Raw genomic sequence first — 57,671 nt, forward strand, 5'->3', positions numbered from 1 at the left:
AACTTGTGGACCAAATTCAAGGCAAAGCAGCTTGGCTTAATGGTGAAAAGAAAAGCTATGTTCAGCGTTTAAAGGCCTTTAATGTGGCTGCTGATGATTTAGCCCTCTTGCAAAAATCAAATGATTTATCACTCAAATTAGTTGAAACAGAAGAAAAAGCATTTAGCTTAGTCAGTGATTTACTTGGCCGAGATACCAATAACTTAACCGTCAGCGAGCATAAAAGATGGGTACAAGCTATTACGCTTTTAACCAACGATGCGTACATGGCCGAAGTTGAAAAAATTCAGCAACCCGTAAAAGCATTTTTAAGTTCAATCGAGGAAAAAAGTGCTGCAGAAGTTAAAAGCAATCACGACCGTGTTGTTACTTTAAGTTTAATTAGCACAGCTTTAGTCCTGACTATTATTGCTACCTTGATATTGTGTTACTGGCAATTAGAGAAAAAAGTGATTAAAGCAACCCATGCCTTAATTGATGAGGCTAAGCGTATCTCTGAAGGTGATTTATCTTGTTATATTGATCACAAAGCTGATGACGAAATAGGCAAGCTTGCGAGCAGCTTTAATATCATGGTTGATAAGCTGTCTCAGCTTCTTAAAGAAATACACAATCAATCAGAGCAAGCTCAAGTGGCGGCAAAAAGCTTAGATGAAATTTCACAACAAGCTAAATCCCTTAATGATATTCAAAGCCAAGCGATTGAGGTGATTTCAAGCTCTGTCTATGAAAACTCAACGGCCGTTAAAGAAGTATCTCAAAACTGTGCAGAAGCGGCAAGCAATGCCACCGCAGCTAATCAAAAAACCAAAGAAGGTCTACAGGTTGTGCAACAAGGTGTAAGCTCGGTTGAATCAGTGGCCGATACACTCACCAAATCACTAACAGACCTTAACCAATTGGAGGCCTCTGTAAATGAAGTCACGGTTATTTTAAGTGTTATCAGTAATATTGCCGAACAAACTAATTTATTGGCACTCAATGCCGCAATCGAAGCTGCAAGAGCGGGTGAGCAAGGCCGAGGGTTTGCCGTTGTTGCTGATGAGGTAAGAACTTTGGCTAGCCGTACGCAAAGTTCCACCCTTGAGATCCAAGATAAAATTGACTCATTACAATCGGCAACCAATGCTGTGACACAAAGGATACGATCAAGCGATAATCAAATTAAAGAAGCGGTGATAAATTCTGAAAAAGTGGGCCATATGCTCGATGAAATTAGCGTGCAAGCAAAAGCTATTTCTGATGCCAATATGACCATAGCTTCTGCATCTGAGCAACAATCTCAAGTGACCGAAGAAATCGCCCAGCGCTTAAACGAAGTACAAGACACCAGTCGAAAATCGCAGCAACAAACACAAAGCATTTCGGACTCATCGAGTAAGCTGGCTAACTTGGCAAACAACTTAAACGGGCAAATTAATCGCTTTAAATTAAGCTAGTCGCTGAGTAAACCAGCGACTAGCGATTAGTTTAAAATCGGTAAGTAACAGATGCACCGATAGTTTGCGGGTTAACCACAGCCACATAGCCTTGTGGGTAACGACCACTAACAGGTTCCTGTGAGGTATATGCTTCTTCATCTAAGGCATTGTTAATGAAAGCACTTATCAACCATTGTTCAGTATCATAGGTCATCGATAAACGCGTAATGGTGTAATCACCCGCAACGCGTTCTTCTGTGTTTGTTAAGTCGCCATAAAACTCATCAACATAATTGGCACTTAAATTCACTTTTAGACTATCGGTAAACCAATGCGACAGACCTAAACTTGCCGTTAACTCTGGTGCAGAGTTTAAGTCATTCCCGACGGCATCAGGAAAGGCTGATGATTCATCAATTTTAGTTTTCAATAAACCAAAGCCGCCATGTAACTGCCACTGATCGCCCAGCATGCTGTAAGCTTCAACTTCTAAACCATAGCTATGAGCATCTTCAATATTAGTGATTTTACGCTCAGAGCTTAGCGCTTGATAACCGTTAAAGTTATTGTAAAACACATTAGCACTTATATTTATGTCGCCATTATTGATTACGCTGCGCGAACCTACTTCATAGGTATTAACGGTTTCTTCGTCGTAGTAGTAATAATCTTCAGCGGTAAAATCGAGTGCGCCACCACCCGCGTTGTAGCCACGACGTGCACTGGCAAATAACGTTGTTTCGCCGCTAATATCATATTGAATCGCGAGCTTTGGTAAACGTATTGTGTGTGAATTATCAAGTTGCTCAACGAGCATATCACCACGAAATGCCATATTGAAATTACGTAATTGTTCTTCACGCTCAATACGCAGACCCGCTGTTAATGTTAATTCGCGGCTTAAGTTAAAGCTGGTTTCACCATAAACTGCGGTCGATTTACTGCTATCGTCGCCGTAATAGTTGGTTGCTCCCACACTTTCAAAGTCTTGGTCACGATCAAAGTAAGCAAGACCAATGAAGCCTGAGTAAAAATCGTTGCTTAAACCAAAGTTCAGTTTGGTATCTACAGTGATATTGCTCTCATCCATTGATACGTCAGATTCTGCGCTTTCAAGTGGCTCGTATGCTTCAAAGCCCCATTTGTAATCCATGTAAGCAACTAAAACATCTAACGAAAAATCATCGTTAATTTTGTAATCAACATTCACTTGCGTGGTGTCAGATTCAGTATCCATAATACGTTGATATAGCGGCTCATAATCAAATGGCTCATCCGCTAAAAAGTATTTACGACCCGAATTACCTTCTTCACTGTAAGTTGAATAAGTGAGCTGTACAGCAAGATCTTCGCTTGGTGTGTAAAGTAATTTAGCGCGCGTGCTGCTGGTATTTAACTTATTTAATTCACGATCAGTGGGGTTTGTTTCGTATACCGGCGGATTTGAAAATGTTTCGCCATCAACGTACTGAGTTGATAAACGAAATGCTAATACATCTTCAACTAACGCCCCTGATACCACTGCGGCAGTATCTAGGTAGCTATCTTGGTTGCGATAACCAACGCGCACTGCCCCTTCAAATTCTTGAGTAGGTGCTTTGGTTGTCATGTAAACAGCACCCGCAATACTATTACGACCATTACTGGTTGATTGCGGCCCGCGGTAAACCTCAATTTGTTCTACATCCCACAGACCCGTATCACCGGTTAAATCGGCTACAAACGGTTGGCTTACACCATCGATTAAGGTTGAAACACGAGCCTTTGAGCCACCACTAAATGAGTTAAAACCCGTTGCACCACCATTTCCAGACACGCCTCGCATATCTGGTACCGAGCCCGTTAAAACAACGACGTTCGCCATTTCTGATAGCGCTTCAGATATCGACGCAAGTTGACCGTTTTCTAAAAGCGACTTATCAACAACCGCCACTGACGACATGGTCTCTTTAAGTGACTTTTCTGTTTTTTCACCTGTAACAACAATGGTATCCATGGATTTTCGACTGCTTTGGTCGTCGTCAGCCCATGCTGAGCCTTGCGTAACAAGTAATGATGCAAGCATAACTTTGGTGAGTGAATTAAGTTTAAATGCAGTAGCCAATGTCCTTTCCCCGTAAGAGATTATTAGAATTAAACAAATTAAGTTTGATAAAAAAGCGCTAGGAAATTAACATAAGCTTAATGATATTGCAATTGAGTTTAGTTATCATTTACAATAAGATTTGACATCAGCTACAACTATAATCTTATGATCATTTTCACCGTTACCCTGCTTGTCGTTTTCGCTGTCAGTATTTTCTACTGCACCAGAAAGCAGCAGCGATATTTAAAAAAAACAATTAAAAAACAATGGCGATTACTTTCAATTGCGTTAACCGTTTGCGCATTCATTCTTGCCTTACAACAGTTTTCAACCACGGCAGCCGTGTTCTTCATCATCTTTAGCATCATGCTTATGTTGATGCTGATCCCTTTTGTTAGCCTGCTGCAAAGAAAAGGATAATTCATGACAAGCTCATCTAAACGCCAACCGACTTGGTTAGGAAAAACCCTAGCGGGTACATTTTTAGGGCTAGCACTCTCATTTATTTTCGTTGCTTTTTTTGCTTGGTATGGCCCAGGAGGCATTGATGCGCGCGATAAAGTGCAATTTAACATGTGGATGATCACGCCTGTTTGGCTAACCATTTTTAGTTTTAGTTATTTGTTTAATTCAGCAAAGCAAGCTTGGCTTGTGCTTGGCAGCTTAACTGTGCTGCTTTATGGCGTATTTTTTATGCTAAGGAGTGCATCATGAAAGTAAGATCAGATATCCTTCGCACCTATCAAGGTGTACATACATGGACAGGCATCATTGCAGGTTTAGTGCTGTTTATTGGTTTTTATGCGGGCAGTTTGACCATGTTTAAACACGAAATACAGCAATGGGCCACCCCTATTAAAGCCCCTAAAATCACCAGTTCTGATTATGACTACCAAACACTGATAGATACGGCGATTAATGAAAGAGGCGAGCAACTTGCTAAAGGCTTTAACCTTGATTTACATACCCAAGATGCGCCTCTTTCGTGGTATATCAAAGGCAATGCCCGAGGCATGGAGCTTGATAAACAACTTAACTTCGCACACCTAAATGCTGATGGCACTTTAAACATCAGCGCACAAACCGAAAACGAACTTGCCGATTTAGTTGATTATTTACACCGTACAGCAGGCTTTATAGGCGAAATTGGTCATGATCAATCTGGTGTTTATATTCTTGGCATTGCCTGTGTTTTATACTTTTTAGCTTTGGTCTCTGGGGTGATTATTTTACTGCCAACATTAGTTAAAACCTTTTTTGCACTGCGTAAAGAAAAAGGGCCTAGTCGATTCTGGCTCGATAGCCATAACCTTGTTGGTATAGCTAGTTTACCGTTTCATTTAGTCATTGCTTTTACCGTAGTGGTGTTTGCATTTCATGACTTTATTTATGGTGGCTTAGCGCAATTTTATGATGGTAAGCCACTGTTTCAGCGTCCTACGCCTGCGGCGCAAAGTTTTCATATTGAAAACTTACCACGCATTGATGAACAAGTACTCGCAGCGAAAAAATATGCCCCCGGCTATGAGCCAATCCATATTCGCTATAGTAATTTAAATTCAGCATCACCTTCTGCGGTGTTTATGATGAGTAACAATAATGCGGTAGTACGCGGCCCGGATACCGATTACTTATTTATGAACCCGTACACGCTAGAAGTGGTTAATTCAAGCTATCCGCAAGGCGAAGATGCAGTGTGGGGCAACATGGTTGCCAGTATTTTCTCACTCCATTTTGGCACCTATGGTGGAGATTGGGGTCGTTGGGGCTACTTTATTATGGGGTTACTAGGCGCCTTCTTATTCTATTCAGGTAACTTATTATGGATAGATAAACGCTTCAAAAAAGCTCCTAATAAACGCAGTACCTTGTTTATGGCAAAGCTCACTATTGGTGTTTGTTTAGGGTCTATGATAGCCGTTGCCTTCACACTCGTTGCTGCCAAATGGCTACCGACATTTGTTAGCAACACAAACTACGCCACCTTATACAGTTATTACGCCGCTTTTTTTGCTTTTGTGATATATAGCTTCTTAAAACCTGTAAAAAAGGTGACCATTGTTGGCTTTTACATGCTAGCAAGCCTATGTGCGTTAATGGTATTATCTACACTTGTAAAACTTGCCTCAAGTGACGTTAACACTCTCTTTTATTCTAGTTATATGGTTGATATTGTCGCTGCTATATTTGCTGCTATTTTCTTTAAAATGGCCAAACGCCAGCAACAAAAACAGACCACGCAAAACATCATGCCAGCCTTTGAACAAGCAAGTCGAGCTTAAGCATTCTGAGTATGGGTATCAAAGCAATTTGATACCCATAATTTTGCTTTATCGAAAATCTGTGTCCGTTTAACGAAAAACATTTCTTCTCCAATAAAACATCAGTAGAATCGCCGCAAACTTGAGCTATTAACTTTCATAAGGACAGTGATGCAGCGCACCATTCCACCGTTTTTTATTGCTGTTATTTGCGTGCTTCTCGCAATGGTTACCATTCAATCTGGAGCCTCTGTTGCAAAGCAATTATTCCCTTTAATTGGCCCTGAAGGCACCACAGCACTTCGCTTAGGTTTTTCAGCTGCTATTTTGTGTCTTGTGTTTAAACCTTGGCGCGCATTTCCACCTATTGGACAACGTATGCCAATCATCGTTTATGGCTTGAGTTTAGGTGGCATGAATATTCTGTTTTATTACGCGATTGAACGTATTCCTTTAGGGATAGGTGTAGCACTAGAGTTTACTGGCCCCCTTGCGGTTGCACTTCTTTCATCACGTAAAAAACGCGACCTATTTTGGGTAGCCTGCGCCATTGCTGGCATTATTTTATTGCTCCCAGATATGAAAGGTGAAGACAGCCTCGACCCTGTAGGTGTTATTTTAGCCCTTGCGGCGGGAGCGTGTTGGGCGTTTTATATATTGTTTGGCAAAAAGACCGGAAACCAAGGCTCAGGCGGAATGACTGTTGCCATGGGTATGAGCGTCGCCGCGATTGTACTTGTGCCTTATGGTGCTGCTTCTCAAGGAGTTGCACTATTGAGTTGGGAAGTATTACCGCTCGGTATTTTAGTGGCAGTCATGTCGAGTGCACTGCCCTATACCTTAGAAATGGTGGCACTACGTAATATGCCAGCACAAGGCTTTAGCATTATGATGAGTTTAGAGCCGGCGATTGCAGCATTGGCTGGCTTTATAATCCTAGGTGAGTTTTTAAGCGTATGGCAATGGCTAGCTATTTTATTAGTGATTACCGCTTCGGTTGGCAGCTCGATGTCGAGTAATAATAAATAAATTTTTCTAGGCGCCTCAGGGCGCCTATTTCATATCTGATTAGTAAACTCGCCTTTTCATACAGACAAAACTCTTCGACATAATTTGTTACACTTATTTGTATTAACATATCACTTTTGCGATGAATGGTGATGATAACTATTATCAGTTGTGATAACGTACCCGCCGATTGTTTCCTTATTGAAAACAATAACCCTATAAAATTTGCTAAATAACACGCGGAGATAAAAATGAAATTCACTCAGTTGCCTGTTGCAACCGCTATTCTTTGTGCACTGTACCCTCAAATCAGTTTTGCAGAGCAAACAACTGACATAGAGGCTAATCTCGAAAAAATCGAAATTGTGGGTATTCGACAAAACCGTATTAGTGAAGGAGCGACAGGTTTAGCACTAGAAATTGATGAAACTCCGCAATCAATCAGTGTGATCTCTGCTGAGCAACTAAAGAATTATTCCGCTTTTAACATTAATGATGCTTTACGCTTAGCACCTGGTATCAATGTTGAAGAATGGGAAACTAACCGTACCAACTACACATCACGTGGTTTTGAAATTAAAAATACACAAATCGATGGTGTTGGCTTACCGAATGACTGGGGTATCGTTACCGGCGCAATGGAAGCATACGGCTACGAAAAAATTGAAGTTATTCGTGGTGCCAATGGCTTACTCACAGGTGTAGGTAATGCATCGGGTACGCTTAACTATGTGCGCAAACGCCCTAAAAACGAAAACGGCGGCGAAATCGGTGTCTCTGTTGGCTCATGGGATTTTAAACGTTTACAAGCTGACTACTCACTATTATTAACCGAATCAGGTAGTTGGGCTGCTCGTTTTGTGGCTGCCGCAGAAGATAAAGAATCATATCTGGATGGTCTTGAGAACAATCGCGAGTTTTTCTCTGCGGTGGTAGATGGTCAGCTTACAGATAACTCAACGGTTACTATCGGTTACTCATATCAAGACGCAGATACCGATGGCAATACTTGGGGCGGCCTTGTTTATAACTACACAGATGGTACGCAAGCTAAATGGGATGTCAGCGACACAACCACTCAAGAGTGGACAATGTGGGACACCATTAACACCTCTGCATTTGTTGAATACAACTATGTTTTTGCAAATGCGTGGCAGCTTCAAGCGAGCTACAACTTCCGTGGTTTTGAAGAGCAAGACAAACTATTTTATGCCAGCGGCAGCATTGATAAGGACACCAATCTTGGCCTAAGTGGTTGGCCGGGTCGCTACGACAGCGAAGTGGATGCTGACTTATTTGAAATCAAAACATTTGGTGCCTTTGAATTGTTTGGTAAAGAGCACCAAGCAAGCTTTGGGGTAAGCCATGCAAAAAGTGATGATGTGATGTATCAACACCCGTTTGATTTTGCAAATACACCTGCTTATGGACCAACCCCTGCGTTCCCATACGATTTAGATGCGATCCTAGAACCTGATTGGTTAACACCGGTTCTGTATTCAGATATTGAACAAAAGCTAACCCGTTACTTTGGCTCTGCTCAATTAAATATTACTGATAAATTATTTACCGTGGTTGGTTTTAACGCTATTGAATTTGAACGCTCAGGTATGAATGCCGGTGCATCTATCGATAATGACGAGAGCGAAACTAGCCCATATATCGGTTTTACCTATAAGTTAAACGACGATTTAAACTTATATGCTAGTTACTCAGATATTTATCAGCCGCAAGAGCAAGCTGATTACAACGGCCAATACTTAGCACCTACCAAAGGCACTAACTTTGAAACTGGTGTTAAGGCTTCTTGGTTTGATGATGCCCTAATGACAACATTTGCCTACTTTACTGCAGAGCAAGATAATTTTGCGCAATACGCGGGCCTCACTGAAGATGGTATTTATTACTATGAAGGCGTGTCTATTGAGTCAGAAGGCTATGAATTTGAAGTCACTGGTAAAATCACCGACGCTCTGAATATCGTCGCATCTTATACACATATTGATGTAACAGATGAAAATGGTGATGACACCAATAAATGGGCACCTCGAGATGTTGTTGGTGTAACAGTGGATTATGCACTAACAGATGCAGTGGTTGTGGGTTTAAATGGCCGTTGGCAATCTAAAATCGAAAGTACTGATTACAATGTTAAGCAAGGTAGTTACGCGCTGCTAAACGCCTTCGCGCGTTGGAATATTAATGACCAAGTTGCAGTACAAGCTAACGTTAATAATATTACTGATGAGCAGTACATCAATAGCTTACAAACCGTGGGTTATTACGGCGCGCCAACAAACGGTAGCCTAACTCTGACTTATAAGTTCTAAACGCTGTTTAGAAAAAGTGTCGCCCGAATGGGCGACACACGGCTATTAATTAGGGCAATTACCTAATTCATAATACCCAGCACTAGTTTGCGCTAAGGTACTGGTATAAAAGGTGTTATAAAGCCCTAGGTTATCACCTGAGCCTACTGCATAGGCGTAAGAACCATTCGTGGTTGCGCGATTTGCTTGCACATGCGCATAGTTGCTTGAGGTGGTTTCGGTGCATTGGTAATCACCATTCGGTGTTGAGTCACACGCATCACCCACACCATCTGCATCACTATCTAGCTGATCACTATTGGCTACCAGCGGGCAGTTATCTAGGCTATCATCGACGCCATCGCTGTCGGAGTCATTCGTTTCACCATCAGGAGTGCTATCACACACATTGCCAATCCCGTCATTATCGTTATCGGCTTGATCAGCATTCGCTACATTCGGGCAATTATCTGCGCCGTCGAGCACACCATCGTTGTCTGCGTCATTAGCCGGTTCGGTGGTGGTTTTGCATGCCTGCAATGGCCCTGCACAACTTGAGTCATCATCAGCAATCCACTGACATTGATTTGTGCCCGCTGAATACTCGCGCATAGTAAAGGCAGCGGTACCAAACGCTAAATAACAGGCAGAGTAACCTTCACCCCAAGTAATATGGCCTTCGTTGATATGAAGATTGTAATCGCCTGTCACGCCAGCATCGATGACAAAGCTAATGCTATCTGTTGATGTCAGCAAAGTATCATCGCTGGCGGTGATCACTGCAGTATTATTGCCACCAACCAGATTGCATTGCTCAGCAAAGTACTCAAGCCCATTCACTGTAGCCGCCACATCACCATTACTAAAACTGACCACTACAGTACTTAAGTTTTGATTATCATCAATCACTGTGCCCGTTACTGTAGCGCACTGCCCGTTTACACTAGCCGCAGTATCACTCAGTACCGGTGCTGTAGCCGCAGGCTCTGGCCCTATACGTACCGTAAGATTAGCTTCATCACCTTGTTTCGCTTCGTTATCTGTGGCACTTACACGCACTTCATAAAGACCATCGCTAAGTGCGCTTGTCACCCCGCTAAAGGTATTATTCGCATCGACTTGCACGTTGAGTGACTCGATTAAGCTTGCCACGCCACCAGCTAGGCTATACACGTTAATATCAACATTCGTTACACTGCCTTCTGGGTCGATTGCACTGCCAGTAATGGTAAGCTGGTTATTACTGTCTGTGGCAGTTAAATTACTAATTTCAGGGCCAGCATTACGATCAACTCGTTTATTATTAGCCGCAAAGAACTCACCGAGATAGGTTGCAAAATTAATGCTGTTTGCTGCCACATAATCGCCAGACGCACCTTGCCCGCCCGACCACGAGTGATCCAAATTATTAAACCAAAGCATAGCAACACGATTGTCTTGCCAAAGTGACTGCTCAGCGGTACGTGTTGCATCATCACTTATTGTCGTCGTGCTTGAAAGTTGATTAACCCCATAAAGGGCAGCAAAGCCATCTGCGTTTTGCTGGTTGTAACAGGTATTGACTGTGGTATCGGCAGTACCATGACCAATCACCGCTATTTGTGTGGCAAAATGATCTTTATAACTGCCAGCATAGCTTTCACAGCGGGATACAAAGGTGCTTTCAGACACTGTTTCACAGGTCGAAATTGCCCCACTTGAACTTGTGCCGATGGTTGGCCCAGCGCTTGGTGCAACCCCGGCAAATACATCAGGCGCTACACAAGCCGTTTGTGCAGCCATTGCCGCCCCAGATGATAAGCCTGCGATATACACTTGTTTGGGATCAATATTACGCGTTGCATCAGCGCTCAATGTATTGGCTAAATTAATCAGATTTTTATAATCACCAGAGCTGCGATTTATTGCTCCTTGCCAATATGACCAGCAGCTATAGCCTGCTTTATTCATAGCATCAGGAACAGCTATTACCATGCCATGGGCTTCAGCTGCATCTTCAAGATTTGCAGTTAAATAATTATTAATGGGTTGCACGCAGCCATGTAGTACCAGCATCAAAGAATGGCCATTGCCTATGCTTGATTGCGTATCAGGAGTGTAAATATGAACATTATTAAAACCGCCAATGCTGACATTTTGCTGCCAACTCCCTGCAAAACTTGGCTGTGAGAAAATAGCAGCACAGAGCACTGCGAGCGGAGTAAACGGCGCTGACTTTCGTTTACATAATTGTGTTACTTTTTGCATATATCGCCTTTATAGTCGTTATCATTGTTGTCTGTCAGTTGATGACTAACTCAATGTAGTAGAACTATTTAAAAAGCGACCTATAACTATAGTGCTACACCCCTAATAAATTTCAATACCAAATAACCACCTTTGATTAATGCACTTTAGTGGATTAAAACAAAAAAGCGCTGCAGAAACCTGCAGCGCTTTTACTAAAACGAGTAACTCTTTATAAATTAGTATATCGTTAGCTTGATATTGTTTATTCCTCTTTCTGCCACAGGTCGACCTTGTGGGCCAAGGTGATGTGCAGCGTGGAACTTAGACCCTATTGCACTAATTCTGTGTAAGAAGCTAATTTCTTCACCATACTTAAGTGCTAATGTATTATCAGGACGCTCACCATCATCAGGCTGCATAACTCGCGCATATAGATCCGGAGTTGCAGTAGAGAAAGTGATTTCACTTTGCTCAGAGCTTAATGTAAGCCACTGAATATCTGAGAAGTACCCTTTAAACTCTGGTAATTCCCAACGCTCACCAGCAACCCCTTCATTATAATCATTTTCCCAAACAGAGTAGTTTACGCCCTCTAAGCGGTTAGCCCATACACGGTAGGGGCCATCACCTAACCAACGTTTATGCTCAATTGCTTTTTTCGGATAATTAAAACCAACACCATGAAGGATGTATTCACCGTCAAGCCAGTAATCAACATCCATTGATAAATGACCCTCTGGGTGAACAGTCCACGTTAGCTTAGTGATGCCTGCTGGCGGGTTCATCACTTCAATCACTAAATCATTAGCTATAATTTCAGACTTTAATTCAGTAGGCTTTTTATCTTGCTGCGCTTCTTTCTCAGCATTTGGATCATGAGTTAGCCATGAACCAATACCATTATAAACCCCTTTATTTTGTGAGTTATCAGAACGAAGAAGTTTAGGGCCATTTGTTAACGCCGCAGTTTGACCTTGCTTACTGTATGACTTTAATAGACCTGTTGTTGCGTCAAAAATAATTGTTCTATCAGCAGCCTTAACCGTTAACTCAGATTCGTTTTGACTAACAATCTGAGCAGGTTTAGTCGCTGATGCCTGATTTTCAAATTGCTCTTGAGTTAATTTTGCAAGTTTAGCTGCACTTTGGATAGGCCAAGCATCTGTCCAAATTGAATTCTGCTGCTGGTCAAAAAATTCAACCTCTAACCAACCATTTTGCTGCCAATTGTCAGGTAAGTTCAATTGTACTGTTCCTGTCGAGTCTGGCTTAATTGCAGGTAGTGTAGCTTTATTGCTCGCTATAAGCTGCTTTTTATCTGAAAACGCAGTCACTGGCTGATATAGACGCCATTCGAGCGACATAGTTGATAGATCAACAAAGTCATACAGGTTTTTAACTTGCAACTGACCGTCAAAAGAACCGGCAAGTAACTGGCCATTCTTTAAGTTTTCAACTTGGATTGGTGACCAAATCTCTTTAATTGTAAAAAAGCTCGCTTCTTTTTCACCATAAGGTCCAACAATACCATCTGGCGCATGGTTAAAGTCGGTATCAACACGGCCATTTTGATCTGTACGCTCAACACCTTCATCAGCAAACACCCATAGGAAACCACCGGCACCAACAGGAGTTGACATCATGAAGTCCCAAAAATCTCTCAAACCTGCACCATGGCCACCATCATACAAGCCATGTAAGAACTCGGTTGGGAAAAATACTTCATTACGGGCTTTTTTAGCTACTAGTTCCGAGTAAGTTGGGTAATGATCAGTATCGATATTACGGAACAACTCCCAAGGATGAAGAATTGGACGGTTTTGAATGTCATAAAGGTGATAATCATCATCAACATCGGTATTAAAACCGCCTTCATTACCGTTCGCCCAGAATAAAATACTTGGGTGTGCTTGGTCGCGTTTAACAAGCTGTGCAACGAGGCGTCTCGCTGATGGCGTATCAATAACTGGCTTTTGCCATGTGCCTAACTCATTAATAACATAAATACCGAGACGGTCTGCCGCTTCTAAAAAGTGCACATCGGGTGGGTAATGCGACATTCTAACAGCATTCATGTTCATGCTTTTCATCGTCTTAATGTCATCGATGCTGGCTTGTTTAGTCATAGTACGTCCAGTTGCTGGACGGAAGCTGTGACGGTTAACCCCTTTAAGGATAATTTTTTCGCCATTTAAATATAAGCCGTCATGTGGGCGTAATTCAAAAGTTCTAAAGCCAAAGGTTTTATCGAAACTATGTAGAGTTTTAGAGCCTTCTTTTAAATCAATACGTACTTGATATAAATTAGGCGTCTCGGCGCTCCAAAGCTCAGGAGAGTCCACGTTAGTTGCTAAGTTAACCTTGTTACCATTAAGTGTGGCATTAAACGTTTCACTTACTGGGTTACCATCTAAATCTAAAATTTGTGCTTCAACTGCAGAAGCATTTGATTTATCTAATCCTTCTATATAAACATCCATTTTAAATTCACCAGACGCTTTTGCATCTAATGAAACCCAATCAATATGAGATTGTGGCAAAGATTGTAAAAAGACTTGACGATAGATACCACCGAACACCCAGTAGTCTGCTGCGCGTTCTGCTGCTTCAATACTTTTGTTTGCCGAAACTTTATCTACCACAACCTTTAGCTCATTAGCTTCACCACTTTTTAAAAATGGCGTTATGTCATAGCTGAATCGATAAAAACCACCTTGGTGGGTTGGCCCCACTTGTTGTTGGTTCACAAACACAGTGGCATCTGTCATCACACCATCAAAAACAATTTCAATTTTGCGACCAGACCAATCAGCAGGTAGGGTAAAATCACGACGATAAATACCTTGTTCGCTATGTTTATCTGGGATGTAGCCGTAATCATAGTTACCAAAGCCTTGTTGCTCCCAGTTAGAAGGAACATCTATTTTGCTCCATTGACCACAGTTTTGCCCTTCACTACAGTAAAAGTCCCATTTCACCGCATCATCACTGCCAGTTCCGCTTAACATCATGATGTCTGTTTTAGCGTCATCATTAGGCTGAATATCAACACTTTGCTGACTATTACAGGCTACAACCAAGAAGCTCAAGCAAGCGATAAACGCATTTCTTAATATACTGGTTTCAAACCATGCAGGTTTGCTTATTAACCTTAGCTTTTTTTCAAGCCGGCCAAAATAATCCTTCCTCATATGTGTTCCTCTAACTGTTGAAATTATAATGTTTTTAGAAAATTTTAAGTCTACACAAGCTTATATTACCATTAATTATATACATATCATAATACAATTGCCACCGGTAGCATTTTGGACTTTACCCTCCTTGCGTGCATGTTTTACTCATCATGTTTGACGCCACAAAACTCCCTATAATATTAATTTTAATGAACAAATTAACGATTCTGTTTTTTATTTATTAGCTTGCACCAAAAAGAAATAAAGCTTTGCACAACAACAGAACAAACTATTCCTGAAGCAGAAAATAATACAAACCTCTATGTAACTACACACCTAAACTCTTTATTTGAAAATCATTAAAAATTTAACCCACTGATAATAAATGGTTTATTTTTAAAATAAGCAGAAATACGTAACAAATTATTAAAAAGAATATAATAATACTTAAACAACTAAATTTTCTGTGTTATAAAATTTAGGAGCGTGGTTAGGGGGATGAAGACAACACAACAAGCCTGGCATGCTTACTTGCGGTGCAACTATTTGGCTAAAAATGCCACCGGTGGCAAAAAATGCAGGGAAAATACACTTAATAAAAAAACACACGATATCAGCACCTTGTCGAACATTAGAGGTTTTTCTAATGATGCTGATTAACACTGAATCAAATAACTTCTGTTATTGATTCGCATTAAAATAATTTTGGAGGTTATTTTAAATGTTTAAGAAAACGACATTAGCCAGCACAATTTGTATGGCCCTTTTTGGGCAATGTGTTTATGCAGCAGATGAGGCTGCAGAGCAAACACAAAACGCTCAAGCAAATGACAACAATGATTCCCTTGAAATAATTGAAGTTGTTGGGATCCGAAGCAGCTTAAATAAAGCCGTTAATATAAAGCGCCAATCAATTCAGGTTGTTGATGCGATTGTTGCTGAAGATATTGGTAAGTTTCCTGATAATAACCTTGTTGAGGCGCTACAACGTGTAACGGGTGTACAGGTAACAGACCGCGCATCGGGTGAAGTAAATACTGTTACAATCCGTGGCTTAACCGATGTTACAACAACAATTAATGGCCGCGAAATGTTCACCGCAGCAGGGCGTCAACTTGCTGTTGCAGATATACCTGCAGCACTACTTGAAAGTGTAGAAGTTTACAAAACACGAAATGCCAGCCAATTAGCGAGCGGTATTGCGGGACAACTTAATGTTCGCACCCAACGCCCATTTAATTTTGAAGGCTCAAAGGTTGTGGTCAATGCCCGTGGCGTATATCAAGACCAATCTGAAGAAACAGATCCAATAGTGAGTGTGCTTGCCAGCAATCGTTGGGAGTCATCTGTTGGTGATGTAGGCGCATTAATTAACCTTTCATTTGCTAGCACCAGCTACCGAGATGAAAATAGTGCACCAGGTGGCTTCGTACCATTTAGAGCTGATAACTTAAATCGCATTTACCCATGGCCAACTGGCCTTGAACACGGTATGGACAGAACGCCAGGGGCAACCATGTATGACCCTGCAACTGACAGTGAGGTTGAGTACTATCTAAGTCGTGACGCATTAAACCAGTCAGATCTAACTGGTAAACGTGAACGCCCAGCAGTAAACCTGTCATTTCAATGGGCACCAAATGATACATCAGAGTATATTTTCGAAGCATTTTACAATGGCTACCGCAACGAAAGTAATAACCACCTACTATTCTCATACGCAGATTCTTCACGGGTAGAAACCGTGACACAACCAGTCTTGTTTGAAGGCACAAATGTAATCAAATCTCGTGCTTGGGGTGATTCAGGTGCATTTACCAGCGGCGACTTTTCTAAGAGCCAAACTGATAGCTACATGTTTGCATTAGGTGGTAAATGGGCGCTATCTGAAGATGCAACACTAAAATCTGAGCTAGTCTATCAAACAAGTAAATATGAACGTGAGTTTGTTGCTATGCAGGCAAACACTCGTTTTCCATTTGTCATGGCAGACTTCAACCATGAAGACGGCATCATGGCATGGACTGTTTACGATGAAGAGTTTGGTACTCCACTTGATTTAACCGATCCAAGCTTATGGACCACCAGTACCATGTTCGACAACGGCGGTGAAGATAATGGTGATGGCTTAACATTCACGCTTGACCTCGACTTCTATGTTGACTGGGGTATCTTTACAAAAGGTAAAGCAGGTGTTCGTTATGATAAACGTACAGCTGATAGCAGCAGTCGTGATTCTAATCGATTCAACCCTATTGCATTGGCATCTCTAGGCTCAGATGCGCACTACGTAAATAGTGATTTCTTTGATGGGAAAAGTGACTTGCCGAGATCATGGGTTGCCTTTAATGCAAAAAATTTATGGCAAAACCGTGCAGAGTATCGCGATACGTTTAATTTCTACGATAGCGCCGATGGCGAGCGTCGAATGACACTACAAAAGAACTTCGATATCGACCAAACTTCATGGGCTGCGTATGTACAAAGCCAATTTGAAACACAGCTTTTTGGTAATCGATTAGACGGTGATATTGGTCTTCGCTATACCTACGCAGGCGCTGACATGGACTTTTACCACTGGGATGGAGAAGTTGGTGGCATAGTACAAAGTACTGGCCGAAATAGTAGCGCAAAATTTTTGCCTAACTTAACGCTACGCTACCATTTAAGTGATGATTTAATAACTCGTTTTGCTTATACGCAAACCTTACGCCGCCCAGAGTTTGGCCAATTAAATAGTTTTATTAATTTACGCCCAGACACTACAAACGTTGGCTATGGCAACGCAAGCGGTGGTAATCAAAGCCTACGCCCAGTTGAATCTACGAACTATGACTTCTCACTAGAATACTACTTTAATGAAGGTAGCTCAGCGTATGCGACCTACTTCTACAGAGATATTGAAGGATTTGTTTTTGATTCATTACGCCAAGCTCAATTTCCAAACCCAGAAACTGGTGAGATGGAAGATTATATACTTTCTCAACCTGGCAACACCTCCAATGGTGTTCTTAAAGGCGTTGAAGTTGGCCTAATTTACTTCCCTGAATCTGTCCCGCAGTGGTTAGATGGTATTGGCCTTCAAGCAAGTGGTACCTTCTTAGATTCGGATCAAGACATTCCAATCTTTAGCAACGAAGGTGAGTTAACAGGATACACAAACAGAAGCGTATTTGGTGTATCAGATACCTCTTATAGTGGTGTATTAATTTATGAACGAGAAAATTTCAGCACTCGCCTCTCTTACGTTTGGCGTGACTCATTCTTAAATCGCTATGGCTCAGGTCGTTTCGCGCATCCACGAGGAGTTTATCGTCGACCAGAACAAAGTTTAGACTTCCAAGTAAGTTACGATGTCACTGAAGACTTAGTTGTGACATTTGATGCTACAAACCTAACAGATGAGGTTTATCGTCAATACTACGAACTACCAACTGTTCTAAACGACTCAGCGTCTATTTATAGCCGTACATTCGGCTTAGGATTCCGCTATAGCTTCTAACTAAGTTTAGCAAAACCAAGGAAGGTTTATTTGATTTCCCCATCAAGTTAGAAAATAAAGCACTGTACCTTCAGGGTCGGTGCTTTTTTTCATTTCAGATAGACTAGATTTATCTACGCGCAACAGCATTGCCACCGGTGGCAATGTTTGCTAAAGTTGTTTGCATAAATAGCAGTCTTCGGCCATTAAAAAACAACTAACGTGCCTAAGTTACTCACTGCTAATTAAGTTTAGTCGTTACACATTTAAATTTTGCCACCGCTGGCAACGCAAGATTTTGAGGAACCTTATGTCAATTAAATCACAGCCGCTTTCACTTCACCCTGATAGGCTATTTTCGAGTGACCCGGCAATTGTTAGTGTTGCCCGAGAGCTTTATGAAGAAATAAAAGATCTTCCTATAGTCAGCCCACATGGCCATACAGACCCAAAGTGGTTTAATAAAAACCCTAACTTTGGCAACGCCACTGAACTATTTATAAAACCAGATCATTATGTATTTAGAATGCTTTACAGCCAAGGTATTGATTTAACCGAGCTTGGTATTCCTGAGCATGGTATCGATGGCGATTTAACACGATCAAAAAATGCAGATCCAAAAAAAGCTTGGCAGATTTTTGCAGACAACTATTACCTATTTTCAGGCACACCAAGTGGCTATTGGTTAGATGCCGTTTTTTATGATGTATTTGGTTTTAAAGAAAAGCTTAACTCTGAAAACGCACAACAATACTACGATAAAATCACCGCTGAACTTGCAACAGATGCTTATAAACCACAAGCATTAATGGATCGCTTTAATATAGAGCTCATAGCAACAACTGAAGGTGCATTAGATTCACTTGATCATCATAAAGAGATGGCTGAAACGGCCATGGCCAAACGAGTTATAACCACATTTAGGCCTGATGATGTTGTGGATGCGAGCCGAGAAGACTTTACTGACAATCTCGCTAAGCTTGGTGAGTTAACAGATCAAGATACCAGTACTTGGCAAGGTTATTTAGAAGCAGTTCGCATTCGTCGCGCTTACTTTAAAAAAGAAGGTCGAGCAACTGCAACCGACCATGGTCACCCCAGTGCGATTACGGCTGATCTATCACTATCTGAATGTGAAGCATTATTTAAAAAATGCCGCACAGGTAACGCAACAGAACAAGAGCAAGAGCTATTTCGTGGCCAAATGCTAACGGAGCTGGCAGGTATGAGTATTGAAGATGGCCTTGTGATGCAAATTCATCCTGGCGCACATCGTAATCATAACCAACCAATTTTCAATCAATTTGGACGTGATAAAGGCGCAGATATTCCAAGCCAAACCGAATATGTTAATGCGCTTAAACCACTTTTAAGCAAATATGGTAATCATCCAAAGTTAAAAATCATTTTATTTACCTTGGATGAAACGACTTACAGTCGTGAGCTGGCACCGCTTGCTGGTCACTACCCTAGTTTAAAACTTGGTCCGGCATGGTGGTTCCATGATAGCCCTGCAGGCATGCTGCGTTTTCGTCAGCAAACAACTGAAACCGCAGGTTTCTATAATACGGTCGGTTTTAATGATGACACGCGAGCTTTTCTATCGATTCCAGCAAGGCATGATGTAGCACGCCGAGTTGATTGCCGCTACTTAGCAGAGCTTGTTACAAATCATCAAATAACGATTGAAACTGCCCACGAGCTTGCTTATCAACTGACTTACGGGTTGGTTAAAAAAGCGTATAACTTATAAAAATCTAGCACGGCATTTTTGACATAATGTCGTGCTTACTCAGGAACTCGAGATGTTGATTCGCGTGTCACCAAATGTGGCGTTACTGTTTTTGGCATAGGTAGTTTGTCTTGATTACCACGAGAGCGATTAATCAACTTTTGTACGGCTAAGCATGCCATATTAAATACAGGTCGGCGTATTGTTGTCAGCGATGGAATGATCCGAGATGCAAGAATATTGTCATCGAACCCCGCGACCGATAACTGTTCTGGCACTTTAATGCCTTGGTTGTTAGCCACACGGAGCACTGCTGCGGCCATCTCATCATTATTAGCAACGATTGCTGTTGGCCTAGGTTGTTTGTTTAACAACTCCCTAGCGCACTCTAAACCACTGTCGTAACTATTTTTGCCTTCAACAATATATTCTGCGGGTAAATTTACATCATAAACCTGCAATTCAGCTAAAAAGCCAGCTAAACGCTCTATTGATGAACGATAATTTTGTGGGCCAGAAATAAAGCCAATGTCCTGATGGCCTAATTCGACTAAATGGTCTGCCATATCACGCATTGCTGCACGCTCGTCAGATACAACAATATTATCAGCGTCATCCAAATCAACTGATGCAAGCCTTACGTATGGACAATCAACATCTCTTAAAGCTGCAGCGAGCTCTTTGTTTTCTGACACCGGAGGCAAGATAATGACGCCATCTAATTTTGAACGAGAAATAAAGCGCAAGCAGTCATCAACAAAATCTTCGCGTTTTGCAGAACCTGGGTGTACCACTAACTCGTAGCCTAATTCAGCACAGACACTCAATGCACCTCGTTGCACTTCATCAATATAGAGTGCATCAGGGTTATCATAAATTAGCCCTAACAAATACGAACGGCTTGAGGCTAAACCCCTGGCTTGCTTATCTGGCGAGAAGCCTGTTTGCTTTATTATCTCAAGCACTTTTTCACGTGTTGCTTCACCTACCGCAGGTGAGCTGTTTATCACACGCGAAACGGTACGTTTTGATACCCCCGATAAGCGGGCAATATCATTAATTGTCACTGACATAGAAGATTCCGAAATAACTAACTTAGCTATAGTAGCACCAAGCTTTTATCCATAAAAGCTGTTAACTCTAGCAAAGCAATTGTTTTTATTAATCAATCAACCCTAGTAAGCGAGGTAAAAACTCACTTATGGCAGGTAAATAGGTCACCAACATAAGCACCATAAACATCACACAATACAAAGGAAGCATTGGCTTAATGATTTTATGAAGCGAAGTTTTTGCTACTGCGCAGCTGACAAACAATACACTACCAACCGGCGGCGATACCAAACCGATTGATAAATTAAGCACTATCATTACCCCGAATTGCACCGGTGACATGCCAAACTGTGCTGCAACGGGCAAAAAAATTGGAGTAAATATAAGCACAGCAGGTGTCATATCGATAAAGGCACCCACTAATATTAAAATGAGATTGATTAATAACAAAATTAGTAATGGGTTATCACTTAAGGTTAAGAAAAATTGACTCACCATTTGCGGAATATGTGAATATGATAAAACCCACGACATCGCACTAGAAGCGGCAATGATGAGCATCACGATTGCCGTAGTCTCACAGGCTTTTAGTAATAGTTTAGGCAACTCATCTAGCGATAATTCTCTATACACAAAAACAGCTAAAACCAGTGCATATAATACAGCGACAGCCCCTGCTTCTGTGGCTGTGAATACACCTCCTATGATACCGCCAATAACTATAATGATGAGTAGCAAACTAGGGATGGCTGCAATCACTTTTTCTAAAACTAAAGCAAGTGGTAAACGAGCTGCTACGGGGTAGTTGTTTTTTAAAGAATAGATGGCGCAAACCAACATCAGTGTTAAGCCCAGCAAAATACCTGGTAAATACCCTGCAACAAACAGTGCCGCAATCGACACACCACCACTTGCTATAGCATAAATAATTAAGATGTTACTTGGCGGTATTAGCATACCCGTGGTTGCTGCGCTGGCCGTAACCGCAGCGGCGAAGTTTTCACTGTAACCGTGCTTTTTCATTTCTGGCACCATAAAGCTGCCTATCGCCGATGTGGCCGCCACTGCAGAACCAGAAATTGCGCCAAACATCATACAAGACATCACATTGACCAGCGCTAGACCGCCCGGTAAAAAACCGACCATAGCCATAGCTGATTCAATTAAACGTCTAGCAATGCCCCCCTGCCCCATGATCAGACCCGATAGAATAAAAAACGGAATGGCCAGTAGTGCAAAGCTGTCTATTCCCCCTATCATTTGCTGCGCAATGGTCGTTGCCGCAGGGGTAAAATCCATGTGCAAAACCAGTGCTAACAACGTCGACAGAGCAATACTAATCGAGATCGGAACATTGATTAGCAGCAGTGTGAAAAAGCAAACAAGCAACAAGATGGCTGTCATGTCCATTATTCTTGCTCCTGTGTTTGTCTAAAAAAATAAATGATATTTTCAATGCAATTAAATGTGATGAGTACGCCGCTAATTGGCAAAGCAGCGTAAATAAACCCCATATTGATCCCCAGTGCAGCTGAACGCTGATCTAATGCAAAGCTTAAGTTCATCAACATACCGCCTCCATAAACTAATAGGCTGAGCGCGGTAATAAGTACTGAAAACTCGATTAAAAATGAACACTTACGACGTAACGTTGGAATCATCTTTTGATAGAAAAGATCAAGCCCTAGGTGTGCTCGGGTTCGATAGGCATACGAAGCACCTAAAACGCCAATCCACATAAGTAAAAAGCGAGCGAGCTCTTCAGTGTAAGAGTTAGGAGACCGTAAAATAAAGCGTGAGAACACCTGCCAACTAACGACTGCAACAATGGCAAACATCGCAACAATTAATACCCATTCAATGAGCTGATTTATTTTCGCGTTAAACTCTTTCATAACGCCTCCTGCATCGCTTTTATTGCCGCAATTTGTGCGGCGATAGGCGTGCCTTTGAATGAGGCATGAAAAGGGGCTACTTTCTCTTGAAACACTTGTTTATCTGGGTAAATAACCTCAACACCTGCATCAACAACGGCTTGTAATGCCTGATCAGATGCTGATTGCCACAAACTACGTTGATAGATAACAGAATCTTGCATTGCTAACTTCAGCCAGTGTTGCTGCTGAGTCGTTAATTGCTGCCAAACCTTTTGACTAGCAACTACGATGTCAGGCACAAAAGTGTGTTCATCTAGGGTGTAATATTTCGCAATTTCATAATGACGAGATAGGTAATAGCTAGGCGGGTTATTTTCTGCACCATCGACAACACCTTGTTGCAGCGCAGAATAAAGTTCCCCCCACGCAATGGGAGTGGCAGCGCCACCTAAAGACTGCACAGTAGCAATAGCCATTGGGCTAGTTACCACTCTAATTTTGCTGCCAATTAAATCATCAGGCGTTCTAATTGCAGCATCTGTTGTGTAAAAACTGCGACTACCCGCATCATAATAACCAAGCCCTTTAAGGCGAGCTACAGCTAGGTCATCAAGCAATTTTTGCCCAAGCTGGCTATTAAGTACTTTCCAAAAGTGCTCACTATCTCTAAATAAATAAGGCACGCCAAACACTTTCATTTGAGGCACAAAGCCTTCAAGTGGACTTGACGATACTTTTGTCATCGACAAACTACCGATTTGTAATAGCTCTATTAACTCCCTTTCCGTGCCTAATTGTGCTGCGGGATAAATCACAATTTCCATCTGATTATCAGAGTAATAAGCTAAACGCTCTGCCATATACTCCATGGCTTGATGGGTAACATGGCGGCTATCTAATGTATGCGCCATTGTTAAGCGAATAACCTTGTTGTCGTCACTGCATGCACTGATAAAAAGTAAACAGCAGCAGAGAAATAGTGTGCTCAGAAGATTTTTATGCATTGTTGTGTCTTCTTTTTGTGTTCAGTTGTGTGTTCATGTTGTCTTATATAATCCTTTATCTTTCATTAAGGTACACGGCAATCCAAGCTATGACCTGCGTAACCATTTAAAAATTTATGTGAGTTTTAAATGGATAGCTATAAACAAACGTTAATTGTATTACTTATTTGTTAAAGGCCAGTTTTGACTACCGGTAGCAAATTGTCAAATCTTATTTGCCACCGGTGGCAAAATTAACTACTATGTTCTGCAATACACTGTAACAATGCTAAGAGCGGGCACATAAATGCAAACTTTAAATCGTAAAAACTTTAATAAAAACAAATATCCAACGAGTATAATGCAGTTTGGAGAAGGCAATTTTTTACGTGCATTTGTCGATTGGCAAATAGATAAGCTTAACGAACAAACAGGTTTAAATGCCGGTGTTGCTATCATCAGACCCATCGACTACGACTCGCTGCCGCTTCTTAATACACAGGATGGCTTATATACCTGTATTATTCGTGGTATCAATGAGCAAAACAAACCTGTTTCTGAGCAACGTATTATCAGTTGCGTTAACGAAGAAATCCCTGTTTACAAACAATTTGACAACTATTTAAAGCTTGCCGAGAACAGTGACCTTAAAGTCATTTTTTCGAATACTACAGAAGCCGGCATTGAATACATTCCTGATGACAAGTTATCTGATACACCTGCAAAGGCATTTCCTGCAAAACTAACGCAATGGTTATTTCACCGCTTCAAGCACTTTAATGGTGCAAGCAGCAGTGGCATGATCATAATCCCTTGCGAACTTATTGATTATAATGGCGAAAAGCTTAAAGAGATTGTATTGCAGTACAGTCAGTTATGGGATTTACCAAGCGAGTTTGTGAACTGGCTTAACGAGCACAATCATTTTTGTTCATCCCTCGTTGATCGTATTGTGACGGGATTTCCGCGCGATGAGCATCAAGCTTTACAGCAACAATGCGGTTATTACGACAATTTCATGGTAACAGCAGAATACTTTCATTTATTTGTAATACAAGGGCCACAGCATTTAGCTGATGTATTACACCTTGAAGGAAGCGACTTAAACATTAAAGTTGTTGACGATATCGCGCCTTATAAGCAACGAAAAGTGGCTATTTTGAACGGTGCACATACCGCTATGGTTCCACTTGCCTATATGGCAAATATTGATTCGGTTGGCGAGGCTCTCGCTTCACCTCTGCTTGAAAAATACGTTACTAAACTGATATTTGATGAAATCATCCCTACTCTATCCTTGCCTAAGGAAGAGTTACAGGTTTTCGCTAATGACGTATTAAACCGCTTTAGAAACCCTTACATATGTCACCTACTGATGTCTATTTCATTAAATAGTATGACTAAATTCAAAACACGCTTGTTACCTCAATTAGAGCAATATATTAGCAACAACAAAACTGTACCACCGCTCATCGCAACAGCCATAGCTGGGCAAATATTGTTTTATCGTGGCGAGCGAAATGGCGACAAAATTGAATTAGCCGACAGTCCAAAGTGGTTGGCTTTATTCAACGAGCAATGGCAACAACATCAGCAAGGATCAATAACAACCTATGAGCTAGTAAGCTCAGTGTTAGCTGCAAACTGGCATTGGGATAAAGATTTAAATGACGTCGTAGGCCTTACAGATAAAGTGACTGAACAACTAAGTCTAATGCTATCAAGCTCAGTTGAACAAACGCTTGTTAACTTATTGGAGTCATAAGCATGAGCAGACTATTACGACTTCATAATACTGATGATGTAGCAATTGCCTTACAGCCAATCAATGCAAATGAAAGAATCGAATTTGAAGGCTTTTCTTTTACAGCATTAGAAGACATAGATAAGGGTCATAAAGTTGCGCTTAAGCCGATTGCTAAGGGTGAGCGGGTCATTAAATATGGCGCCCCAATTGGTTTTGCACTTGAAGATATTAATCCTGGCGCATGGGTACACACACATTGCATCAAAACAACGTTGCATGATGAATTAACATACCAATATCAGCCAGAGTTCGTTGCACAAGCCCCCGAGGAGCCATCACCGGAGGTTAATATTTACCGTCGTGCCAATGGTGAGATTGGTATTCGCAACGAGATATGGTTGATCCCAACCGTTGGCTGCGTGAATGGCATGATCAAACAAATGAAAGATGAGTTTTTACGTAACCATGCTGATCTTGAAATTGATGGCGTACACATATTTCCACATCAATTTGGCTGCTCTCAGTTAGGCGATGATTTAGAAACCACAAAAGTTTTATTGCAAGATATGGCCTTACACCCTAATGCCGGTGGCGCGTTAATCGTTGGTCTAGGTTGCGAAAATAACCAATTAGCTGCTTTTAAAGCGGGTTTAGGTGAAATAGACGAATCACGAATTAAGTTTTTAATTTCACAACACTCTGATGATGAAGTTGAAGATGGCGTAGCTCTGCTAGAAGAAATCTACAGCGTCGTTAAACACGATAAGCGAGAAACCGGCAAGCTCAGTGAAGTAAAATTTGGCCTTGAGTGTGGAGGCAGTGATGGCCTATCTGGGATCACAGCCAACCCTATGCTTGGCTACTTCTCTGATTACTTAATTGCTCAAGGAGGCACGACAGTCCTGACGGAAGTCCCCGAAATGTTTGGTGCAGAGACATTACTCATGTCTCGCTGTAAAGATGAAGAAACCTTTAATCAACTTGTCAGCATGATTAATAACTTTAAAGGTTATTACAAAGCACACAATCAGCCTATTTACGAAAACCCTTCTCCTGGCAATAAAAAAGGCGGAATTAGTACATTAGAAGATAAGTCGTTGGGTTGTACACAAAAGGCTGGCACAAGCAAAGTACAGGCTGTGCTTGAGTATGGTGAACGCTTAAGTGTCGCTGGTTTAAATTTACTTAATGCACCGGGTAATGATCCCATTGCCACCAGCGCACTTGCCGCTGCAGGCTGTCATATTGTGTTATTCACAACCGGTCGAGGTACGCCTTATGGTGGCTTTGTGCCGACTTTAAAAATTGCTACTAACTCAGAGCTGGCAAATAAAAAAACGCGCTGGATAGACTTTGATGCAGGTGTGCTAGTCAGCGGTAAAAGCATGCCTGAAGTACATCAGGAATTTGTCGACTTATTAGTTGAGGTAGTAAACGGTAAGCCAACCTGTAACGAAATAAATGATATTCGTGAAGTCGCTATTTGGAAAAAAGGAGTCACTCTGTAATGCAGGCTAAAAAAGTCGCCATTATTGGAGAATGTATGGTGGAATTGTCTGGCGAGCTGTTCACAGCCATGCAACAAAACTTTGGTGGTGACACCATGAACACCGCAATTTACCTAAAGAAATTAGCAGGCGAAAAAGTTGATGTATGTTACTTCACTGCCATGGGTGAAGATATATTAAGCCAAGCTATGATAGCTCGTTGGCAGGATTATCAAATAAATTGCGACTTTGTTCTAAAAGATAAGCAAAGACATGCTGGCCTTTATATGATTCAAACAGATCAACATGGCGAGCGTTCTTTTCAATATTGGCGCAATAATTCTGCAGCAAAATACCTTGTTCAGCAGCCCAAATTTTATAATATCATCAATAAATTAACTGAGTTTGATGCTGTTTATTTATCAGGCATTAGTTTGGCAATTTTGCCCCCAGATGATTGCTATGCATTACTTAACGAGCTAACCAACTTAAAGCGCGCAGGTGTAAAAATTATTTATGATAGCAATCACAGACCTTTGTTATGGCAATCGGTACAATACTGTCAGGATATTAATAAGCGGATGGCGCAATTAGCCGACCTGGCTTTGGTAACGTTTGATGATGAAGCACTGATTTGGAGTTGCAAAGATATTTCAGCTTGTAGAGAGTGGCTTCATGAATTAGGCGTGAAAGAACTTGTAATTAAAGATGGTGGAAATGGATGCCAATACAGTACGTTAGAGCAGCAAAATGCAACACATTACCCTACCAATAAAATTAATAAAGTCATTGATACAACAGCGGCAGGAGATGCATTTAATGCTGGTTTTTTATCGGCTTGGCTGCAGGATCAGGCTATTGAAAAATGCGCAAAACAAGGAAATTATATTGCTGGGCAAGTCATTCAGCACTACGGTGCTATCGTTGAGATAACAACCTAAGTTTTACTAAAATAAGGTTTAACCACCAATTAAATTAGTGGTTAAACCTGCAAATGCGAATAACTTAATAATTATTTAAAAGTTAAAGCCTAGAGAAACCCAATAACGTCGACCATCTTCAACATATCCGTATTCATCTTCAGTGATTTCTTTATCAAACAGATTATAAACACCAAATCCTAACTTAATGCTGCGGCTTAAATCGTAGTTACCACCAATATCAGCCAAGGTGTAATCTGGCGCAATCAGACTGTCTTGCGATGGGCCTGTTGTCGGCTGGCTTTCTTCGCCGCGGTAATGAACACGCAGCCAGGTACCTAGCTTATCAACCGGGCGCCAATTAACTGAAGTTTGTAAAATATGCTTAGGTAATTGGTTAAGTGGGCTTCCTTTGTATTCACCGGTTTTTTGCTCAGAATCGGTGTAAGTATAATTAGCACTTACATCAAGCTCACTGGTAATGTCGTAAGATACTGATAACTCAAAGCCTTGCGTAACGGCTTCATCCACATTGACATAGGTCGTTGGCATCGAACCAAACTGGTTTGGTCCATCAGTACACTGGGTGAGTGGGCACGAAATACGGGTAATTTTATCTTCAAACTCGTTGTAAAAAACTGTGCTTGAAAGCGATAAATCACGGCTGGCATCATAGTAGATACCCATTTCGTAGTTTACTGATTTTTCAGGACTTAAATCTGGGTTACCGTAAATATTACCACCTCGGCTCACTTGCCCCCAAGCTGCGGTAGATTGACGAATATTCGGCGCTCTAAAGCCTGTTGAGATACCGCCTTTAACAGTCAACGACTTAGTTGCTGTATACACACCATATAAACGCGGGCTGAAATGGCCCGAAAAATTGCCATCATGATCATAACGAAGACCGGTAGTGAGTTTAAACTGCTTAGTTGCGGCCCACTCATCTTCTGCAAATACTGACCACTGCTCGTTCTCAACATGTGTTAAGTCACTAATGCGGTTACTGGTGTAATCGTCTAGCTCTTCTTTTAAATATGACGCACCAAATGCAGCATTATGATTGGTAAAAGGTAAAGTCCAGCTGGTTTGCGCATCGGTATTTTCGACGTACATTTCACGAGAGGTATTATCGAATTTATCGTACTTTAAGTAACTGCGTGATGAGCCAAAGTCATAAAAACCATTATGACTTAATGAGTAGCTTTCTTGGTCATACTCTGTGGTTGATGACTCAGGGCAGCCATTACGGCCACAGCTTTCGCCTTCAGCTAAAGGAGCAACTGTTTTGCCTAATGTTTCATCGAGTTTTTGTTTTGCAGAGCCTACTTCAAGCATAATTTCATGGCTATCAGAGGGCGTTAAGATAAACTTAGCTTTGATATTGCTTTGCTCTTTACCACGAAAACCGGCTTCAAAATCATCTTCGTCACGCTTTGAAAACTGGCCAGATAACTGCATACCTAATAACTCAGGAATTAAACCACCCGCAGTAAAGAAACTGCCTTGATTGATATTTCCCGAGTCACTTGATTCTTGAATCGTGCTATCTAAGCGTAGTTCACCGTACCATTTTTCTGGTGTTTTACGGGTAATAATATTGATAACACCACCGATGGCATCTGAGCCATATAGTGAAGACATAGGACCGCGAATAACCTCGATACGTTCAATCGCTGAAATAGGTGGAGTCCATGCCCCCTCTACACCTGGGCCATCACTGTTTGGGCGAGTTTCACGTGAGGTTTGGCGCTGGCCGTCAATTAAAATCAAAGTATATTGACTTGCCATCCCGCGAAGACTGATATCTTTTCTGTCGCCACCACCTGTGACAACCACACCGGGAACATCGGTCATCGCATCGGTTAGATCACGGTAAAAACGTTTTTCAAGCTGCTCACGGTCGATAACACTGATACTCGCTGGCGCCTCTTTAAGCATTTGCTCGTAACCGGAAGCCGATACAACTATTACTTCCATGTCTTGTTTTTTGTCATCAGCGTATGCAAAATGGGAAAGACCTGCTAACACAGCAGCGGTGAGTGGTAAAACAGAAGAAACAACCCTCGTCATAATAATACTCCGTGACTTTTTGTTTATAAATGATAATAATTAGCGTTTGCATACTAATGAGAAGTCCCGATTTTCACAATTTACGATTTCTTAAAACTGAATTAAGAAGGCCTGAACCATGAATTCCAAGCTGATCAAAACATTGCGTGTATTTTCTCGTACTGTTGAAACGGGCAATATGAGCAGTGCAGCTGCAGAGTTATCGATGACCACATCGGCTGTCAGCCAACACATTAAGCAATTAGAGCAAGAAATCGGGTTAAGCCTATTTAACCGCAGCCCACGCGAACTCACGTTAACCGAGGCGGGCCATCTGTATTATCAAAGCTGTTTAAAAATACTAGCTGTGGCTGATCAAGCCAGTACGCAATTGCAACAATTACAAAATAAGCCCAGTGGCGAGCTCAAATTAGTTGCGCCTGTGGGGTTTGGCGGCGGCCTATTAAGCGAGCCATTAGATCGCTTAATTAACGAGTTTGATGATTTACGTATTCAGTTAATTTTGACTGATGAGCCAATTGATATGATCAAATGCGGTGCTGACCTAGCGATTGCGATTGGCCCATTAACTGACTCTAACCTCGTTGCTCGTAAATTAGCTACTTGGCCGTTAAAGCTATGCGCTCATAAAGACCATGCAATTAGCAAACTCGATAAAGCAAGTTGGGATGACCTTGGCAACTTTGCCCGTATCGCCCACAGCAACGCCGACAGTAATGCGTTTAACCCATTAACGCTGGCAAGCAAGCCATTACCAAAAGCGAAGATCACCGTAAATAATATGCAAAGCTTAATTAAATTAGTGTGTGATGGTGTTGGCTATGGCGTGCTACCAGAGCCAGAAGTCAGGCATTTATTAAAATCGAAAGAGCTGGTTGAAATTGCACCCGAATGGGCAATGCCAAATTACACTGTTTATGCCGTAACACCAGCCAGAGACAGCTTAGCGGCAAAAACAAAAACTGCCATTGATACATTAAAATTGTGCTTTAACCATGTTTCTAAGCACGTTGAATTAGTTGATTAAGACGCTATAAGGATAATACCCATTTTCGGTATGCGGATGGGTATTATCCAAATTAAAATTAACCGAGCGCCAGCCAAACTCCCACGCACATCATAAGTGCGCCAGCAATACGGTTTAACCACTTCACATTGTCGCCTTTATCTAAAAATAGCCTTAAGCTTTTACCGCCTGTTGCGTAAATCATCATACAGATAAATTCGCTCAGCATAATAATGCCTACTAATACAGCAAGCTGTGGGGCAACCGCTAAATCAACATTAATAAACGGAGGGAGTAAAGAAATCATAAATGCCCACCCTTTTGGGTTTGCAATGGCAGTAATATAACCTTGTGAAAACAATTGCCCACGGCCAATTTGTTGCTGTGTATCATCTTTAGGTTTAAAGCTGGTTTTAGCGCGCCACATATTAAACCCTAGGTAAATTAAGTACGCGCCACCTAGGTATTTTAAAAAGGCAAATAACTCAGGGTAATTAAGCATAATACTGGCAACCCCAATCACCGCTGCAATGGCTACCGTGGCCACGCCTAACACCTCGCCGACCATCATCCACAGCGTACGTCGAATGCCCACACTCATCCCCAACGTCATGGCGAGCGTCATACACATACCAGGTGTAATAGAAACAAAGAAAAAGGTCGGAATAAAAACCGCGAGTACTGCTAAATCGAGCATAAATGCAATCACATGTTTATTGCTTAAAAAGAGAAAGCGATTAAATCACATTCACTTAAATAAGCAAACAAACACGCGATTGCTAACAGGGTTATAAAAACATACCGCCCGATGCTTCAATGCGCTGCCCAGTCACCCAACGGTTTTCATCACCGAGTAACTGCGCAATCATAGGACCAATATCATCAGCTTGGCCAACCCGTCCCATCGCTGTAAATGAACTCACTAATTGAGCAACATGCTCATTATCACGGACAGCACCGCCACCAAAATCAGTGGCAATTGCACCAGGTGCGACGACATTCACGGCAATATTGCGTGCAGCAAGCTCCTTTGCCATGTATTTGGTTAATACCTCAACGGCACCTTTCATGGTGGCGTAGGCCGCTTTTCCCGGTAATGCAAAACGTGTCAGCCCTGAAGATAAGTTAATAATACGCCCACCATCATTGATCATCTCATGCAATGTTTGCGTTAAGAAAAACACACCTTTTACATGTACATTCATCAAATTATCAAACATTGCTTCACTCGTATCAGCAAATGCACTGTCACTGCCATGACCTGCATTATTGATTAAATAATCAAATCGAGACGTTTGCCATTGTGTTGCTAAGGTACTTTCAAGTGATTGTTTAAATTCAGCAAAACCTAAAATATCGCTCACATCAAGTTGAATGGCGACCGCTTTTGCCCCCAGCGCTGCTACTTCCTCTACAACCTGCTGCGCTTCATCTTTATGGCTTCTGTAAGTAAACACGCAATCAATGTTCTTACGTGCCAAACTTAAAACTGTATTTTTACCTAAACCGCGATTACCACCTGTGATCACTGCAATTTTATTGCTCATCGTGTTTACCCTTTTGCTTTGAAGTAATTGTGAGCAACCAGTATATTTACACTGCAAAACCAGATAAACCATGTAAAATTGAATTAACTGTTCGTAAATAACAAACAATCATGAATGAACTGAATGCCATGAAAACCTTTGTTCAGGTTGCAGAGCTAAAAAGCTTTTCGGCTGCAGCACTTGCACTGAGCATGCCTAAATCATCTGTCTCGCAGTTGGTCAAACAACTCGAAGATACGTTAGGTGCTCGGCTTTTAAACCGCACAACAAGGCGAGTTACGCTGACCAATGAAGGCACTGTGTTTTATCAGCGCTGCAAAGATATGCTTGCTGATATAGACGAACTACAAACCCTATTTCATAAAAAAGACGAAGCGTTATCAGGGCGTCTTAGAGTAGATATGCCACAGCCAATTAGCAGACGTTTAGTGCTGCCGAATCTAGACAGCTTTTTATCTGCACACCCGCAATTAGAGATTGAACTGAGTAGTTCTGACAGACGAGTTAACCTCATTGAAGAAGGCTTTGATTGCGTAGTGCGAGTCGGTCAATTAGAAGACTCATCGCTGATTGCGAAAAGAATAGGCCACTGCCCGATGATTAACTGTGTAAGCCCAGGTTATATTAAAAACTATGGCAACATCACAAAACTTAGCGATTTAGCCGAGCACTACATTGTTCGCTATAGCCAAACACTCGGCCAACTTGACCCAGGCTTTGAATACCAAGATACACAAGGCGATTGGCAAACCCTGACCATGAAATCACAGCTCACAGTTAACAATACGGATGCCTATAAAGCAGCCTGTTTAGCAGGGCTTGGCCTTATTCAAGTGCCTAGTCATGGGGTTCTCGACGAGCTCAGCCGTGGTGAACTTATCCAAGTTTTACCTGACTATAATTTGCCGCCCATGCCTATGAATATCGTCTACCCAAATAGACGTCATTTACCAAGGCGTACCCGAGTGTTTATTGATTGGTTAAGCGAGCAATTAAAACCGATTACGCAGAGCTAAGATGCTTGCTAAATGCGCTTCTGTTTAACCACCTTTAATTACAGACAGCAGAAGTTGATCAATTTCATTATTCACTCCACCAACGCTACTATTGTTTAAAATTACGTAACCAATATTTTTATCTGTCACAGAGCGAGTTAAGGATGTCCAGCCTCTGTTAAACCCAGCAAAACCTAGACTCTTATTCTCAGAGTCTACGACATAACTCATACTCCATCGCCCTCCTGTATGGGGCTGAGCTTGAATCATATTTGCAATAAGCTGATTTGATAAAATATTTGAACCAATGTAATTACCTTGCTCATTTTTTAGCACAGCCTGATTAAACTTAGCTAAATCATCTGCAGTTGTTATAAAGCCAGCGGCAGCAGTTTCTGTAAAATACACCATAGCTGTTTTGTTGCCATTCTCATCGTAAGGACTAGCCAGCATTGCCGGAGAAATACTATTGATATCAAACGAAGAATTTGTCATCCCGAGGGGTAAAAGAACGTTTTCAGTCATAAAATTACTGAAAGATTGATTAGTCAGGTCTTCAATTAACAGCTGGACTATCGTGTAACCACCACCTGAATATGACCATTTAGTGTCAGGCTCATGAATAATTTTAACGACTCCATCACCCGTGTTATTGCCTTCTAATGACTCTACAAGAGTAGGTAATGGATCTTCAGCGCTCCACCCATTGTACCCGCTTAATGAAAGCCCTGCTGTATGAGAGAGAATATTACGTAAAGTTACTTTGTTAGCATCAAACTGAGAATTCGGTATTTTCCAGCTTTTTAAGTAATCATTAATTGGTTTATCTAAATCAACTTTACCTTGTTCAACTAGTTTCATTGCGCCCCAAGCTGTAATCACTTTAGAAATGGAGCCAACATTGAATAAAGTTTTATGTGTGATTGGGGTTCTATTTTCAGCGTCAGCATAGCCATAATAATATGAACCAAGCACCTCTTTCCCTTGAACAATTGATATAGCAATACCACGCGCTTTGCTTTTTTCAAGAATTAAAGGGATCTCCTTATCTAGCACTTTACAAAATTCTAAACTTTTGGTTTGTTTTGCATGTAATGAGCAAGAGGATATTAAAAATAATATTAGAATTATAAACTTATTCATGAGCATCCTTGTTTTATAACGACCGCATCAAAGGCCTAATTTAATTGACTACAATAGCATGCATAGCAGAATCCAAACACTTAGGACCTTTCCTTAAGCTATTGTCTGCTAAAGTTTTAGAGCTGATAGTAACTTATCAGCTTCATCAAATAGCTTTACGCGTTCATCCATTTCTGAAACATGCTTTAAGCGCGTGTAGATTTCAATATAACGTGTTCTTGCTTTTACAAAAGCCTCTGAATGATAGCAGCTGTAAATCCACTCCCGCTCTTGCTCTGATATACTTTCGAGAACTCTGTGTGGAACTTCCTCACAATACTCTAACATTGAGAAGTTTGTTAGATGGCGCATATCAATAGGCTCTACTTTTTCATCAAGTAGCCATGGCAATAAATATACATTCGAAAACATGGTTTCAGCTAGTTCGTAAGACGCCTTATTAATATCACCTATCCGAAACGTTAGTATCGAACGACACAACATTTGCACTGGCTCACCCATATCATCAGGGAACTGTGAATCATGCCACTGTATGTGTTGCTCAGCTTTTTTCATATCATTGAGTACGAGCAACAAAGGGAAAATTAAATATCGCTTACCATAGCCATCTGAGATACAGCCATAATCTCTAACCTCTCGGTTAAAAGCCGATTTATAGCTAGATATCTTTGCTCGAATTTTCTTGTCGGTATCTGGAATTATAAACATGAACAACGTTTCCTCTTATTTGCTTACCGCTTATCTACAAATAAGAATATGCAAGTAGGCAATACAAAAATCCCCGCCATAAGGCGGGGATTTTTAATATAAGTAATTTTACTAATTACTGAGTAACACCATCAGCGGCAACTGGCTCTGCGGGTTTTTCGTCACTTAATAAGTATTTATCTAACCACTGCTCTTGCTCCCAAAGCACATGCAGCAAGCTCTTGCGAGCGCGATAGCCATGCGCCTCATAAGGTAACATCACTAAGCGAGCTTCTTTACCTAAACCTTTTAACGCAGCATACATACGCTCACTTTGCATTGGGAAAGTACCCGAGTTAGGATCTTCTTGACCGTGGATCATCAGCATAGGCTCATTGATTTTCTCAGCGTGGAAAAACGGTGACATTGCCGCGTACACATCTTGTGCTTGCCAAAAATCACGCTCTTCACCTTGGAAACCAAATGGCGTTAGAGTGCGGTTATAAGCACCACTGCGAGCAATACCGGTTTTAAATAAGTCGCTGTGCGCTAATAAATTCGCCACCATAAATGCACCATAAGAGTGACCAGCAATGGCAATGTTATCTTTATCTGCCACCCCTTTTTCAACAAGAACATCAACCGCTGCCTTAGCACTTGCCACCAGCTGCTTACGGAATAAGTCGTTTGGCTCTTTACCATCAACACCCACAATTGGCATTTTCGGGTCGTCAAATACAGCAATACCTTTTGCAAGATAAGGCATTGGCCCCCAATAACCGATATAAGTAAACTCATATGGCGACTCGCGCATTTGCGACGCAACAGCTTTATCTTTATATTCAAGCGGATAAGCCCACATTAGAACCGGTAACGGGCCTTGAGTTGAATCATAGCCCGGTGGCAAATAAAGCGTACCACTAAGCTCAACACCGTCATCACGCTTGTATCGAATTAGCTCTTTAGTCACTCCTTTAAATTCTGGGTAAGGGTGCTCAAAAGTCGTAAGTTGAGTCAGTGTTTTATCGTCTAAATCACGAATAAAAAAGTTAGGTTGCTCAGTTTTAGATTCGCGAATAGTAATTAGACGCTCGCCTTCGTCATCAAGCATTGCACGTACACGTTCATAGTATGGCGCTTCTGATTGCCAAACGCGTGTTGTGGTATTGGTTTTTACATCATAACGGTCTAAAAACGGAATATTGCCTTGTTCAGATGCACCGTTACCGCGTAAGAAAAGATAACGGCCGCCAACGACTTTTAATACATCAGCACCTAAATCATTCTTTTCATAAATTGGGTAACCTGGATCTTTATAAGCATCGTTATAGCTGCGCTCAGAAAATAGCACGCGGTTTTTATCTGCATTACGTGGTTGAATAACAAATGTGCGAACTTGTCGGTCGCTAAAACGCCATTCAGATAACAGAGCAACATTACCGTTGCCCCAAGTAATGGAGTCAAAACGGCGTTCGACTTTAGCAAATAACTTAGCATCACGTTTAAAAGGTGCTCTTAGACTATAAAGATGATCGTGATAAGGAACGTCGGTTTTCATATCACCGCCGTCTTGTGCTTCTGCCCAAATTACTTCAGCGCCTTGATCTGCTCGCCATTGAAATTCGCGGCGACCAGTACGCACACTGTCATAACCTTGTGGAATGTTATCTGCTAAAGGCTGCTTCGCAAGCTCTGCTAGCGTATAGCCACGCATACCCCAAATTTGCCAAGTTGTAGCAAATCGGCTGTAAGGCACTTGATAAGAAAAAGGCTCATCAATCATGCCAACCAAAATATTGGTTGAATCAGGTGAGACCGAAAACGATTTAATTAAGCCCGGTTGACCAATTGGTTGGCCTTGACCACTGAGCGGAATATAAGTCAGCTGGCTTTGTGCAAAAAACTTAAATTGTGCTTCATCATATGGGCTAGTTAGCAAGTTTTGATAAGTACGCGCAGGCGCTTTTTCACCACTACTTTGTTGAATAACTGGCACAACCTGCGAGCTGTCGTTGCTGATACGTGCTTTACCAATATTAACTGCTGCATTAGCTACAATGGCGCTGCTATCTGGCAACCAAGTATAAGGCGTGCGCGTTAGCACTGAATTAAGTGGTGTATCACTTAACTGGCGGGCTTGCTTAGTACTTACATTATAAACCCATAGCTTAGCACTCGATGCTTGCTCAACCACAAACGCCAAGTATTGACTGTCGCTTGACCAACTTGGTGAGCGTAAAATGCCATTTGGCAAATCAGATACAACAATTTCAGAACCGGTTTCAACATGCTTAAGCACTAAAGATGTAAACTTATTACGCACTCGTGAGCGCGAAAAGTTAGCAGGATTAAGCTTAATGCCCGCAAGTTTTAACTCTTCTTTGGCTAAGTCTTGTAAGGTATCGATGCGTTTTCTATCAAATAACGCCAACCACTGGCCATCATTCGATAAATAACTACTCGGCGCAAGCTTAGCGTCAACCACAGCAGCCAGTGCGGGCGATGGAGTTTGATAACCTTGATTAGCAAAACTGGGTGTGCAAACAGCTGCGCCAATAACTAGCGCAAAAAGCAGTTTAAATGCTTTCATGTTCGTTCCTTTTTCGTTTTTATTTTCGATTCTGTAAACAAGTAGAACATGTTTGCAGCATTTCATAAAGAGTTTCAACCCTTTTGGCAGCCAATCAGTGACTTAAACAGCTAAATTACGCTAAAATAAAAGCACTCTATTCGCCACTTTTTGCTAAAAAAAATGAAAAAATCGACAGGCAAAGTCACAATTTGGGATGTTGCTGAACAAGCACAAGTTTCAAAATCAACGGTGTCTTTGGTCCTTACCAACAGTGATAAGGTCAGTAAAAAAAGTAAAGAAAAAGTACTGGCTGCCATTGATAAGCTTGGCTATGTGTATAACCGTGATGCTGCAGCACTACGCAGTAAGCGCTCAAACCTAGTCGCGTTGGTTATAAATGACTTAACCAACCCGTATTCAGCTCAACTTGCTGTTGGTCTCGAAAAACACATTTTTGAGCTTGGCATGTTGCCAATGCTGGTGAATATTGCAGAATGTGTCGAAAGGCAAACTCAAGTGGTGAAAACCTTAAAAGAATACAACGTATCGGCGTTTATTATGTGTCCTGCACCGGGCACACAGCAGCAATGGCAAGATGATTTAATAAATAGTGGTTTTCCGGTTATTAATATCATGCGTGAAATTCCATTTTCAGCAGCACCGTGTATTTTGCCTGATAACAAAAAAGGCACACATATTTCGACCAGCCATATTTTATCGCAAGGCATAGAAGAGGTAGCCTTTTTAGGCGGCACGGCAGAAATATCTGATTACCATGAGCGTTTAAGTGGTTTTTTGGCTGCGCTTGAGCAATTTAATATCACTGACGAAAAACCTGTTATTCAAGCGCCGACAAACCGCCAAGGTGGCCGAGAAGCCTTTAATACCCTTATAAAACAAGCGCCAAATACCAAAGCCATTGTCTGTTTTAATGATGTAATTGCTTACGGCGCGATTGAAGCTATGCGCCAACACGGCCTAGAGCCGGGTAAAGACATCAAAGTTATTGGTTTTGACGACCTAGAAGATTCGCGCTTAATGTTGCCTTCTCTTTCAACCATCGCCATTAATGCCGATGAAATAGGTAAACGCACCTGTCAGGTGCTAAAAGAACTATTAGATAAATCAACACCGCCAGTTCGCACCTTGGTGGATGTTAACTTAAAAATACGAGATTCAAGTCAATGAAAAAAGTGTTAGTGATCGGTTATGTATGGCCTGAGCCTAATTCGTCGGCAGCCGGCACCCACATGATGTCACTCCTGCGTGCCTTTCGCGCAGAAAACTGGCAAGTCGAATTTGCAAGCCCCGCGCAAAAAACCGAACACATGGTGGATCTCAGCGAAGATGGCATTACCACACAGGTCATTGCTTTAAACTGCTCAAGTTTTGATGAGTACGTGCAAGCGTATAACCCTGATATTGTGATGTTTGACCGCTTTATGATGGAAGAGCAGTTCGGTTGGCGAGTCGACAAATACTGCCCTAACGCACTTAAAGTTCTCGATACAGAAGATTTACAGTGCCTAAGAAATGCCCGTCACGACGCGCATAAAGCAGGCCGAGTATTCAGCCATAGCGATTTACACAGCGATATTGCAAAACGAGAAATCGCCGCAATTTTACGCTCAGACATCAGCTTAATTATCTCGCACTACGAGATGCAGCTACTCAATGACGTTTTCAAAGTCGATAAGGCCCTACTTCACCACCTACCATTTTTGGTTGATTTACAGTATATCCCCAGCAGCACCAAAGCATTTTCAGAGCGTAAACATTTTATGACCATTGGCAATTTTCGTCATGCGCCAAACTGGGATGCTGTGTTGTACTTACAACAGATTTGGCCGCTGATCCGCAAACAATTACCCGATGCCGAACTCCACATTTATGGCTCTTACCCGCCACCAAAGGCAACAGCACTTAACAATCCAAAAACCGGCTTCTTAATCAAAGGCTGGGCAGATGATGCTTATCAAGTGATGGAAGATGCCCGAGTATGTTTATCGCCACTGCGTTTTGGGGCTGGTATTAAGGGTAAGTTACTCGAAGCGATGATCATGCAAACGCCGAGCGTAACAACTCCTATTGGCAGTGAAGGCATGCATCAAGATGAGCCTTGGTCAGGCGCAATCTGTGAAGATGCACAGCTATTTGCAGATGCAGCAGTGGCACTTTATCAAGATGAAGCGTTATTTACTCAGGCACAGCAAAATGGCCAGCAGTTATTGCAAAAATATTATGATAAATCAAAACTTCAGTCGCAGTTAATCGCTAAAATCAACGCCATTAGTGAGTCATTAGCGCAGCATAGACAGCAAAATTTTACCGGCCAAATGCTCAAGCACCACACCATGCGTTCGACCCAATACATGGCGCAGTGGATTGAAGCAAAAAATAAGTAATTTTGCCGTAAATAACACTAGACATAGCAGCTTTTGTCGCTAAAATCGCGCTGGTCAATTTAAGCAATATAGTCTAGCTATTAGACTATATCTTATTGAATTTTGGTCTACCCTTAACTGAACAATTTAACCTTTGGTTCAAAACGCCTTTGAAAACCGCAACGTTTACTGAAAAACGAAAATTTATCGTGAAGCTTGGCAAAATGCTTCATAAATACGGTACACCTGCATACCGACTAGAAGCGCACTTAATGGAAGTTGCGACTTACCTCGGTTTGAAATCATCTTTTGTTATGTCGCCAACATCAGTCACCTTTGTGATCTGGACTGATGGGCACGAAGAAGAGTACACCCATGTTGCGCGTGTTGATCCGGGCGATCATGACTTAGGCTCGCTGGCAGATACCGATGACTTAGTAAACAAAATGCTTAATGGCGAGTTGACGCTACAAGAAGTAGATAAACAGCTCGATATCATTTACACCATGCCAAACCCATATAATAAATTGATGACTGGCGTTGCGTTTGCGACTTCGGGTGGTGCATTTGCCATGTTGATGGGTACTAGCTGGAATGATGTATTTTGGTCAGCACTTATTACCTTAGTGGTGTATTTATTTGTACTCTGGTCAACACGTTCGAAGCGTGTTGCACATATGCTTGAGCCATTAGTTGCCATTGTATCGGCGATTATAGCCTGTGCTGTGAGCGTATACCTTGATGCCCAAATTAACATACGACTCGTGGTACTTTCAGCCATCATTGTGTTTATACCCGGCTTAGCATTAGCCCTAGGTTTAGCAGAGTTAGCAGCAAGACATTTAGTGTCTGGTACGGCTCGGGTGATGGACTCATTCATGCTGCTGTTTAAGCTGTATTTTGGCGCTTTTATTGGTATCGGCATTGGTTTTGCTATTTTTGGCCAAAGTGACTTTGTGCAGCCTGAGCCTTTACCTAAATGGACGGCTTGGCTTGCTATTTTCATGCTATGTAGCAGCCTAATCGTGATTTTTAGAACCAAGCTAAAACATGCTGTTTGGTCTATTGCATCTGGCTTTATAGCATATGGTACAAGTATTGGTTCAGCCATGTATCTTGATTACACCCTCGGCACATTTGTAGGCGCATTAGCCGTGGGCATTTTTAGCAACTTATTCAACCGCGTTGTCAATGCTCCAGCCTCCATTGTAGCTATGCAAGGTCTGATAGTATTGGTGCCAGGCAGTAAAACCTATATTGGTTTGAACTCATTAATTGAAGGCCAAGATTTCGTTTATGCAGACCATATTGGCCAGCAAACCTTTTTGATTTTTATGTCATTAGTGGCGGGCCTTATCTTTGCTAACGTCGCGCTGCCACCGAAGAAAAGTCTATAACCTACTAAGCCCGAGTTTCTCGGGCTTTTTGATTTAGTAAAAGATTAGGTTAATTTGGATACACTTGTTTCCAATCTTTTTTCATATCTACGACAAGCCAACCTTCATGCTTTGCTTGATTTAAAGCTTCATCGAGCCTACCTACATGAGAGTTCTTGTCATAAGCCCACTCACGCAAAGCATCTGTATGATGAATTAAAGCACTAAACCTAGGTCCCTCTCCAGCAGCAGTCCATTCAAGCATGGCACGGTCGCCATCTGAATTACCAAAAGCAATAACTGGACGCTTTCCAATGGCTTGATAAATTCCAACAGGCTTGCCCTCTTTATCATTAATAAAATCAATTCTATCTAAATGAAAAACCTGTGGTTGACCATCAATAACGCGATACTCACTTGCAAACCTACTCCCGATTATTTGTTCGCTGGGTATACCATACACTCTTGAAGCCCACACACGCATAAACTCGACACTCCCACCAGAAACAATAAACGTTTTATATTGGTGTTGTTGTAAGTAACTCAGTAATTCAAGCATAGGTTGAAAGACCATTTCAGTATAAGGCTTCAATGTTGTAGGGTGGACAGAATCGTTAATCCATTGATTTACTCGCTCGCGAAATTCACGACTACTGATCCCTGTATGCGTTTGTTTTACAAGCTCCAGCAATTGTTCCTCTGATAAGCTACTCGGTATGTTATTTTTTAAAATATCGCTATATGGCTGTTTTGTTTGCCATGTTGGATTTTTAGAAGCTTGTTGCTTAACTTGGTCTAACGCAAATAGCAATTGGAAGTAAGCGGGCTGTTCAGACCATAAAGTTCCATCATTGTCGAAAACAGCTATTCTATCGGCTACAGGTATAAAATTATCAGAGCCAATAGTCGTTGTTATGTTTACAAACTCGGTTATTTTGTTCTTCGCAGACTCGTTCCAACTACCAAGTTCAGATGTTGCGTACGCAGGCTTTAAAAAAAGTGGGCACAGTAATAACATCAAGATCTTTTTCATGAGGTTTTCCTTTTAATATCCTTATATATTGATATATCTTAGCGCTATTATAAGATTCAAGCCAACACCGTCATTGCTTATTCAAAGCTATCTAAGATAAGCTACTTATTGATGTAGAAAAATAAAAAGGATTTATTGAGTGATGAGATTAACTTGGCTGTTATGTAGCTTTTTCGCATTTAATGCGTTTGCAGAACCCCAGTGTATTAACTGTCATCAAAGCCAAGTTGAAGACTGGCAAACATCCCATCATTTTCATGCTATGGAAAAAGCCACTCCCGCTTCGGTGCTTGGTAATTTCAACGAACAAACCCTCGACTATCAAGGCCAGCAAGCGCGCTTTTATCAACAAGACCAACAACTTTTTATAAGCATGCCAAACCTTGATGGCAAGCTGACTGATTACCCTGTTTTATACACATTTGGCTATGAGCCATTGCAGCAATACATGTTTGATATGGGCAAAGGCCACATTCAGCTGTTTCCATTTGCATGGGACTCACGCAGTAAAGCACAAGGCGGTCAGCGCTGGTTTGTACTGCACCCGGAGCAGAAAAAACACGACCTATTTCATTGGTCACAGAAAGGCCAAAACTGGAATCACATGTGTGCTGATTGCCACTCAACTGATTTCAAAAAGCAATTTGACCTTAAAACAAATAGCTTTGATTCAAGTTACTCAAGTATTAACGTGAGCTGTAAAGCATGCCATGGCGAGACACAAGCTCATTTAAAATGGGCTGATGGCGATAGCAGTATTGCTGATAAGGGCTTTACGCATAATATTAAAAAGCAAACCCCGCTGTTTACCCAACAAGCCGATGGCAGTATGCAAAGCGTGCAGCCACTAGTAAAAAGCGAGCAAGTGCAAGTGTGTGCAACGTGCCATGCTCGTCGCTCACAGCTTGATGACCGCAAAGACCCACATAGCTTTTTACAAAACTTTCAAGGCTCATTACTGACTCCTGAGCTTTATCACGTTGATGGTCAAGTGTGGGATGAAGACTATGTTTGGGGTTCATTTTTACAAAGTAAAATGTTCAATACAGGGGTTACCTGTAGTAACTGTCATAACCCTCACTCGGGAAAATTAAAGCTACCGGGTATTCAAACCTGTACGCAATGCCATAGCCAAGAGGTGTTCGATACGCCGAAACATCACGGTCATAAAGTGGCAAGTACAGGCAGCCAATGTGTCGATTGTCATATGCCCACCACGACCTATATGCAGGTAGATGCAAGGCGCGACCACAGCTTTAGGGTACCGCGCCCAGACTTAACATTAAAAACCAATGCCCCAAATGCCTGTAATAGCTGCCATGAAGATAAGACACCGCAATGGGCGGTCGCCAAAATAAAAGACTGGCATCCAAATTCAAAGCATCTTGGCACTGCTCATTTTTCTGAGGCATTTTATGCCGCTGATAACCGTTTGCCTAATGCATCAACCATGCTGACCAAAATCGTGCAAGATAAAAGCTTTCCTGACATTATTCGCGCTTCAGCATTAAGCCGTTTAGCCGCAAGCCCAGATAATAATGCTGTCGTTGCGGTTGCTCGCTCAGTAAAAGACAGCGAACCATTAAAACGCCAAGCAGCCATTGAAGCGGCGATGCCGTTTGACATCAATCAACGCTGGCGCTTATTAAATCCTCTTTTAGATGATGAGCATTTACCAATCAGAGCTGAAGCCGCAAGAGCTCTTGCGGGCATGTTAATTCAGCCGTTTCCAGCGGGCCTCAATGAGCAAGATAGCAAACGCTTAAATTCAGCCCTTGATGAGTACAAAGGCATTCAACAATACCAAGCTGAGCGCGGCTTTTCACACACCAATTTAGGCAATCTGGCGCTTACATTACAAAGGCCAGAGCAAGCCAAAACACATTACCTACAAGCAATCAGTGTTGAGCCTATTTTTGCTCCTGCTTATGTTAATTTAGCTGATTTATACCGCAATCAAGGCGATGAAAAAGCAGCACAAGCTATCTTGAAACAAGGCTTAGAGGTTAACGCACAAAGTGGCGATATTCATTATGCTCTGGCAATGAGCCTTATTCGCACAAAACAAAAAGACACAGCTCTTACTCACTTACAAAAAGCCGCGCAGTTTGTACAAGAAAATGCAAACTATCAGTTTACCTACGCGTTACTGTTACAAGATTTAGGCAATATGCCAGCGGCAATATCTGCCCTTGAGCGCGCTTTTAATCTAACACCGAATAACCCAGATATCAGCTACAGTTTGGCGCAGTGGTATGTGGCAGAAGAAAACTACAGCCAAGCACTGTTTTATGCCAGAAACCTAACCCGCCTAGTACCTGGTAACCAGCAAATTGAGCAGTTTGTGAAACAGCTAGAAATGATGAATAGCATTAATCAATAAGCATTAAAAAAGGGCCTAAAGGCCCTTAGAGTATTTAATAATGGTCAACTATCTAATGCCCATGGTTTAATGTTTTTGCTTTTTCAATTGTTTCATTAATATTTAATGAAGCAGACTCCTGACGAGGCGGGAACTCTACAAAGGTTTGAACGTGCTCTGTTAACTTAGCAATAATAGGCTGCATCAACCAACTCTTACGCATGATTTGGTGAAAGCCGGTTACGCCGTCATAATGCTCTAATGGATCTTTACGTAAGTTAAATAGTTTAGGCATACTGTGAGTTACCATGTCTTCGTAATATAAGCCATTTGGTTTAGTCGCAAAGTGCATTTTCCATGGACCAAAACGAACTGCCGTAAGCTGTGACTCATAGTAATAGAAGAAATAGTTACGTGCAGACTTATCCGCCTTTCCTGTCCAATAATCTAGGTTATTTTCACCATCGATATAGACTTTGTCTGATTTTTTAAGCTTTTCACGTAGGTTCTTTTCACCCAGGGCAGCAGCAATTGTTGGAAAAACATCTTCATGTGAAGAGATACCATTTAGCTTTAAGCCTTTAGGTATTTTGTTTGGCCAACGAACTAAGAAAGGTACACGCAATCCCCCTTCCCATGTTGTCATTTTTTCACCGCGGAACTCAGTTGTACCCGCATCAGGCCAACTTGATTGCTCAGGGCCATTATCACTGGTGTAAATAACAATGGTGTTATCGGCAATTTTTAACTCATCAAGTTTATCAAGCAATTGACCAACATGACCATCATGTTCCATCAAACCACTACCAAATACGTCTTCTTCAGAGCTAATGCCCGTCGCTAAGTTTCGGCTTTCTGGTTTTAAGTGAGTGTATACGTGCATACGGCTTGTGGCATGCCAAATAAAGAACGGTTTTTTCGCTTTAACAGCGCGTTCCATGAAGTTAACCGAGCGCTCTAACACTTCTTCGTCAAAGGTTTCCATACGTTTGCGAGTAAGCGGGCCCGTATCGATGATTTTGCCATTGGCGTAAGATTCGATTACACCACGTGGGCCAAATTTTTTCACAAACTTAGGATCTTTTGGGTAATCAGCTTGTTCAGGCTCTTCTGATACATTTAAATGATACAAGTTACCGTAAAATTCATCAAAGCCGTGCTTTGTTGGTAAGTGCTCATCTAAATCACCTAAGTGGTTTTTACCAAATTGCGCAGTCATATAACCGCGATCTTTTAAAAATTCAGCTATGGTCGGATCGGCTTCTTTAATGCCAAGTGGGTTACCTGGTTGGCCCACTGTTGTTAAACCTGTTCGAATTGGTAATTGCCCCATTAAAAACGCAGCTCGGCCCGCAGTACAACTAGGTTGTGCATAGTGATCTGTAAACAGTGCACCTTCGTTAGCAATGCGATCAATATTGGGAGTTGGGTAGGTCATACCGTGTGAGTAGGCACTCAGTGAGATTGGCGCAACGTCATCAACCATAATGGCCAATACGTTTGGTTTATCTGCTGCAAGGCTTACCGTTGAAACCAAGCCACAAATAGCCGCCGCTATTAGTTTTTTCATAAATCATCCCTTTTCATTAATAGTACTTTTTACTCTAGATGAGTATGTTCTAGTATAGATTAAAAAACAATCCAGTCCAGTATCTAAAAAGGGCAAAAACGATTTAAATCAAATTTCCACAAAAACCACACATTGTTATTAAACTACTGATAAAAATATACAAAATAATACTTAAATACATTTTAAAACCTTTTCTGTACAGGAAGCTTTGTTCACTTTTCATTCTCGCCTTTATCAGTACTTTTATGGTATTTTGGCTTTAATAAGGAGTAATTTAATGTCTCAATAAAGATTGTAGGGATTGAATTCTATTATTAAATGGGCTTAAAGTATCTTAAGGGACTATTTATCACTCAACCTTTAGTGTAAGGAAAACAAATGACTTTGCTTCGATTGCCCTCTTTACTAGCGCTTATGATTACAGCTTCAAGCCATGCGGCTGAGCAAAAAGAAGTACAAGACATGTCAGACCCACTGGCTGTTTATACACAAGCCGGAGTAGGTGTAACAAACAAAGGGCTCAACTTAAAAGTTGGCCAAGCATACGACACAGGTATAGCAACAACTGCTGGCATGAATGTTTTTGAAGTAAAGGGCATATATGGCGATGCGCTAGGCTGGGAAAGCGACAACAAAACGACAGATTCAATTGACTCATTTCGTTTTCGTAATTTCTCAGTTGACCTAACTACTATGAGCGCAACGCAGATTGATGCTAACTATAACCTCAATGCCAACCTTGTCGCTGACGAAAGTATGGATGTTTCGTATAGCTACATTAAAGCTCTAAAACCTATGGGGCGTTTTACGTTTTACCCGTTAGCTGGGGTGGGTGCATCGCTCGGTGAAAATACCCTAGAAGATGACGGCAGTCGTGACAGTGGTTACTCCATTATGGGGGCCTATGGCTTAGTGGGTATGTACGCAAAGATCACTATTAACGATAAAATTTGGCTTAACTACAATCCATTTTGGCTAACAACTATCGGCGGTAGCGATAACTATAAAGACCACTATTATGGTCTAAACCAAAGCCATATTTTGACTCATGAATTTGCAGCAAGTTACCAAATTAACCCGCGTATGAATCTACGTTATTTCGCAAACTGGAATGAAAATGTTGACTTTATGGATGGCGATCATCGTCTAGAGTTTAATTATCAGCTATAAATTAAAATTTGAAATATCAAGAAACAACAAGGTAAGGGATTAAGTGAAAAAAGTTGTACTAATAAATATGCTTACAGCAAGTTTGCTAAGCACAAAAAGCTATGCATCAAGTTATGATGAATATGCAATAAAACCTGCAGAGCAGCAATTAAGTAATCAACAGCAAAAAGTTGATGAACCTATTTCATTTTTACCCATACCGACTTTTATTACAGAGCCAGCTGTAGGGCCTGGGCTTGGTGTTGTTGGCCTTTTTTTTCATGACAACGAAAAGAAAGCCAAAAAGAAGAAAAAAGAAGGCTCTACCCTACCACAAAGCATTAGTTTAGTGGGCCTAATGGGCACTAAAAATGGCACCAAAGGCGGCGCTGTTGGCCATATTACGTTTTGGGATGAAGACCGTATTCGCTATCAAGGGATTGTTGGCTGGGCGAGTATAAACCTTGATTTCTATACCTTCGACGAGATCAAGCTACTCACACCATTATCGCTTAATATCGAAGGCCCTGCGGTACTTCAAAACCTTAAGTTGCGCTATGACGACAGTAACTTTTTTTACGGCTTTAAACAGATTTATCGAAAAGTAGAAATAAGCTTAGCCGAGAACCCTATTGAAGATTTTCTGCTCGAAAACGACATTATCAAGGACCACCTTTCACTTGATGTAAATACATCAGGTATTGGCCCATTAGTAGAATACGATAGCCGAGATAATCCCCTCAACCCTGAGCGAGGCTTTAACTACAAGGCCGAATATTTATATTATGATGAGGCTATTGGCAGTAAAGTGGATTACACGAGCTTAAAGCTTACCGCCTTAAATTACTGGCGTTACACCGATAAATTCAACTTTGCCCTGCGCATGCAGTATGACTCAGTTAATAACCGCGGTGAAAAACGCTTACCGGTTTATATTCCGCCAAGTATTAGCCTGCGCGGTGTGTCTGCAACTCGCTATCAAGGTCTCGATGTATTTGTTACCGAAGCAGAAGCGAGCTATAAAATCACTCACAAAATAAAGCTCAATGTGTTTACTGGCATGGGCTGGGCGGCCGATAACTTTTCTGACTTATCGAAGGCTGAAACCATTGATACTGTGGGTGCAGGCTTTCGCTATTTAATTGATGAGCATTACGGTATTAGTATTGGCTTAGATGTAGCCCATGGCCCTGAGCAAAACGCAATTTATATTCAGGCGGGTTCTACTTGGTAACCAAAACTAATACTTTCGTTATTATTTCAATAATCAGTTAAACCTAAAGATTGAATTAATTTATTTCACTGCTATTATCAATAGCTCAATAAATATTCAGGGATTGAACGGATGCATAAAAAAGTATCAACCAACCATTATCCATTCAAAGATTTTAAACCCCATGGTCTCGTAGAGTTTTATCAACGTGAGCATGTGCTTTTAACTACTGCCACAGGGCCTTTCAACGAAGAGATTATTGACGCGCATTCTTTTATGCAAAAAGATTACATCAACAAACTCAGCGCTGATTATGGTCAATGGTTTGAATTGGTTGAATTTGAAAACTCATGCATGGCAACCCCCGGGGCACTTGAAAAACTAATGGTGTATTTTGTTGAGCTTCGACGAAAAGGCATCGCACCGGCTAAAACAGCCTTAGTCATAAAAGAAGGGCTTGAAGGCGGCAGTTTGCTTAGCGATACCTACTGCAATTTGTATAAACGAGCTGGTATGGTAATGAGTGTATTTAGGTCAAAAACAGCGGCTCTAAACTGGTTAGCAGAAGAGCCTGCTACAGAATTAGCTTGTTAATATACAATTTAATTTAAAAAGTGTTGTTCTTCTTCACGCAAGGTCAACACTTCAACTCCTTCCCTCAGGGGTCTACCAAACGCTTTACTAAAGATAATGTTTAATTACAACTCGGCTATCATTTTAACAAGCGCTTGTGTGGTCCATTCAAGTTCATTGAATTTAATATCAGGTTGATAATAAAAGCCTTTTTCACGTGGTCTATTTACATAAACCTTTATCGGCAGAATGACTTTAGCAAAACCTGAAGGAAGGGTTTCGAGCCTCACTTCCATGTAGGTAGAGTCTGTACTACTTGGTGCGCCAACTAATTGTGTGTTTGCAAACAGCTTAAAACTATCCAGTGCATCTAAACAAGCGCTGGCACATTGCCCTGGCACAATCACATAAACTGGTGTAGTAAACTGACTGGCGTTTTTTGGCATTGCTTGTTGCTCTGCTGCAGGTATCTCGACGTAAAATTGCTCACCTTTTTGATAAGCCGCCTGCATACTTTCGTGGGTTGTCTTTAACCATTGATACCAAGGGCTAGCTTTATCATAGCTTGCGACTACATCGCCAAAATAGTCAGTATTCCCTTTAGAAGTTCGCCACCACACTTGGGTATTTTTGTGTAACTCATAGCGACCATATTTAAACTGTTCACTACCCCAAAGTGCTGAGGCTATTTGCTCGCTCCACATCGATGAGCCACCTTGATTATGACGAAGATCAAGCACCACAGCTTTAGCTTGTATTAACTTATCATGTTGCTGTTCAATGGCGCTCAGCATTGTTTGATAATCTGCTTGCTGCTGCTCATTGGGTGCAAAAGTTGGCATGCTGATCCAAGCAATATCCTCTAATGGCCAGTTGAGCTCAATTGGTAACTTATCACCGTTGTAAGCGTTTTTAAGCTTTTCACTGACACTATTAGGCCTAATACGCCAGTTTAACTTTAAGCTGTAAGAAGAGCCGTCGGCTTTTTCAAACGTGCAGCTTTCAAGTGGCGACAAAAACGGGTTTCCATCATCAACCGTTAGTCGCCAGCCATGGTTCCACCAACTACCGGGTTGTTCTACTTCGCCGTAATAACGAAAAACACGCTCAACTAGCAAAGTATTAATTGCTGCATTATCACAGCTTACGAGCTGATCGCCTTTGGCAACCGTATCTAATTCACTGTAATAGACTTTCAACGCATCACCGCGCCAAACTGTTGAAAAGCCCGGCCAACTTCTTTGTGGCTTTAGTTCTCTTGGTAGGGTATCAACCGCTCCTGCATGACCATCTTGTAGAACAGTTCTAAAGCGTGCAATAGCCGCAGCAAAACCTTGTGAACTATGCGCTTTTACAGCCAGTTTTAAGCCTTCTTGCTTTGCTTTTTCGAGCTGTTTAGCAAAACCTGGGTTACGTACATCATGCATCCCTGGGTGATTGATAACCGACAACTGATAAGCCGCTTCAACATCATTTATAGCAAGTTCAGACCAATTAATTTCAGAGTGTGTGACTGTACCGCCCTCATCGGCGTGAGATAAGTTAATACTAAAAGGGCTAAAGTTCAGAGCTGTAAAGATGAGTGATGAGTAAAGCGTCAAGCGTTTCATAAAAATCCATTTTAAATAGTTATTATGTTTAAAAAACACCCTATTTAATCACTAAGGCATTGTTGTGGCAATAAAAATCACTTCACATGCTAATAGATTAAAAAAATTCATCTATCAGGTTTATTTTAATCGTTTGTCGATTTAGAAGGATTACTCTAAAGTTAACCCATCAGCGCTTTTAAGCTAAACAGCTTCACACCATTGAGAGTGTTTGCGCTAACCGAATTGTTGTCACAAAAAGTCTAGCTTGTGTGTTCTCTGGGCTTTTTATATACCGAGTTACTGCACACGCGGTAACTCAACCAAATTGTTGTCAAAAGCTTAGTTTGTGTGTTCTTTAAGCTTTTTTATTCCGAGTTACTGCACACGCGGTAACTCAACCAAATTGTTGTCAAAAGCTTAGTTTGTGTGTTCTCTAAGCTTTTTTATTCCGAGTTACTGCACACGCGGTGACTCAACCAAATTGTTGTCAAAAGCTTAGTTTGTGTGTTCTCTAAGCTTTTTTATTCCGAGTCATTGCACTTGCGGTGACTCAACCAAATTGTTGTCAAAAGCTTAGTTTGTGTGTTCTCTAAGCTTTTTTATTCCGAGTCATTGCACTTGCGGTGACTCAACCAAATTGTTGTCGAAAAGCCTGGCTTGTGTGTTCGCCGGGCTTTTTTATGCCCGTTATAAAATAAAAACGCCACTAGATGTGGCGTTTGGGTAGTTTCGACAACAATAAGAAATTGCTTTTAAAAGAAGCCCAGTGGATTCTCACTGTAACTTACTAATAGGTTTTTAGTTTGTTGGTAATGATCAAGGGCGAGTTTATGTGTTTCGCGACCTATGCCTGACTTTTTATAGCCGCCAAACGCAGCGTGTGCTGGGTACATGTGATAGCAGTTGGTCCAAACACGGCCCGCTTCAATTTTACGACCGAAGTGATAAGCACGGTTCATGTTTCGACTCCACACACCAGCACCTAAACCAAATTCTGAGCTATTAGCAAGGGCTAACGCTTCGTCTTCATCTTTAAAAGTCGACATTGAAATTACCGGCCCAAAAATCTCTTCTTGGAACACACGCATATCGTTAGTGCCTTTTAATAGTGTTGGTTGAATGTAGTAACCGCCGTTAAACTCATCAGACAGTTGCTCCACTTCGCCGCCAGCGAGGACTTCGGCCCCTTCTTTTTTACCAATTTCGATGTAGCTTAGAATCTTATCAAACTGAGCTTGTGATGCTTGAGCACCCACCATGGTTTCAGTATCAAGTGGATTACCCCGCTTAATTTGTAAAGTTCTGGCAAGAACACGCTCAATAAATTGCTCGTAAATATCTTCTTGAATAAATAAACGCGATGGACACGTACACACTTCACCTTGGTTAAAGTACGCAAGTACGGCCCCTTCAATCGCCTTACTCAAAAACTCATCGTCTTTTTCCATTACATCGTTAAAGAAGATATTTGGCGATTTACCACCTAGCTCGACCGTCGAAGGAATAATATTATCAGCAGCGCATTTTAAGATATGTGAACCCACTGGCGTTGAACCTGTAAAGGCAATCTTCGCGATTCGCGTACTGGTTGCCAGCGCTTCGCCCGCTTCTTTACCATAGCCGTTTACCACATTTAGAACACCTGCAGGCAATAAGTCACCAATCACTTCAAGTAGCACTAATATAGATGCTGGCGTTTGTTCAGCTGGTTTTAAAACAATACAGTTACCCGCAGCAAGGGCTGGTGCAAGTTTCCATGCCGCCATTAACAATGGGAAATTCCAAGGAATAATTTGCCCTACTACACCCAGTGGTTCATGAAAATGATAAGCAACTGTGGTTTCGTCTATCTCACCGATTGAGCCTTCTTGCGCGCGCACACAGCCGGCGAAATAACGAAAATGATCAGCCGCTAAAGGCACATCTGCCGCAAGTGTTTCACGAATTGCTTTACCGTTATCCCAGGTTTCGGCCACTGCCAGCATTTCTAGGTTTTGTTCAATACGATCGGCAATTTTTAATAAGATATTGCTACGCTCGGTGACCGACGTAGTCCCCCATGCCGCTTTTGCATCGTGGGCTTTATCAAGTGCCAGTTCGATATCTTCTTTTGATGAACGAGGTACTTTACAAAACACTTTACCGTTTACTGGGCTAATGTTTTCAAAGTACTCTCCCTTTACAGGGGCAACCCATTGGCCACCAATATAATTCTCATACTGCGCTTTAAAGTTAACTTTTGCGCCTTCACTACCTGGATTTGCATAAATCATAATGTGTTCTCTCTTCAAATTGTTGTGTTTTATTTAGCATTGACTAAATTATGCGGTAGGTTATTGTTTAATGAACCGCTAACAGTTGAAGTTAGCTCAGTTACTGAAAACACACTTGATTCCTAGTCCAGACTTTTTGACTATTTGTCCAGAATTTAGGACGACAGCGAGGCAACAATGAACACATCAGTTAGCAATAGAAGTTTAGATAAAAAACGACAACGTATTGATGTGCTTATTGAAAATAAAGTCAGTTTTGCGGGCGAGCATGCTGAATTAAGTATTTACGACACCTATTTAGATGCCCAAAAAGTGGCCTTACATTCCACTGAATTATTATTTTGTGGCATGATCAGCGGTAAAAAAATCATGCATGTTGCCGACAGTGATTATCATGAAGAGTTTTTACCAAACCAATCATTTGTACTTGCCCCAGAGCAAGGGGTGCTAATCGACTTTCCCAATGCATCTCTCAATCAGCCAACAACCTGTTTAGCGATTGAAATCAGTACCGATAAAATAAGCCAAGTAGTTGATGCTCTTAATTTTAACCAGCAAATTACCCAGGATGACTTTTTCCAATATCAAGCCAAGTTAGTGCACGCCCAGCATAATCCGCAAACTCAACAACTGCTGGAGCGAATGATCACCCTATTTAGTGAAAATGAACAACACCGCGATTACTTAATTGATTTATCACTCAATGAACTGATAACCCGTCTGTTACAGCAGCAAAGCCGAGACTTAATGATAGCAAGTTGTAAGCAAGGCAAGCTCGCAACCCCATTAAGCCATGTAGTAAGTTACATAGAACAGCACCTTGCTGAGAATATTGATATTGATGTGTTATGTAAGATAGCCTGTATGAGCCGCAGTAAATTTTATCAGCAATTTAAGCTGGCATTTGGTGTTACGCCCGCTCTTTGGCAACAACAATTACGCTTGCAAAAAGCGTATAAACTGCTCGAAAAAGGCGAGGCGATTAGCCAAGTTTGTTACCAATTAGGCTTTAATAACCCAAGCCATTTTAGCCGTGTGTTTAAACAAGCCTTTGGCGCAACACCTAAAAGTATCGCTAACCATTAAGTTCTGGATTGCGATGAGAATAAACACGATAGGTTAAGGCAAGTAGAATACAAATAGCACTTGGCACATAAAGCGCCGCAAAGGTCATTTGTGCAAATAACCACGCCCCTGCTAAGCCACCAAATATAAAGCCAATAATGATTAGGCCGAACAGTTTAGCCTTACGTTTATCAAGCGCCTCACCACGTAAAACCCGACCAAACATAATACCTAAATCAGTAAAGATACCCGTTACATGGGTAGTACGCACAATTGCACCACTGTAAGTTGTTGCCAAGGCGTTTTGTAAACCACATGCCGCAGACGCTAAAAAGTGCCCATAGCCCGAGCCATTAAACAATAACCAAAGTGCGCCCAGTAAAAGCCCAGCTTCAATCAATAATGCCGTGTCGTAATGACGACCTAGTTTAAGTGCTGAACTATGCAGCAAGAACCCAGCAATACCAGACCCAACTAAAAATGACAGTAATACACCTAATAAATGTAAAGCATCAAGGCTATTGCCATGCATGAGATCTGCGCCAAGCAAGGTTGCAGTTCCTGATAAATGGGATACCGCTTGATGCTCAAAGCTAAGTAAACCAACCGCATTCACACACCCAGCCACCAGCGCCAAAATAAATGCGCCAATCTCAACCCATTTTGGTAACTTAGAAATCACTCACTATTCGCCTTTTTCTCACACTCGTACTCATTCTTTTATGGTACGCCTATTTTTATGACTAAAAACACTTTTTTTCGACTCTTTATATGGTAATTTACCATTAAGTAAATCGATTAAGAACCTACAATGACAAAGCCAAAAACTTGGACGCTAAAAAGTATTGCCAAAGAGTTAGGCGTTTCAAATGCCACCGTATCAAATGCCTTTAATCGTCCTGATCAATTATCGAAAGCACGCCGCGAAGAAATTTTGGCGGCCTGTAAAAAGCTCGGCTATTTTGGCCCAAACAAGGCGGCGCAATCATTACGCCGAGGCACCTTTAATATTGTTGCTTTAGTATTGCCAGACAGCGTTGAATATATGGTATCAGATCCGGTTGCTAGCAGCTTTATGCGCGGTGTATCGGCGGTGCTCGAAAAAAATGGCATTAATCTTTTATTATTTTCAGGTAACAACGATAACCTAAATAGCGTAGTCGATTTTGTTGATGGCTTTATTTGTTATGGTCGCCCTCGTAATAAACAACTTGTTGAACAGTTAAAACAGGTTGCCAAGCATGTTGTAACGGTTGATTTTAACATCGGTCGTGATGCCTCTGTAAACGTAAATAACCAACAAGCCAGTTTCGATATTGCCAAGCATGCACTGCACAAAAATGATGATCGGGTTGCTATTTTAGGCCTGCGCTTACTCGATAACGACGTATTATGCCGAGTATACGAACATCATGAGTTTGAAGCAGGTCAGTCGATTGCTCATCAACGACTGCGCGGTTATCACCAAGCAATCAGCGATGCTGGCATCACCTTGGGTGATGATAGAACATGGAATATTCCAGAAAGCAGTGAACGCTTTGCCAGCATTGCCGCCAAAGAAGCGCTTAGCAGCACACCAAGGCCAAACGTTTTGTTGTGTATGAGTGATTTAATTGCCCTTGCCGCCATGCGCGAAGCATTAAAAATGGGCTTATCGATTCCAGAAGATGTCAGAATTGTTGGTTTTGATGGCATAGATGAAGGCCAACGATTTGTGCCAAAACTCACAACGGTCCATCAAAATAGCGAAGAAAAAGGCCGCATTGCTGCGACCTTGTTTCTATCGAAAGAGCAGCAAACAGCCGAAATCGACTATCAACTGCAATTGGGTCAAAGTAGTTAGGCTAAAAAGTCAGCCAAATCAACAATACTTTGTTCGCCGTCTCGGTGGTCAACAATAATCACTTCACGGCTAGCAAAGTCAACTTTTAACTCGATTGAGCTGGTATCATCATGCCAGCTTAAACGGCACACACTGCCTTCACCTTTCGCAATAAACTCACCGTTAAATGCTGGATGCTCATTACGTAATTGAATCAGCTTGATCAACCCTTTCACCACAGGTTTAGCAAGCGCAGCATCAATGTCTTGCGCATTTAAATAAGGGCGATTGATATCACGACCTACATTGGTACGAGCCAGTAATTCCATATCGTTTTCACAAGCGAACAGGCCACCATAATAAACTTGTGGAATACCTGGCGCGAAGAACTGAATTGCACGCGCTAATAAGTAATCAAAGTCATCTGCGCCCAAGGCATTGTAATATGTGCAGTTAACTTGATATAAATCGACATTACTTGCTGCTGCACCAGTTGCTAATCGGCTTTGCCCTTCACTCTTTTCATGAATGGTTTCAACCAAGTTATCAATTTCTGCTGCATTTAATAGACCCGGTTTATCACCCATTGGGCCTGCGTCAATGATGCCAATGCCATCATGGGTATCGAGAACCGTTAAACAATTTCGCGGCGAAATGGTTAGCCAATTCAGTAAAGCTTGCGCATCATTGCTAAACAAGCTGTGTAAAATAAGTGGTGGTAAAGCAAAGTCATAAACCATATTTACACGCTTTGCGACTTCAACCTGAGTCTGGAAATGGCTGTGGATCTCGGCAATGGTTTCCATACCCGCTTCATTAGCTTGTGCCGAAAGCTTATTTAAATACTCAAATGTTTCATCCAACATAAAGCAGTTTGTGCCAGCTTCTTTAATCGCATAGCCTGCCGCATCTAAACGAATAATGTTGACATTATTATCAGCAAACTTGCCAAGCACCGTATTTAAATACTCGATACCCGCCGTTGATTTCACATTAATATCAATTTGGTTATCGGTAAATGTGGTCCAAAAATCATAGGTTTGGCCATCACCACACGCAATAGGTGTAAAACAGCTACCCGGACGCGGACGGTAAATCGCTTGTTGCTCAGCCTCAGACATGCCATTTGGGAATACATCGTCTTTGGTTAAAAATAAATCCCAAAATTCAGATTGCTTGCCTTTCGCAAGTACATCTTTAAATTGGAAAGACTGTGCTGAAACATGGTTAACAATTAAGTCAGCCATAAGGTCATAGCTTGCACCAAGCACGTTAATATCGTCCCAGCTACCAAGGCGCGAGTCTACTTCACTATGATCAATAGGATCGAAGCCAGCATCACTGCCATCAATAGGATTATAAAATGGCAACAAATGTACACCTGCAAACACATTGTTAAGTTGGCCATTTAATAAATTACTTAATTCATCAATACCTTGACCAGTAATACGGTCTGCGTAGGTGATTAA

41 protein-coding genes and 1 pseudogene (2 of these 42 cut by a window edge) are annotated in these 57,671 nt (G+C 41.5%); 22 read left to right on the plus strand and 20 right to left on the minus strand.

Annotated elements, in window-relative coordinates; genetic code table 11:
* On the plus strand, window positions 1-1,439 hold the 3' portion of the coding sequence (locus KQP93_RS17820) for a methyl-accepting chemotaxis protein (RefSeq protein WP_217877187.1). Its footprint begins 238 nt before the window's first position; the window shows 1,439 of its 1,677 coding nt (coding positions 239-1,677); the start codon falls outside the window, past its left edge; its stop codon occupies window positions 1,437-1,439.
* A 31-nt stretch (window positions 1,440-1,470) separates the two neighbouring features.
* Here the strand turns inward: KQP93_RS17820 and KQP93_RS17825 are convergent, their stop codons facing one another.
* Window positions 1,471-3,486, minus strand: a complete 2,016-nt coding sequence (locus KQP93_RS17825; RefSeq protein WP_217877455.1) for a TonB-dependent receptor — start codon at window positions 3,484-3,486, stop codon at window positions 1,471-1,473.
* Window positions 3,487-3,672: 186 nt separating this feature from the next.
* Here KQP93_RS17825 and KQP93_RS17830 point away from each other — a divergent pair, with 186 nt between their 5' ends.
* The 5 genes from KQP93_RS17830 (at window position 3,673) to KQP93_RS17850 (ending at window position 9,106) form a co-directional block, all read left to right on the plus strand.
* Entirely contained in the window at window positions 3,673-3,927 is a 255-nt protein-coding gene (locus tag KQP93_RS17830; RefSeq protein WP_217877188.1) for a hypothetical protein, read from the plus strand.
* Window positions 3,928-3,930: 3 nt separating this feature from the next.
* Window positions 3,931-4,221 carry a hypothetical protein gene (locus KQP93_RS17835; protein WP_058584702.1) on the plus strand — a complete coding sequence of 97 codons (291 nt, stop codon included), beginning with the start codon at window positions 3,931-3,933 and terminating at the stop codon, window positions 4,219-4,221.
* On the plus strand, window positions 4,218-5,789 hold the full coding sequence (locus KQP93_RS17840) for a PepSY-associated TM helix domain-containing protein (RefSeq protein WP_217877189.1): 1,572 nt from the start codon (window positions 4,218-4,220) through the stop codon (window positions 5,787-5,789). The genes KQP93_RS17835 and KQP93_RS17840 overlap by 4 nt, the downstream gene beginning before the upstream one ends.
* A gap of 150 nt (window positions 5,790-5,939) precedes the next feature.
* On the plus strand, window positions 5,940-6,797 hold the full coding sequence (locus tag KQP93_RS17845; protein WP_217877190.1) for an EamA family transporter: 858 nt from the start codon (window positions 5,940-5,942) through the stop codon (window positions 6,795-6,797).
* A gap of 230 nt (window positions 6,798-7,027) precedes the next feature.
* Window positions 7,028-9,106, plus strand: coding sequence for a TonB-dependent siderophore receptor (locus KQP93_RS17850; RefSeq protein ID WP_217877191.1), 2,079 nt, complete (start codon window positions 7,028-7,030; stop codon window positions 9,104-9,106).
* A gap of 45 nt (window positions 9,107-9,151) precedes the next feature.
* Here the strand turns inward: KQP93_RS17850 and KQP93_RS21680 are convergent, their stop codons facing one another.
* From KQP93_RS21680 to KQP93_RS17865, 3 genes and pseudogenes are all read right to left on the minus strand, one after another.
* Entirely contained in the window at window positions 9,152-9,571 is a 420-nt protein-coding gene (locus KQP93_RS21680; protein ID WP_440590169.1) for a thrombospondin type 3 repeat-containing protein, read from the minus strand.
* Window positions 9,554-11,332 (minus strand): annotated as a pseudogene (locus tag KQP93_RS21535) (extracellular catalytic domain type 1 short-chain-length polyhydroxyalkanoate depolymerase); the annotation flags it as partial. The pseudogene KQP93_RS21535 and the gene KQP93_RS21680, both read right to left, overlap by 18 nt.
* A gap of 218 nt (window positions 11,333-11,550) precedes the next feature.
* On the minus strand, window positions 11,551-14,505 hold the full coding sequence (locus KQP93_RS17865) for a glycoside hydrolase family 2 protein (protein WP_217877192.1): 2,955 nt from the start codon (window positions 14,503-14,505) through the stop codon (window positions 11,551-11,553).
* Window positions 14,506-15,208: 703 nt separating this feature from the next.
* Between KQP93_RS17865 and KQP93_RS17870 the strand changes: the two genes are divergently transcribed.
* Together KQP93_RS17870 and uxaC are read left to right on the plus strand one after the other, a co-directional pair.
* On the plus strand, window positions 15,209-17,989 hold the full coding sequence (locus tag KQP93_RS17870) for a TonB-dependent receptor (protein ID WP_217877193.1): 2,781 nt from the start codon (window positions 15,209-15,211) through the stop codon (window positions 17,987-17,989).
* 289 nt (window positions 17,990-18,278) lie between these two features.
* Window positions 18,279-19,721 (plus strand): glucuronate isomerase, encoded by a 1,443-nt coding sequence (gene uxaC, locus KQP93_RS17875; RefSeq protein ID WP_217877194.1) that lies wholly within the window; start codon window positions 18,279-18,281, stop codon window positions 19,719-19,721.
* A gap of 35 nt (window positions 19,722-19,756) precedes the next feature.
* On the opposite strand, the gene KQP93_RS17880 is transcribed toward uxaC, so the two are convergent.
* From KQP93_RS17880 to KQP93_RS17895, 4 genes are all read right to left on the minus strand, one after another.
* Window positions 19,757-20,773: a LacI family DNA-binding transcriptional regulator gene (locus KQP93_RS17880; protein WP_217877195.1), complete on the minus strand. Its 1,017-nt coding sequence runs from the start codon at window positions 20,771-20,773 to the stop codon at window positions 19,757-19,759.
* Between the two features lie 88 nt (window positions 20,774-20,861).
* The gene (locus tag KQP93_RS17885) at window positions 20,862-22,163 is read right to left on the minus strand and encodes a TRAP transporter large permease (protein ID WP_217877196.1); all 1,302 of its coding nucleotides are present in this window, start codon (window positions 22,161-22,163) and stop codon (window positions 20,862-20,864) included.
* A complete protein-coding gene (locus KQP93_RS17890) occupies window positions 22,163-22,591 on the minus strand; it encodes a TRAP transporter small permease (protein WP_440590170.1) in 429 nt (142 codons plus the stop codon). The genes KQP93_RS17885 and KQP93_RS17890 overlap by 1 nt, the downstream gene beginning before the upstream one ends.
* Before the next feature lie 53 nt (window positions 22,592-22,644).
* Window positions 22,645-23,541: a TRAP transporter substrate-binding protein gene (locus KQP93_RS17895; protein WP_369598766.1), complete on the minus strand. Its 897-nt coding sequence runs from the start codon at window positions 23,539-23,541 to the stop codon at window positions 22,645-22,647.
* A gap of 379 nt (window positions 23,542-23,920) precedes the next feature.
* On the opposite strand from KQP93_RS17895, the gene KQP93_RS17900 reads away from it, so the two are divergent.
* The 3 genes from KQP93_RS17900 to KQP93_RS17910 are packed head-to-tail and all read left to right on the plus strand — an operon-like array spanning window position 23,921 to window position 27,788.
* Entirely contained in the window at window positions 23,921-25,378 is a 1,458-nt protein-coding gene (locus tag KQP93_RS17900) for a tagaturonate reductase (protein ID WP_217877199.1), read from the plus strand.
* 2 nt (window positions 25,379-25,380) lie between these two features.
* Window positions 25,381-26,868, plus strand: coding sequence for a UxaA family hydrolase (locus KQP93_RS17905; protein WP_217877200.1), 1,488 nt, complete (start codon window positions 25,381-25,383; stop codon window positions 26,866-26,868).
* Window positions 26,868-27,788 carry a sugar kinase gene (locus tag KQP93_RS17910; protein ID WP_217877201.1) on the plus strand — a complete coding sequence of 307 codons (921 nt, stop codon included), beginning with the start codon at window positions 26,868-26,870 and terminating at the stop codon, window positions 27,786-27,788. Before KQP93_RS17905 ends, KQP93_RS17910 begins: the two co-directional genes overlap by 1 nt.
* 75 nt (window positions 27,789-27,863) lie before the next feature.
* On the opposite strand, the gene KQP93_RS17915 is transcribed toward KQP93_RS17910, so the two are convergent.
* Window positions 27,864-29,840 carry a ligand-gated channel protein gene (locus tag KQP93_RS17915; protein ID WP_217877202.1) on the minus strand — a complete coding sequence of 659 codons (1,977 nt, stop codon included), beginning with the start codon at window positions 29,838-29,840 and terminating at the stop codon, window positions 27,864-27,866.
* Between the two features lie 118 nt (window positions 29,841-29,958).
* Here KQP93_RS17915 and KQP93_RS17920 point away from each other — a divergent pair, with 118 nt between their 5' ends.
* Window positions 29,959-30,867, plus strand: a complete 909-nt coding sequence (locus KQP93_RS17920; protein WP_217877203.1) for a LysR family transcriptional regulator — start codon at window positions 29,959-29,961, stop codon at window positions 30,865-30,867.
* A 58-nt stretch (window positions 30,868-30,925) separates the two neighbouring features.
* On the opposite strand, the gene KQP93_RS17925 is transcribed toward KQP93_RS17920, so the two are convergent.
* Window positions 30,926-31,543, minus strand: a complete 618-nt coding sequence (locus tag KQP93_RS17925; RefSeq protein WP_217877456.1) for a LysE family translocator — start codon at window positions 31,541-31,543, stop codon at window positions 30,926-30,928.
* A gap of 91 nt (window positions 31,544-31,634) precedes the next feature.
* A complete protein-coding gene (locus KQP93_RS17930; RefSeq protein ID WP_217877204.1) occupies window positions 31,635-32,393 on the minus strand; it encodes an SDR family NAD(P)-dependent oxidoreductase in 759 nt (252 codons plus the stop codon).
* Window positions 32,394-32,503: 110 nt separating this feature from the next.
* Here KQP93_RS17930 and KQP93_RS17935 point away from each other — a divergent pair, with 110 nt between their 5' ends.
* Window positions 32,504-33,409, plus strand: coding sequence for a LysR family transcriptional regulator (locus KQP93_RS17935; protein WP_217877205.1), 906 nt, complete (start codon window positions 32,504-32,506; stop codon window positions 33,407-33,409).
* Window positions 33,410-33,433: 24 nt separating this feature from the next.
* Here the strand turns inward: KQP93_RS17935 and KQP93_RS17940 are convergent, their stop codons facing one another.
* From KQP93_RS17940 to KQP93_RS17950, 3 genes are all read right to left on the minus strand, one after another.
* Complete coding sequence (locus KQP93_RS17940; protein WP_254907771.1) at window positions 33,434-34,531, minus strand: serine hydrolase domain-containing protein; 1,098 nt, start codon at window positions 34,529-34,531, stop codon at window positions 33,434-33,436.
* Window positions 34,532-34,639: 108 nt separating this feature from the next.
* Window positions 34,640-35,239, minus strand: coding sequence for a hypothetical protein (locus tag KQP93_RS17945; protein ID WP_217877207.1), 600 nt, complete (start codon window positions 35,237-35,239; stop codon window positions 34,640-34,642).
* 115 nt (window positions 35,240-35,354) lie between these two features.
* Window positions 35,355-37,808: a S9 family peptidase gene (locus KQP93_RS17950; RefSeq protein ID WP_217877208.1), complete on the minus strand. Its 2,454-nt coding sequence runs from the start codon at window positions 37,806-37,808 to the stop codon at window positions 35,355-35,357.
* Window positions 37,809-37,970: 162 nt separating this feature from the next.
* Here KQP93_RS17950 and KQP93_RS17955 point away from each other — a divergent pair, with 162 nt between their 5' ends.
* The 3 genes from KQP93_RS17955 to KQP93_RS17965 all read left to right on the plus strand — a co-directional run bounded on the left by KQP93_RS17955 (window position 37,971) and on the right by KQP93_RS17965 (window position 41,571).
* Window positions 37,971-38,978: a LacI family DNA-binding transcriptional regulator gene (locus tag KQP93_RS17955; RefSeq protein ID WP_062565789.1), complete on the plus strand. Its 1,008-nt coding sequence runs from the start codon at window positions 37,971-37,973 to the stop codon at window positions 38,976-38,978.
* Entirely contained in the window at window positions 38,975-40,195 is a 1,221-nt protein-coding gene (locus KQP93_RS17960) for a glycosyltransferase (RefSeq protein ID WP_217877209.1), read from the plus strand. The genes KQP93_RS17955 and KQP93_RS17960 overlap by 4 nt, the downstream gene beginning before the upstream one ends.
* A 149-nt stretch (window positions 40,196-40,344) precedes the next feature.
* Window positions 40,345-41,571: a threonine/serine ThrE exporter family protein gene (locus KQP93_RS17965; RefSeq protein WP_217877210.1), complete on the plus strand. Its 1,227-nt coding sequence runs from the start codon at window positions 40,345-40,347 to the stop codon at window positions 41,569-41,571.
* Between the two features lie 49 nt (window positions 41,572-41,620).
* Here KQP93_RS17965 and KQP93_RS17970 read toward each other — a convergent pair whose 3' ends face one another.
* A complete protein-coding gene (locus tag KQP93_RS17970) occupies window positions 41,621-42,583 on the minus strand; it encodes an HAD family hydrolase (RefSeq protein WP_217877211.1) in 963 nt (320 codons plus the stop codon).
* A 142-nt stretch (window positions 42,584-42,725) separates the two neighbouring features.
* Between KQP93_RS17970 and KQP93_RS17975 the strand changes: the two genes are divergently transcribed.
* Complete coding sequence (locus KQP93_RS17975) at window positions 42,726-44,966, plus strand: tetratricopeptide repeat protein (RefSeq protein WP_217877457.1); 2,241 nt, start codon at window positions 42,726-42,728, stop codon at window positions 44,964-44,966.
* Between the two features lie 52 nt (window positions 44,967-45,018).
* Here the strand turns inward: KQP93_RS17975 and KQP93_RS17980 are convergent, their stop codons facing one another.
* Window positions 45,019-46,515 carry an arylsulfatase gene (locus KQP93_RS17980; protein WP_217877212.1) on the minus strand — a complete coding sequence of 499 codons (1,497 nt, stop codon included), beginning with the start codon at window positions 46,513-46,515 and terminating at the stop codon, window positions 45,019-45,021.
* 378 nt (window positions 46,516-46,893) lie between these two features.
* On the opposite strand from KQP93_RS17980, the gene KQP93_RS17985 reads away from it, so the two are divergent.
* The 3 genes from KQP93_RS17985 (at window position 46,894) to KQP93_RS17995 (ending at window position 49,471) form a co-directional block, all read left to right on the plus strand.
* Window positions 46,894-47,685 carry a hypothetical protein gene (locus tag KQP93_RS17985; protein ID WP_217877213.1) on the plus strand — a complete coding sequence of 264 codons (792 nt, stop codon included), beginning with the start codon at window positions 46,894-46,896 and terminating at the stop codon, window positions 47,683-47,685.
* Between the two features lie 43 nt (window positions 47,686-47,728).
* A complete protein-coding gene (locus KQP93_RS17990; protein ID WP_254907772.1) occupies window positions 47,729-48,898 on the plus strand; it encodes a BamA/TamA family outer membrane protein in 1,170 nt (389 codons plus the stop codon).
* Window positions 48,899-49,009: 111 nt separating this feature from the next.
* Window positions 49,010-49,471 carry a hypothetical protein gene (locus KQP93_RS17995; RefSeq protein WP_217877214.1) on the plus strand — a complete coding sequence of 154 codons (462 nt, stop codon included), beginning with the start codon at window positions 49,010-49,012 and terminating at the stop codon, window positions 49,469-49,471.
* 104 nt (window positions 49,472-49,575) lie between these two features.
* Here KQP93_RS17995 and KQP93_RS18000 read toward each other — a convergent pair whose 3' ends face one another.
* Entirely contained in the window at window positions 49,576-51,060 is a 1,485-nt protein-coding gene (locus KQP93_RS18000) for a S41 family peptidase (protein WP_217877215.1), read from the minus strand.
* A 734-nt stretch (window positions 51,061-51,794) separates the two neighbouring features.
* A complete protein-coding gene (gene exaC / locus KQP93_RS18005) occupies window positions 51,795-53,315 on the minus strand; it encodes an acetaldehyde dehydrogenase ExaC (RefSeq protein WP_217877216.1) in 1,521 nt (506 codons plus the stop codon).
* A gap of 177 nt (window positions 53,316-53,492) precedes the next feature.
* On the opposite strand from exaC, the gene KQP93_RS18010 reads away from it, so the two are divergent.
* A complete protein-coding gene (locus tag KQP93_RS18010) occupies window positions 53,493-54,401 on the plus strand; it encodes an AraC family transcriptional regulator (protein WP_054562517.1) in 909 nt (302 codons plus the stop codon).
* On the opposite strand, the gene KQP93_RS18015 is transcribed toward KQP93_RS18010, so the two are convergent.
* Window positions 54,391-55,062 carry a YoaK family protein gene (locus KQP93_RS18015; protein ID WP_217877217.1) on the minus strand — a complete coding sequence of 224 codons (672 nt, stop codon included), beginning with the start codon at window positions 55,060-55,062 and terminating at the stop codon, window positions 54,391-54,393. The genes KQP93_RS18010 and KQP93_RS18015 overlap by 11 nt on opposite strands.
* A gap of 129 nt (window positions 55,063-55,191) precedes the next feature.
* Between KQP93_RS18015 and KQP93_RS18020 the strand changes: the two genes are divergently transcribed.
* Window positions 55,192-56,223 carry a LacI family DNA-binding transcriptional regulator gene (locus KQP93_RS18020; RefSeq protein WP_055021617.1) on the plus strand — a complete coding sequence of 344 codons (1,032 nt, stop codon included), beginning with the start codon at window positions 55,192-55,194 and terminating at the stop codon, window positions 56,221-56,223.
* Here the strand turns inward: KQP93_RS18020 and gtfA are convergent.
* Window positions 56,220-57,671 carry the 3' portion of a sucrose phosphorylase gene (gene gtfA, locus KQP93_RS18025; RefSeq protein WP_217877218.1) on the minus strand. Its footprint extends 21 nt past the window's final position, so 1,452 of the gene's 1,473 nt are visible here — the last part of the coding sequence; the start codon falls outside the window, past its right edge; its stop codon occupies window positions 56,220-56,222. The genes KQP93_RS18020 and gtfA overlap by 4 nt on opposite strands.

This window comes from Pseudoalteromonas shioyasakiensis (genome assembly GCF_019134595.1).
GTDB lineage: Bacteria > Pseudomonadota > Gammaproteobacteria > Enterobacterales > Alteromonadaceae > Pseudoalteromonas > Pseudoalteromonas shioyasakiensis_A.

What these genes read in the sequence shown, in the direction of transcription:
- KQP93_RS17825 (WP_217877455.1), bottom strand. Translation starts at nt 3,486, where the DNA reads ATGCTTGCATCATTACTTGTTACGCAAGGCTCAGCATGGGCTGACGAC.
- KQP93_RS17830 (WP_217877188.1), top strand. Translation starts at nt 3,673, where the DNA reads ATGATCATTTTCACCGTTACCCTGCTTGTCGTTTTCGCTGTCAGTATT.
- KQP93_RS17835 (WP_058584702.1), top strand. Translation starts at nt 3,931, where the DNA reads ATGACAAGCTCATCTAAACGCCAACCGACTTGGTTAGGAAAAACCCTA.
- KQP93_RS17840 (WP_217877189.1), top strand. Translation starts at nt 4,218, where the DNA reads ATGAAAGTAAGATCAGATATCCTTCGCACCTATCAAGGTGTACATACA.
- KQP93_RS17845 (WP_217877190.1), top strand. Translation starts at nt 5,940, where the DNA reads ATGCAGCGCACCATTCCACCGTTTTTTATTGCTGTTATTTGCGTGCTT.
- KQP93_RS17850 (WP_217877191.1), top strand. Translation starts at nt 7,028, where the DNA reads ATGAAATTCACTCAGTTGCCTGTTGCAACCGCTATTCTTTGTGCACTG.
- KQP93_RS17865 (WP_217877192.1), bottom strand. Translation starts at nt 14,505, where the DNA reads ATGAGGAAGGATTATTTTGGCCGGCTTGAAAAAAAGCTAAGGTTAATA.
- KQP93_RS17870 (WP_217877193.1), top strand. Translation starts at nt 15,209, where the DNA reads ATGTTTAAGAAAACGACATTAGCCAGCACAATTTGTATGGCCCTTTTT.
- uxaC (WP_217877194.1), top strand. Translation starts at nt 18,279, where the DNA reads ATGTCAATTAAATCACAGCCGCTTTCACTTCACCCTGATAGGCTATTT.
- KQP93_RS17880 (WP_217877195.1), bottom strand. Translation starts at nt 20,773, where the DNA reads ATGTCAGTGACAATTAATGATATTGCCCGCTTATCGGGGGTATCAAAA.
- KQP93_RS17885 (WP_217877196.1), bottom strand. Translation starts at nt 22,163, where the DNA reads ATGGACATGACAGCCATCTTGTTGCTTGTTTGCTTTTTCACACTGCTG.
- KQP93_RS17890 (WP_440590170.1), bottom strand. Translation starts at nt 22,591, where the DNA reads ATGTTTGCCATTGTTGCAGTCGTTAGTTGGCAGGTGTTCTCACGCTTT.
- KQP93_RS17895 (WP_369598766.1), bottom strand. Translation starts at nt 23,541, where the DNA reads ATGGCGCATACATTAGATAGCCGCCATGTTACCCATCAAGCCATGGAG.
- KQP93_RS17900 (WP_217877199.1), top strand. Translation starts at nt 23,921, where the DNA reads ATGCAAACTTTAAATCGTAAAAACTTTAATAAAAACAAATATCCAACG.
- KQP93_RS17905 (WP_217877200.1), top strand. Translation starts at nt 25,381, where the DNA reads ATGAGCAGACTATTACGACTTCATAATACTGATGATGTAGCAATTGCC.
- KQP93_RS17910 (WP_217877201.1), top strand. Translation starts at nt 26,868, where the DNA reads ATGCAGGCTAAAAAAGTCGCCATTATTGGAGAATGTATGGTGGAATTG.
- KQP93_RS17915 (WP_217877202.1), bottom strand. Translation starts at nt 29,840, where the DNA reads ATGACGAGGGTTGTTTCTTCTGTTTTACCACTCACCGCTGCTGTGTTA.
- KQP93_RS17920 (WP_217877203.1), top strand. Translation starts at nt 29,959, where the DNA reads ATGAATTCCAAGCTGATCAAAACATTGCGTGTATTTTCTCGTACTGTT.
- KQP93_RS17925 (WP_217877456.1), bottom strand. Translation starts at nt 31,543, where the DNA reads ATGCTCGATTTAGCAGTACTCGCGGTTTTTATTCCGACCTTTTTCTTT.
- KQP93_RS17930 (WP_217877204.1), bottom strand. Translation starts at nt 32,393, where the DNA reads ATGAGCAATAAAATTGCAGTGATCACAGGTGGTAATCGCGGTTTAGGT.
- KQP93_RS17935 (WP_217877205.1), top strand. Translation starts at nt 32,504, where the DNA reads ATGAATGAACTGAATGCCATGAAAACCTTTGTTCAGGTTGCAGAGCTA.
- KQP93_RS17940 (WP_254907771.1), bottom strand. Translation starts at nt 34,531, where the DNA reads ATGAATAAGTTTATAATTCTAATATTATTTTTAATATCCTCTTGCTCA.
- KQP93_RS17945 (WP_217877207.1), bottom strand. Translation starts at nt 35,239, where the DNA reads ATGTTTATAATTCCAGATACCGACAAGAAAATTCGAGCAAAGATATCT.
- KQP93_RS17950 (WP_217877208.1), bottom strand. Translation starts at nt 37,808, where the DNA reads ATGAAAGCATTTAAACTGCTTTTTGCGCTAGTTATTGGCGCAGCTGTT.
- KQP93_RS17955 (WP_062565789.1), top strand. Translation starts at nt 37,971, where the DNA reads ATGAAAAAATCGACAGGCAAAGTCACAATTTGGGATGTTGCTGAACAA.
- KQP93_RS17960 (WP_217877209.1), top strand. Translation starts at nt 38,975, where the DNA reads ATGAAAAAAGTGTTAGTGATCGGTTATGTATGGCCTGAGCCTAATTCG.
- KQP93_RS17970 (WP_217877211.1), bottom strand. Translation starts at nt 42,583, where the DNA reads ATGAAAAAGATCTTGATGTTATTACTGTGCCCACTTTTTTTAAAGCCT.
- KQP93_RS17975 (WP_217877457.1), top strand. Translation starts at nt 42,726, where the DNA reads ATGAGATTAACTTGGCTGTTATGTAGCTTTTTCGCATTTAATGCGTTT.
- KQP93_RS17980 (WP_217877212.1), bottom strand. Translation starts at nt 46,515, where the DNA reads ATGAAAAAACTAATAGCGGCGGCTATTTGTGGCTTGGTTTCAACGGTA.
- KQP93_RS17985 (WP_217877213.1), top strand. Translation starts at nt 46,894, where the DNA reads ATGACTTTGCTTCGATTGCCCTCTTTACTAGCGCTTATGATTACAGCT.
- KQP93_RS17995 (WP_217877214.1), top strand. Translation starts at nt 49,010, where the DNA reads ATGCATAAAAAAGTATCAACCAACCATTATCCATTCAAAGATTTTAAA.
- KQP93_RS18000 (WP_217877215.1), bottom strand. Translation starts at nt 51,060, where the DNA reads ATGAAACGCTTGACGCTTTACTCATCACTCATCTTTACAGCTCTGAAC.
- exaC (WP_217877216.1), bottom strand. Translation starts at nt 53,315, where the DNA reads ATGATTTATGCAAATCCAGGTAGTGAAGGCGCAAAAGTTAACTTTAAA.
- KQP93_RS18010 (WP_054562517.1), top strand. Translation starts at nt 53,493, where the DNA reads ATGAACACATCAGTTAGCAATAGAAGTTTAGATAAAAAACGACAACGT.
- KQP93_RS18020 (WP_055021617.1), top strand. Translation starts at nt 55,192, where the DNA reads ATGACAAAGCCAAAAACTTGGACGCTAAAAAGTATTGCCAAAGAGTTA.